53 protein-coding genes and 1 pseudogene are annotated in these 57671 nt (G+C 43.0%); 18 read left to right on the top strand and 36 right to left on the bottom strand.

What is annotated here, in order from left to right; genetic code table 11:
- The first annotated feature begins 115 nt into the window (after window positions 1-115).
- Genes ACEWB7_RS06835 through ACEWB7_RS06825 form a run of 3 tightly spaced genes read left to right on the top strand, consistent with a single transcriptional unit; the run spans window position 116 to window position 3617 of the window.
- Window positions 116-1120: a TAXI family TRAP transporter solute-binding subunit gene (locus tag ACEWB7_RS06835; RefSeq protein ID WP_004785015.1), complete on the top strand. Its 1005-nt coding sequence runs from the start codon at window positions 116-118 to the stop codon at window positions 1118-1120.
- A complete protein-coding gene (locus ACEWB7_RS06830; protein WP_034701989.1) occupies window positions 1120-1605 on the top strand; it encodes a DUF1850 domain-containing protein in 486 nt (161 codons plus the stop codon). Before ACEWB7_RS06835 ends, ACEWB7_RS06830 begins: the two co-directional genes overlap by 1 nt.
- On the top strand, window positions 1602-3617 hold the full coding sequence (locus tag ACEWB7_RS06825) for a TRAP transporter permease (RefSeq protein ID WP_034701993.1): 2016 nt from the start codon (window positions 1602-1604) through the stop codon (window positions 3615-3617). The genes ACEWB7_RS06830 and ACEWB7_RS06825 overlap by 4 nt, the downstream gene beginning before the upstream one ends.
- A gap of 41 nt (window positions 3618-3658) precedes the next feature.
- Here the strand turns inward: ACEWB7_RS06825 and apbC are convergent, their stop codons facing one another.
- Window positions 3659-4918, bottom strand: coding sequence for an iron-sulfur cluster carrier protein ApbC (gene apbC / locus ACEWB7_RS06820; protein ID WP_034701996.1), 1260 nt, complete (start codon window positions 4916-4918; stop codon window positions 3659-3661).
- Window positions 4919-5205: 287 nt separating this feature from the next.
- Window positions 5206-6009, bottom strand: coding sequence for a hypothetical protein (locus tag ACEWB7_RS06815; RefSeq protein ID WP_034701997.1), 804 nt, complete (start codon window positions 6007-6009; stop codon window positions 5206-5208).
- A gap of 314 nt (window positions 6010-6323) precedes the next feature.
- On the opposite strand from ACEWB7_RS06815, the gene metG reads away from it, so the two are divergent.
- Complete coding sequence (gene metG, locus ACEWB7_RS06810; protein WP_034701999.1) at window positions 6324-8384, top strand: methionine--tRNA ligase; 2061 nt, start codon at window positions 6324-6326, stop codon at window positions 8382-8384.
- A gap of 195 nt (window positions 8385-8579) precedes the next feature.
- Entirely contained in the window at window positions 8580-8936 is a 357-nt protein-coding gene (locus ACEWB7_RS06805; protein WP_034581100.1) for a hypothetical protein, read from the top strand.
- Window positions 8937-9001: 65 nt separating this feature from the next.
- On the opposite strand, the gene ACEWB7_RS06800 is transcribed toward ACEWB7_RS06805, so the two are convergent.
- Entirely contained in the window at window positions 9002-9118 is a 117-nt protein-coding gene (locus ACEWB7_RS06800) for a hypothetical protein (protein ID WP_373683639.1), read from the bottom strand.
- 275 nt (window positions 9119-9393) lie between these two features.
- Between ACEWB7_RS06800 and ACEWB7_RS06795 the strand changes: the two genes are divergently transcribed.
- Window positions 9394-10374, top strand: coding sequence for an MBL fold metallo-hydrolase (locus ACEWB7_RS06795; protein WP_034702001.1), 981 nt, complete (start codon window positions 9394-9396; stop codon window positions 10372-10374).
- A 449-nt stretch (window positions 10375-10823) separates the two neighbouring features.
- Complete coding sequence (locus ACEWB7_RS06790; protein ID WP_034702004.1) at window positions 10824-12011, top strand: ammonium transporter; 1188 nt, start codon at window positions 10824-10826, stop codon at window positions 12009-12011.
- Window positions 12012-12074: 63 nt separating this feature from the next.
- On the opposite strand, the gene ACEWB7_RS06785 is transcribed toward ACEWB7_RS06790, so the two are convergent.
- Together ACEWB7_RS06785 and ACEWB7_RS06780 are read right to left on the bottom strand one after the other, a co-directional pair.
- On the bottom strand, window positions 12075-12698 hold the full coding sequence (locus ACEWB7_RS06785) for a LysE family translocator (protein WP_034702007.1): 624 nt from the start codon (window positions 12696-12698) through the stop codon (window positions 12075-12077).
- A gap of 102 nt (window positions 12699-12800) precedes the next feature.
- Window positions 12801-12986, bottom strand: a complete 186-nt coding sequence (locus ACEWB7_RS06780) for an NF038215 family lipoprotein (protein WP_034702009.1) — start codon at window positions 12984-12986, stop codon at window positions 12801-12803.
- A 178-nt stretch (window positions 12987-13164) separates the two neighbouring features.
- On the opposite strand from ACEWB7_RS06780, the gene ACEWB7_RS06775 reads away from it, so the two are divergent.
- Window positions 13165-14025 carry a 1-aminocyclopropane-1-carboxylate deaminase/D-cysteine desulfhydrase gene (locus ACEWB7_RS06775; RefSeq protein ID WP_034702013.1) on the top strand — a complete coding sequence of 287 codons (861 nt, stop codon included), beginning with the start codon at window positions 13165-13167 and terminating at the stop codon, window positions 14023-14025.
- Window positions 14026-14049: 24 nt separating this feature from the next.
- Here the strand turns inward: ACEWB7_RS06775 and ACEWB7_RS06770 are convergent, their stop codons facing one another.
- Window positions 14050-14373, bottom strand: a complete 324-nt coding sequence (locus ACEWB7_RS06770) for a DUF4870 family protein (RefSeq protein WP_004785040.1) — start codon at window positions 14371-14373, stop codon at window positions 14050-14052.
- A gap of 189 nt (window positions 14374-14562) precedes the next feature.
- On the opposite strand from ACEWB7_RS06770, the gene ACEWB7_RS06765 reads away from it, so the two are divergent.
- On the top strand, window positions 14563-15762 hold the full coding sequence (locus ACEWB7_RS06765) for an NAD(P)/FAD-dependent oxidoreductase (RefSeq protein WP_034702018.1): 1200 nt from the start codon (window positions 14563-14565) through the stop codon (window positions 15760-15762).
- 34 nt (window positions 15763-15796) lie between these two features.
- On the opposite strand, the gene ACEWB7_RS06760 is transcribed toward ACEWB7_RS06765, so the two are convergent.
- The 4 genes from ACEWB7_RS06760 to ACEWB7_RS06745 all read right to left on the bottom strand — a co-directional run bounded on the left by ACEWB7_RS06760 (window position 15797) and on the right by ACEWB7_RS06745 (window position 18701).
- Complete coding sequence (locus ACEWB7_RS06760; RefSeq protein WP_171069902.1) at window positions 15797-15949, bottom strand: hypothetical protein; 153 nt, start codon at window positions 15947-15949, stop codon at window positions 15797-15799.
- A 129-nt stretch (window positions 15950-16078) separates the two neighbouring features.
- Window positions 16079-16246, bottom strand: a complete 168-nt coding sequence (locus tag ACEWB7_RS06755; RefSeq protein ID WP_004785046.1) for a hypothetical protein — start codon at window positions 16244-16246, stop codon at window positions 16079-16081.
- Window positions 16247-16313: 67 nt separating this feature from the next.
- Window positions 16314-18149 (bottom strand): mechanosensitive ion channel, encoded by a 1836-nt coding sequence (locus ACEWB7_RS06750; RefSeq protein ID WP_034702019.1) that lies wholly within the window; start codon window positions 18147-18149, stop codon window positions 16314-16316.
- Window positions 18150-18347: 198 nt separating this feature from the next.
- Window positions 18348-18701, bottom strand: coding sequence for a hypothetical protein (locus ACEWB7_RS06745; RefSeq protein ID WP_034702043.1), 354 nt, complete (start codon window positions 18699-18701; stop codon window positions 18348-18350).
- Between the two features lie 407 nt (window positions 18702-19108).
- Here ACEWB7_RS06745 and ACEWB7_RS06740 point away from each other — a divergent pair, with 407 nt between their 5' ends.
- Window positions 19109-19531: a hypothetical protein gene (locus ACEWB7_RS06740; RefSeq protein ID WP_005237048.1), complete on the top strand. Its 423-nt coding sequence runs from the start codon at window positions 19109-19111 to the stop codon at window positions 19529-19531.
- 186 nt (window positions 19532-19717) lie between these two features.
- Here ACEWB7_RS06740 and ACEWB7_RS06735 read toward each other — a convergent pair whose 3' ends face one another.
- On the bottom strand, window positions 19718-20479 hold the full coding sequence (locus tag ACEWB7_RS06735) for a ferredoxin--NADP reductase (protein ID WP_312310128.1): 762 nt from the start codon (window positions 20477-20479) through the stop codon (window positions 19718-19720).
- Window positions 20480-20564: 85 nt separating this feature from the next.
- Between ACEWB7_RS06735 and gigC the strand changes: the two genes are divergently transcribed.
- Complete coding sequence (gene gigC / locus ACEWB7_RS06730; RefSeq protein WP_208462532.1) at window positions 20565-21443, top strand: LysR family transcriptional regulator GigC; 879 nt, start codon at window positions 20565-20567, stop codon at window positions 21441-21443.
- A 42-nt stretch (window positions 21444-21485) separates the two neighbouring features.
- Here the strand turns inward: gigC and ACEWB7_RS06725 are convergent, their stop codons facing one another.
- The 17 genes from ACEWB7_RS06725 to ndhC form a co-directional block, all read right to left on the bottom strand.
- A complete protein-coding gene (locus ACEWB7_RS06725; RefSeq protein ID WP_312310130.1) occupies window positions 21486-22055 on the bottom strand; it encodes a cold shock domain-containing protein in 570 nt (189 codons plus the stop codon).
- A gap of 133 nt (window positions 22056-22188) precedes the next feature.
- The gene (locus tag ACEWB7_RS06720) at window positions 22189-22551 is read right to left on the bottom strand and encodes a hypothetical protein (protein ID WP_312316833.1); all 363 of its coding nucleotides are present in this window, start codon (window positions 22549-22551) and stop codon (window positions 22189-22191) included.
- Between the two features lie 207 nt (window positions 22552-22758).
- Entirely contained in the window at window positions 22759-23052 is a 294-nt protein-coding gene (locus ACEWB7_RS06715) for a cold shock domain-containing protein (protein ID WP_180105231.1), read from the bottom strand.
- Between the two features lie 85 nt (window positions 23053-23137).
- Entirely contained in the window at window positions 23138-23773 is a 636-nt protein-coding gene (gene upp / locus ACEWB7_RS06710; protein ID WP_004785068.1) for a uracil phosphoribosyltransferase, read from the bottom strand.
- 123 nt (window positions 23774-23896) lie between these two features.
- The gene (gene nuoN / locus ACEWB7_RS06705) at window positions 23897-25441 is read right to left on the bottom strand and encodes an NADH-quinone oxidoreductase subunit NuoN (protein ID WP_004785070.1); all 1545 of its coding nucleotides are present in this window, start codon (window positions 25439-25441) and stop codon (window positions 23897-23899) included.
- A gap of 3 nt (window positions 25442-25444) precedes the next feature.
- Window positions 25445-27058, bottom strand: coding sequence for an NADH-quinone oxidoreductase subunit M (nuoM, locus tag ACEWB7_RS06700; RefSeq protein ID WP_004785072.1), 1614 nt, complete (start codon window positions 27056-27058; stop codon window positions 25445-25447).
- A 1-nt stretch (window position 27059) separates the two neighbouring features.
- Complete coding sequence (gene nuoL / locus ACEWB7_RS06695) at window positions 27060-28949, bottom strand: NADH-quinone oxidoreductase subunit L (protein ID WP_180105232.1); 1890 nt, start codon at window positions 28947-28949, stop codon at window positions 27060-27062.
- The gene (gene nuoK, locus ACEWB7_RS06690; RefSeq protein WP_004280769.1) at window positions 28946-29254 is read right to left on the bottom strand and encodes an NADH-quinone oxidoreductase subunit NuoK; all 309 of its coding nucleotides are present in this window, start codon (window positions 29252-29254) and stop codon (window positions 28946-28948) included. The genes nuoL and nuoK overlap by 4 nt, the downstream gene beginning before the upstream one ends.
- On the bottom strand, window positions 29254-29772 hold the full coding sequence (gene nuoJ, locus ACEWB7_RS06685) for an NADH-quinone oxidoreductase subunit J (RefSeq protein WP_171056685.1): 519 nt from the start codon (window positions 29770-29772) through the stop codon (window positions 29254-29256). The genes nuoK and nuoJ overlap by 1 nt, the downstream gene beginning before the upstream one ends.
- Entirely contained in the window at window positions 29772-30314 is a 543-nt protein-coding gene (gene nuoI / locus ACEWB7_RS06680; RefSeq protein WP_004785079.1) for an NADH-quinone oxidoreductase subunit NuoI, read from the bottom strand. Before nuoI ends, nuoJ begins: the two co-directional genes overlap by 1 nt.
- Window positions 30315-30332: 18 nt before the next feature.
- On the bottom strand, window positions 30333-31343 hold the full coding sequence (gene nuoH / locus ACEWB7_RS06675; RefSeq protein ID WP_004785081.1) for an NADH-quinone oxidoreductase subunit NuoH: 1011 nt from the start codon (window positions 31341-31343) through the stop codon (window positions 30333-30335).
- A gap of 3 nt (window positions 31344-31346) precedes the next feature.
- On the bottom strand, window positions 31347-34025 hold the full coding sequence (gene nuoG, locus ACEWB7_RS06670; protein WP_312316820.1) for an NADH-quinone oxidoreductase subunit NuoG: 2679 nt from the start codon (window positions 34023-34025) through the stop codon (window positions 31347-31349).
- An 11-nt stretch (window positions 34026-34036) separates the two neighbouring features.
- Window positions 34037-35368, bottom strand: coding sequence for an NADH-quinone oxidoreductase subunit NuoF (gene nuoF / locus ACEWB7_RS06665; protein WP_004785084.1), 1332 nt, complete (start codon window positions 35366-35368; stop codon window positions 34037-34039).
- The gene (gene nuoE / locus ACEWB7_RS06660) at window positions 35365-35874 is read right to left on the bottom strand and encodes an NADH-quinone oxidoreductase subunit NuoE (protein ID WP_312316817.1); all 510 of its coding nucleotides are present in this window, start codon (window positions 35872-35874) and stop codon (window positions 35365-35367) included. Before nuoE ends, nuoF begins: the two co-directional genes overlap by 4 nt.
- Before the next feature lie 14 nt (window positions 35875-35888).
- Window positions 35889-37676 (bottom strand): NADH-quinone oxidoreductase subunit C/D, encoded by a 1788-nt coding sequence (gene nuoC, locus ACEWB7_RS06655; RefSeq protein ID WP_004785088.1) that lies wholly within the window; start codon window positions 37674-37676, stop codon window positions 35889-35891.
- A gap of 90 nt (window positions 37677-37766) precedes the next feature.
- A complete protein-coding gene (locus ACEWB7_RS06650; RefSeq protein ID WP_004785090.1) occupies window positions 37767-38447 on the bottom strand; it encodes a NuoB/complex I 20 kDa subunit family protein in 681 nt (226 codons plus the stop codon).
- Window positions 38448-38453: 6 nt separating this feature from the next.
- Window positions 38454-38999, bottom strand: a complete 546-nt coding sequence (gene ndhC, locus ACEWB7_RS06645) for an NADH-quinone oxidoreductase subunit A (RefSeq protein WP_004785092.1) — start codon at window positions 38997-38999, stop codon at window positions 38454-38456.
- Between the two features lie 574 nt (window positions 39000-39573).
- Here ndhC and ACEWB7_RS06640 point away from each other — a divergent pair.
- Window positions 39574-39930: a hypothetical protein gene (locus ACEWB7_RS06640; protein WP_312308478.1), complete on the top strand. Its 357-nt coding sequence runs from the start codon at window positions 39574-39576 to the stop codon at window positions 39928-39930.
- Window positions 39931-39990: 60 nt separating this feature from the next.
- On the opposite strand, the gene bfmS is transcribed toward ACEWB7_RS06640, so the two are convergent.
- Both bfmS and bfmR read right to left on the bottom strand, forming a co-directional pair.
- Window positions 39991-41667 (bottom strand): sensor histidine kinase BfmS, encoded by a 1677-nt coding sequence (bfmS, locus tag ACEWB7_RS06635; protein WP_312308476.1) that lies wholly within the window; start codon window positions 41665-41667, stop codon window positions 39991-39993.
- A gap of 41 nt (window positions 41668-41708) precedes the next feature.
- Window positions 41709-42425 (bottom strand): response regulator transcription factor BfmR, encoded by a 717-nt coding sequence (bfmR, locus tag ACEWB7_RS06630; RefSeq protein ID WP_004785097.1) that lies wholly within the window; start codon window positions 42423-42425, stop codon window positions 41709-41711.
- Between the two features lie 569 nt (window positions 42426-42994).
- On the opposite strand from bfmR, the gene ACEWB7_RS06625 reads away from it, so the two are divergent.
- The 3 genes from ACEWB7_RS06625 to ACEWB7_RS06615 all read left to right on the top strand — a co-directional run bounded on the left by ACEWB7_RS06625 (window position 42995) and on the right by ACEWB7_RS06615 (window position 47869).
- The gene (locus tag ACEWB7_RS06625; RefSeq protein WP_125279111.1) at window positions 42995-45829 is read left to right on the top strand and encodes a ribonucleoside-diphosphate reductase subunit alpha; all 2835 of its coding nucleotides are present in this window, start codon (window positions 42995-42997) and stop codon (window positions 45827-45829) included.
- A gap of 298 nt (window positions 45830-46127) precedes the next feature.
- Window positions 46128-46256: a hypothetical protein gene (locus tag ACEWB7_RS06620; protein WP_255209521.1), complete on the top strand. Its 129-nt coding sequence runs from the start codon at window positions 46128-46130 to the stop codon at window positions 46254-46256.
- Between the two features lie 329 nt (window positions 46257-46585).
- Entirely contained in the window at window positions 46586-47869 is a 1284-nt protein-coding gene (locus tag ACEWB7_RS06615) for a ribonucleotide-diphosphate reductase subunit beta (RefSeq protein ID WP_004785102.1), read from the top strand.
- A gap of 81 nt (window positions 47870-47950) precedes the next feature.
- Here the strand turns inward: ACEWB7_RS06615 and ACEWB7_RS06610 are convergent, their stop codons facing one another.
- Complete coding sequence (locus tag ACEWB7_RS06610; protein WP_171431260.1) at window positions 47951-48541, bottom strand: DUF4142 domain-containing protein; 591 nt, start codon at window positions 48539-48541, stop codon at window positions 47951-47953.
- Between the two features lie 525 nt (window positions 48542-49066).
- Between ACEWB7_RS06610 and ACEWB7_RS06605 the strand changes: the two genes are divergently transcribed.
- Together ACEWB7_RS06605 and ACEWB7_RS06600 are read left to right on the top strand one after the other, a co-directional pair.
- Entirely contained in the window at window positions 49067-49675 is a 609-nt protein-coding gene (locus tag ACEWB7_RS06605; protein ID WP_125279109.1) for a DUF805 domain-containing protein, read from the top strand.
- Window positions 49676-49757: 82 nt separating this feature from the next.
- Complete coding sequence (locus ACEWB7_RS06600) at window positions 49758-50213, top strand: hypothetical protein (protein ID WP_125279108.1); 456 nt, start codon at window positions 49758-49760, stop codon at window positions 50211-50213.
- Between the two features lie 103 nt (window positions 50214-50316).
- Here the strand turns inward: ACEWB7_RS06600 and ACEWB7_RS06595 are convergent, their stop codons facing one another.
- The 4 genes and pseudogenes from ACEWB7_RS06595 to ACEWB7_RS06580 all read right to left on the bottom strand — a co-directional run bounded on the left by ACEWB7_RS06595 (window position 50317) and on the right by ACEWB7_RS06580 (window position 56435).
- Complete coding sequence (locus ACEWB7_RS06595) at window positions 50317-54918, bottom strand: SwmB domain-containing protein (RefSeq protein WP_125279107.1); 4602 nt, start codon at window positions 54916-54918, stop codon at window positions 50317-50319.
- A 12-nt stretch (window positions 54919-54930) separates the two neighbouring features.
- Window positions 54931-55146: pseudogene (locus ACEWB7_RS06590) on the bottom strand (BapA/Bap/LapF family prefix-like domain-containing protein); the annotation flags it as partial.
- Window positions 55083-55301, bottom strand: a complete 219-nt coding sequence (locus ACEWB7_RS06585; RefSeq protein WP_171431258.1) for a BapA prefix-like domain-containing protein — start codon at window positions 55299-55301, stop codon at window positions 55083-55085. The pseudogene ACEWB7_RS06590 and the gene ACEWB7_RS06585, both read right to left, overlap by 64 nt.
- A gap of 486 nt (window positions 55302-55787) precedes the next feature.
- Window positions 55788-56435 (bottom strand): HAD-IA family hydrolase, encoded by a 648-nt coding sequence (locus ACEWB7_RS06580; RefSeq protein WP_125279106.1) that lies wholly within the window; start codon window positions 56433-56435, stop codon window positions 55788-55790.
- 257 nt (window positions 56436-56692) lie between these two features.
- Here ACEWB7_RS06580 and ACEWB7_RS06575 point away from each other — a divergent pair, with 257 nt between their 5' ends.
- Window positions 56693-57460: a hydroxymethylpyrimidine/phosphomethylpyrimidine kinase gene (locus ACEWB7_RS06575; RefSeq protein WP_125279112.1), complete on the top strand. Its 768-nt coding sequence runs from the start codon at window positions 56693-56695 to the stop codon at window positions 57458-57460.
- Between the two features lie 49 nt (window positions 57461-57509).
- Here ACEWB7_RS06575 and ACEWB7_RS06570 read toward each other — a convergent pair.
- Window positions 57510-57671 (bottom strand): IS3 family transposase (locus ACEWB7_RS06570; protein ID WP_411580542.1); only part of this gene is annotated, 162 nt, incomplete at its 5' end.

Here is a 57671-nt window from a genome sequence, read left to right as displayed (position 1 = left end):
TTAAATTGTACAAGGACAACAATTGATAATTCACATTTTTTAACATCCAGACGGTTTAGTATATTGTTGTTTTAATTATATTTTAAGAACTACAGAATAATATCAGGAGTCATATATGAATAAATGGATCAAACTTTCAGTCATGAGCTTAGCGTTATCAGGCGTAGTTGCCTGCTCGAATGATAATGCACAAAATAAATCAGATAATCAGGCTGCATCTGGCGAGAGCGTAGCTGCAGATAAACTGCAAACCCGATTTGTCAATATTGCGACAGGTGGTGCCTCAGGCCCTTATAATGTCATCGGAACAGGATTGGCTGAAATCTATAACAAGACCTACGGCGTAAGTTCCAAAACCCAGACCACAGGGGCTTCTGTCGAAAATCTAAATTTATTAAAACAGAACAAAGTTGAAATGGCCTTTGTCATGAGCGACAGCTTAACTGAAGCAATTAATGGTCAAGGCAGTTTTAGTTCTAAAATTGACAACGTGCAGCAGATCGCTGCGCTTTATCCAAACTATGTACAGATTGTCACTTCAAAACGTTCTGGTATCAAAAATATTGAAGATCTCAAAGGCAAACGTATTGCAGTGGGCGCCCAGAATTCAGGTGTAGAAGTGAATGCCCGTACTCTATTGAACGGTTTTGGTATCACTTATAAGGATGTCAAAGTAGATTACTTAGGTTATGCCGAAGCAGCTGATGCCTTGAAAGGCGGTAAACTGGATGCAGCCTTCCTGACCAGTGGTCTTCCAAACTCTTCACTGATGGAGCTGCAACAGGGCTTTGATCTACAACTGGTGAGTATTAATCCAGATAAAGTGAAAGCGATTGCCAAAGATCAGGCGTATTTCCTGCCAATGACCATTCCTAAAGGGACCTATGGCAATGCTGAAGATATTCCTACAGCTGCGATCATGAATGCGCTGGTGGTTCGTTCTGATCTCTCTACAGATGATGTATATAAGCTAACCAAGACGTTCTTCTCCAGCTTGGATCAACTCGCCAATTCACATCAGGCTGCTAAAGAAATCACTTTAGAAGGTGCACAAAAAGGTCTGGTTGCTCCACTGCATCCGGGCGCGCAAAAATTCTATGATGAGAATAAAGCGAACTGATGAAATGGATACAAGGTGCAGCGATTGCTGCACTTTTTAGTTTGGCTACTTTTTTTATTAGCTGTGTTTGGATGACATTTTCGTATATTTTTGTGGAAGTGAAAGAGCAAAATTTCCAGTGCAAAATTGACCAGAAATCTTTTCAGCTGAGCTGGATGCATTCGGTAGAAAGAACACAGTGGAAAGAACGTTATCTTCTAGACAAGGATCATTTCATTCTGACAGACACTCAGTTCATTTCATTTGGTGCGGGTACACCTGATCAAGGTACTATTACTCGACAGGATGATGGCAATATCCATATGCAAATCAACCGGAAGATGAAAGAAATCAATTGGGTGATTTCACGCAGAATGCAGGGAAAAATCGAAGTTGCTGATCGTATCTGGAATATTTATCAGGATTTTCCCGACTATAGCACGGTACAACTTTCTATAAAAAAAGACAGCCTATGGAAAAAAAGAGGTTTAAATGATTGCCTATGAATCCACAAGAAACAAGAAATGTGACCGAAGCACTGGATGATCAACAGCAACAAGAATTATTAGAAAAATTTGACCGCGAATCTGTCACTCGCAACCCGATTAACAAATCGGTTCGCTGGTTTATTGCTGCCTTGGCAATATCCTATTCGTTATTTCATCTTTATATTACTTTTAATCCCTTACCCGAACTGATCCAGCGTGCGGCGCATGTATCCATTGGTCTGGCGCTGATTTTCTTGTTATATCCAGCACGTCAAGCAAGTAGCCGACAAAAAGTCGCATGGACAGACTGGATTTGGGTGATCGCCTCTTTTGCTTCTTTCTTTTATTTATTTAAAGAGTATCAAGCGATTATGACCACTCGGGGAGGCATTCCCAATACGCTGGACATTGTCTTCTCGATTATGACAGTAGTATTGGTGGTTGAGGCTGCTCGAAGGGTAATGGGCTGGATGTTGCCGATCTTAGGACTGATTTTCTTAAGCTATCCATTTGTCAGTCATTTTGAATGGATGCCGGATCGCTTGCTCACTCGCCCCTATACATTCAGTGATATTTTCGGACAAATGTATCTGAAGACTGAAGGTTTATATTCTTCAGCCATTGGTGCTTCAGTCACCTTTATTTTCCTGTTTATCCTGTTTGGTGCCTTTCTGGCGAAATCAGGAATGGGAAAATTATTTAATGATCTCGCCATGGCACTTGCGGGACATAAGCAAGGTGGACCAGCCAAGGTCGCGGTGATTTCCAGCGGTTTTATGGGCAGTATCAACGGGACGGCGGTTGCCAATGTCGTAGGAACAGGTTCATTTACCATTCCTTTAATGAAGAAAATTGGCTATCACAAAAACTTTGCCGGTGCAGTGGAAGCCAGTGCTTCTGTCGGCGGGCAGATCTTGCCGCCAGTAATGGGTGCCAGTGCCTTCATCATGGCAGAAACCACGGGTGTCAGTTATGGCACGATTGCCTTAGCTGCGGTATTACCTGCCCTGCTGTATTATCTCGGTGTGATGGCACAAGTCCATTTCAGAGCTGGTCGGGATCACCTGAAAGGCGTTCCCAAAGCTGACCTACCACGAGTCAAAGAAGTCCTGAAAGAACGAGGACATTTATTATTTCCAATCGTTGCTTTGGTATTCTTTTTATTCCAGTCGATTCCAGTGAGTTATGCCGCTGTTTATACAATTTTGTTGACCATTGTGGTGGCAGCATTCAGAAAATCCACCCGTATGGGACCTAAGGAAATTCTGGAGGCTTTAGCTGATGGCGCCAAGCAGTCACTTTCAGTGATGGCTGCCTGTGCGGTCGTGGGTATCATTATTGGTGTGGTGAGTTTGACTAGCTTTGGTTCTGTCATGACTTCTTCAATCATGAGTATTGGTGCTGGCAGTCTGTTCCTCACCCTGTTCTTCACCATGATTGCATCGATGATTCTGGGCATGGGTCTACCATCGATTCCTGCCTATATCATTACCGCGACGATGGCAGCACCTGCTTTGGCCAACTTTGATATTCCAATCCTAGTCGCGCATATGTTTGTGTTTTATTTTGGCCTGTTTGCCAATATTACCCCACCAGTTGCCTTAGCCGCCTTTGCTGGTGCCGGGATTGCAGGTGGTGACCCAATGCGGACTGGATTCCTGGCCTTGCGCCTATCCCTAGCCGGATTTATTGTGCCCTTCCTGTTTGTCTATAACCCGGCGATGCTAATGATTGATACAACAGATATTGCCGTGAATGCCAAAGAATTTGGCTTACCGGCATGGAATGTCATTTTAAGCATTACCGTAACATCCATTGTCGGCATTCTGGCACTTGGCGCTGCAGTAGAAGGCTACTTTAAAACCGCGATGAATTGGTTCTGGCGCATCTTCCTAGGGGTTGGCGCTCTCATGATGATTGTGCCTGAGACCATGACCGATATTATCGGCACCATCATGGTGATTATTGCAATTGGCTTTAATATCATTCAGGCAAGAAAAGAAAATACAGCTACGACTAAAACCTCATAAAAAAAAGAGAGCTTAAGCTCTCTTTTTTTTATTATAGAATCTTAGAAAATACGAGTTTTATCTTTTTCTGCTTTTGGCAATTTTGCTGCAATTTTCTGAGCAATGGCCATATAACTTTCAGCAGCATCATCTCCAGCAATCACTGAAGGCTTACCGGCATCGGCATTTTCACGAATCACTGCATTCAAAGGCAAGCGGCCGAGCAATGGAATATTGTATTGCTCTGACAGTTTATCACCGCCGCCTGTACCAAAGATCTGTTCTTCTTGACCGCAGTTTGAACAGATATGGGTCGACATATTTTCGACTACCCCCATCACTGGAATCTGCACACGGTTAAACAGTTCAATGCCTTTGGTCGCATCCAGCAATGCCACGTTTTGTGGTGTGGTGACGATCACAGCACCTGTGACTGGAATACGCTGAGCGAGCGTTAACTGGATATCACCTGTACCTGGTGGCATATCAATCATCAATACATCCAGATCTGGCCATAAAGTTTGATTGAATAGCTGCATCAAGGCACCTGTTGCTTTCGGACCGCGCCAAGCAACTGGCGTATTATTATCACCCGTTAGGTGGCCAATCGACAGCACTGCCATACCATAGGCATCGAGTGGGACAAACTGTTCGGCTTCGATCATCGGGGTTTTGCCGACATTGCCGAGCATCGTCGGAATACTTGGACCATAAATATCCGCATCCAGTACACCCACTTTCAAACCTAATTTTTGCAAAGCCAAAGCCAGATTCACAGTTGTGGTTGATTTACCTACACCGCCCTTACCTGAAGAGACCAGAATGACATTCTGAATGCGTGGATGCTTCGGCACATCACGTTGCTGTGGAGCAGCTTTCTGGATCGGCGGATTATTTGGGTCAGCTTCTGCTTGAGCTGCATGGCCTGAAGCATCAGCCACAGGTGGCAGATTCGATTTTGAAGCAGCAGTTTGCGGCTGGCTGGAACAGCTCTCACCTTCTGCATGATGATGTCCACAACCGCCTTCTTTCTTATGACCCGTCTTTTGCTGAATCACATGCAGGTTTAGTTCTTTAATACCGCATTTCTCTAGCGCATCCGCCAGTTCATCATGAATTTGCTGTAACTGCTCTTTTTCTTCCGGATAAGTATTAATGGTGATTTGCAGGATCTCACCTTGCACATTGACCTGAGTAATCCGGTCTTTCAGTGCATTACTAGAATTTGGCAAGATATAGTTTTGCAGTACGTTTTGCACAGCTTCTTCGTTCACCTCCTTGGAAGGCGAAAAAACCGATTTAAGCGAAGAAAGCCAGGACATAGGTTACTCCAAAAATATAGATAGACATCTGAATAGCTTAGTTTAACGAGGTTTTAGGCTCAGGTTAAGCAATCTGTATTCACAAGCCCAAAAGACAAATATGATTTCCAACTATTTTACTGGGTTTTAAAGGGTTACAGGGAAGAAAATTTATAAAGTCAGCATCACATCTTATTTATTGTTTTATATTATTGATATTTAAAATTTTAAAAAAATTAACTAGATAGTATCCATTAAAAAGCCACTTCATTCAAAAACTGAATGAAGTGGCTTTCCACATGAAATGATTATTTATGATTTTTATCTTGATCGGTCTTGTTTTGCCCAGATTGATCAGCCTTATCCTGATCCTTTTTAGCATCATCTTTATTATTGGTCTGAGCTGATTTTTGGTCCTTATCCTTAGCCTCTTTAGATGAAGAATCCTGATCCTGCTTTTTCGAATCATTTGACTGAGACTGGTCATCGCCTTTCACTTTAGTCATGGTTTCAGCCGCCATCTGTTTCAACTCATTTAGTTTCGTAGCAGCTTCATTTACCAAATCACTAATTTTGACCTTGGTATCTTCAAACTTGTGTAGCGCTTCATCTTTTAAATTTGCCATACGATCGTGCTCAGCGTGATTTGCTGATTTATCTCCAGAACTTTGATCCTGTGCCTTTTTCGAATCATCTGACCCTTGCTCACCATTTTTTTGGCTGTCTGATTTGCCATTTTTTAACTCATTCAGAATCTTTTCGCCTTTTTGCAATAGCTCTTCACCAATTGCGATGGCTTTCGCTTTTAAGTCATCCATTTTGGTACTTTCAGCTTTTTTATCTGACTGGTCACCATGATTAGATTGGTCATTTTTAGACGCATCTTTTTGCTCTGATTGCTGATGACCAGATGCTTTAGAGTCTTGCTGATGATCAGACTTTTCATCAGCCCCATTTTTTTGGGCTTCTAGGACTTCTTCATGTTTCTGCTTATGCTGTTTATCAATCTCATTCTGCTTTTGCTCTTGTTCAATCTTGTCATGCAGCTCTCGTGCATGTTGTTCTTTATCTTGATTCTGTTTTGAAGTACTTGTCTGGTTATTCTGAGTCATGAGTACCCTCCTAAGGCGTCATAATAAAAATGATCAGCCAAATTTTTAGCACAAAGCATGTAATGACGTGGGGGAATTAAGCAAACTGCAACAAAGCCTGTACATGTTGTTGCTATTGCTTGCAGGAAGTAGCATCAACTTATCTCAATCGAATTTTTAAGGGTCAATTTCCCGTCTATAGCCTGTTTTTGTATTCTGAATATTCAGCCTGATTTATTCCTAACGCTTATGTAAAAGCATTTCTTTGTAATCCCTTCTGCATCATGTAAAATTATGGCCCATTGCATAATGAATACGAATGAGAGAGTGAATCTGTGCGTAAAATCCTAGTCACCAATGCCCTTCCTTACGCCAATGGCCCGATTCATATGGGTCACTTACTCGGCTATATCCAGGCTGATATATGGGTACGTGCGATGCGTGCAATGGGTCATGACGTGACGTATGTCTGTGCGGATGATGCTCATGGTACAGCGATCATGCTGCGTGCTGAGGCAAATGGCATTTCACCTGAAGCACAGATCGCCAATGTGCAAAAAGAACACATTCGTGACTTTGACGGTTTCGGTGTGCATTTCGATCATTATGACTCTACCCACAGTGATACCAACCGCGCCCGCGCTTCAGAAATCTATATCAAAAACCGTGAAGCCGGTAATATTGCAGTTCGCCCTGTAACCCAGTTATTTGATCCTGAAAAAGGCATGTTCCTGTCAGACCGTTTTATTAAGGGTACATGCCCAAAATGTAAGGCGGAAGATCAATACGGCGATTCATGTGAAGTTTGCGGTACAACTTACAACGCGACTGAATTATTAAATCCAAAATCGACTTTAAGCGGCGCGACTCCTGTTGAGAAATCTTCGGATCATTACTTCTTTAAACTGCCAAATTTTGGTGAATACCTGCAAAAATGGACCCGTGACGAAGGCCGTCTACCCGTATCTATCGCCAACAAACTGGATGAATGGTTTGACAATGGCTTGAACGACTGGGACATCTCACGTGATGCACCTTATTTCGGCTTTGAAATTCCTGATGCACCAAACAAATATTTCTATGTGTGGGTGGATGCGCCAATCGGCTATATGTCGAGCTTCGAGAATTACATCAAAACTAAACGTCCTGATTTAAGCTTCGATGATTTCTGGAAAAAAGATTCTAAAAATGAAGTCTATCACTTCATTGGTAAAGACATCGTTTATTTCCATGCCCTGTTCTGGCCTGCAATGCTGGAAGGTGCAGACTACCGCACCCCAACCGGTTTATTCGTGAATGGCTTCCTGACTGTAAATGGTCAGAAGATGTCTAAATCTCGCGGTACCTTCATTAAAGCTGAAACTTATTTACAGCATTTGAACCCTGAATACCTGCGTTATTACTTTGCTTCTAAACTTTCTGACAAGGTTGAAGATTCTGACCTGAATCTGGATGACTTCGTTCAGAAAGTGAATTCGGACCTAGTGGGTAAAGTAGTGAATATCGCCAGCCGTTGTGCAAAATTCATCAATACCAAGTTTGACAACAAGCTAAGTGCAACTTGTGCCGAGCCTGAACTGGTTCAAAGCTTTATTGATGCTGGCGATTCAATTGCCAAAGCTTATGAAACCCGTGAATTCTCGGCAGCGATCCGTGAAATCATGGCACTTGCAGATAAAGCCAACCAGTACATCGATGAGAAAAAACCTTGGGCTTTAGCGAAAGTTGAAGGTGAAGAACAACAGGTTCACGGTGTGTGTTCTGTAGGTATCAACCTGTTCCGTCAATTGGCTGTGTATTTAGCTCCAGTGTTACCAACATTGGCTGCTCAGGTTCAGGACTTCCTGAAATTAGCTTCTTTCGACTTTGCTTCTCGTACAGAAATTTTGACTGGTCATGAAATTGCGTTGTTCCAGCCGCTAATGCAACGTGTTGATCCAAAAGCTGTGGCTGCGATGGTCGATGCATCTAAAGATTCTTTAGCTGCACCTGCTGCTGAACCAGCAAAAGCTGAGAAGAAAAAAGAGAAAGCCAAAGAGAAGAAAGCTGAACCTAAAGTTGGTGAAGCTGAGATCATCACGATTGATGACTTCATTAAAGTTGATTTACGTGTGGCTGAAGTTCTGGACGCTGCAACAGTTGAAGGTTCTGACAAACTACTGCAATTGACTTTAAATGTTGGAGAAGCTGAACCACGTAATGTGTTCAGTGGTATCCGTGAGTTCTATAAACCGGAAGACCTGAAAGGCAAACTGGTGGTGATGGTTGCGAACCTTGCTCCACGTAAGATGCGTTTTGGTATTTCGAACGGTATGGTACTTGCCGCTGGTAATGGCGAAGGTGTTTGGGTGATTTCACCTGAATCTGGTGCTAAACCAGGTGATAAAGTGTCTTGAGATTTAGGTCTTAGATAGAGGTAAAGCCTCTACATTGTAGGGGCTTTTTACTTAGTCTACTAAAATAATACTCAGCCAATAAAAGTTCTTCATCTTTAGTTTTTTTACCATTTATACAATTTATTTTCTTGTTTTTTAAAAATATATCTATAGAATCTAAACGCTTTTTTATTTTTAGAATTATTCGGGGTAAACATGAAAAAATTACTAGTTTCAGCTTTAGCAGCATCAACAATTGTATTCACAGGATGTTCAGTTCGTATGGCTGATATGACTGTAGCTTCAACTAAAAACTTCAACCTAAACTCAACTCAGTTCGTTAAAGGCGAACGCGTTAAAGGCGAAGATAAAGTTCCAGTAATTTTATTCCCTTTAGGTATTCCTAATTTCAAAACAGCAGTAGATCGTGCAATTGAAAAAGATCGTTGTGCAGTAGCACTTTCTGATGTAGTCATCACTCAACTAAATCAAGCATTTCTTGTAGGCCAAATTGGCTATCGCGTAGAAGGTACTCAAATTATTGACCGTTCTCAGCCTGAATGCAGTAAATAATTGCTTATTAAAAAAGCCTCTATCTTTAGAGGCTTTTTTAGGTCGATCTATAAATCAGATAGCACTTATTTATCAAGGAAAAATTCCCAGATGACATAGCCAATGCCGAAGCCTAGCAATGAATATAAGGTAATAATGAAAAATACAAATGCTGCATTATTTTTCTTTTTCCAAAAACTCATAGCGATACCCAAGGCTGTTTGCAATACCCCATGTTAACGGGCTTTTTTATAAAAGTGAAATTTATCTAAGTAATTTATTTATAAAAATATTTTTAGATAAAAAATCTTTTATTTCCTTACAAAATCAATATACAGATTTGAACTGAATGCCTAGTACAGATATTCAATTTCTCCTCTCTTTTTTAAAAAGGTAAATATTTTTATATTCTATTTTCATGCTTTACATGCTTTACATGCTAATACATAGCATAAACCTCATAACCATAAGAATTGCCATGAATATTTTAAAGACATCCCTTCTCACCTCTCTACTTTCATTATCTGTTTTGGGTATAAGTGTGAGTCAGGCTGCTGAACCTGCAACAATTGCTTCACCAAAACAAGTCGCCGGCTACTATCATCACCAAATTGGTAATACCCAGATTACGGCTCTGCTTGATGGTACAAACTACTTAAATCCATCAATGTTTAAAGGCTTAAGTGATGCAGAAAAGACTGAGATTTTAAAGAAATATCATGCCGATCAAGCCAAAGGTATACAGACTTCAGTCAATGCTTTCCTGATTAATACAGATAATCAACTACTCATGGTCGACAGCGGTGCTGCAAGCTGCTTTGGTGCGCACTTAGGATCAATTTATAATAACCTCAAGGCATCAGGTTATCAGCCTGCTCAAGTGAGTGGTATTTTCCTGACTCATCTCCACCCTGATCATGTTTGTGGCATTTCAAATAACGGCGCAGCAAATTATCCAAATGCCACCTTACATATTTCTAAAACCGAATATGACTACTGGCTAAGTCCAAATACCGTTAAAAAACTACCGAAAGACCAGCAGGAGGGTTTCTTAGGCACCGTAGAGAAAATTAAAGCAGCCCTTGCACCCTATGAAAAAGCTAAAAAAGTGAAAGTCTTTTCTGATAAATCTTTAGCCTTTGGGGGGGTCGAGTTTAAGCCATCCTTTGGTCATACCCCAGGGCATTACAGCTTTAAACTCAAAGCAGATGGCCAAGAAGTGGTTTTTGTGGGTGACATCGTCCATTCACATACCTTGCAATTCGACAAACCTGAAACAGCCATAGAATTCGATGTCGATCCTAAAACTGCGGTGCAAACCCGTTTAAAGCATTTTGCTGAATACGCCAAGCAAGGTCAGACCATTGCAGCGCCACATTTACCATTTCCGGGGATCGGTCATATTTACTCGAAAGATGGAAAGAGCTATCAGTGGATTCCCGTACATTTTAAAGATTAATTGAATACTTTAGATTTTAGCTCCGGATGAAACCCTAATTTGTTAGGGTTTTATTTATTGGAAATATAGCTAATCAATAGCCTATATGACTTCTAAAATTTAAAACCATGATGTACTTTTGCAATTCAAAATCATCTTTCACTTATTTTTTTTAAATTTTTTCTTAAAAATCCTTTCACTTTTCATGTGCACCTTTAGCACACATTTTTAACATGCCATTTTCCCGTGATAAAGCTAAATATCTAAAAAACAAAATATAAATTTAAATTTTATCTTTTCTTATGATGTCTTAGTTTGGTGCATAAAATTCTATTGTGCTTTATATCGAGTCTTGTCAGTTTCAAGAAATTCATTATCAAAATTTCCCTTGTTAGTAACTCTTTTCGAATCAGTTTGCCTCTATATACTGGATTTCTTTTGTGATTCTATGCACTAAATTGGAACGCACAATGCAAAATATAGACTTATTATTTCTCCTTCTCGGTGCAGTTCTAGTGCTCGCTATGCATGCAGGATTTGCGTTTTTAGAACTAGGGACAGTTCGCCATAAGAATCAGGTTAATGCCTTAAGTAAAATTCTCACTGATTTTTCCCTATCCGCCATCGCTTACTTTTTAGTAGGCTATTATATTGCCTATGGTCAGCATTTTTTCCACGATGCTTCTACTTTAGCAGCCGATCATGGTTATAACCTGATGCGTTGTTTCTTCCTGCTGACCTTTGCCGCAGCTATTCCTGCGATTATCTCGGGAGGTATTGCTGAACGGGCTAAAATGCGTTCGCAGGCTTTAGCGACTTTATTTTTAGTTGCTCTGATTTATCCATTTTTTGAAGGGATGATCTGGAATGGCAACTTTGGTTTTCAAGACTGGTTGGCAAATACCTTCGGTGCCAACTTCCACGACTTTGCCGGCTCTGTGGTCGTGCATGGCATGGGAGGCTGGATTGCTCTGGCTGCAGTCGTTTTACTTGGTGCACGTAATGGTCGATATAAGAATGATGGCCGGATTACTGCACATCCACCATCATCTATCCCTTTCCTTGCTCTAGGCTCATGGATTCTGATTGTTGGCTGGTTTGGCTTTAATGTAATGAGTGCACAACGCCTGGATGCTATTTCCGGACTGGTTGCGATTAACTCTCTAATGGCGATGGTCGGTGGAACTATTGCAGCAAAAGTAGCGGGTAAAGATGACCCGGGCTTCTTGCATAATGGTCCATTAGCCGGACTGGTTGCCATCTGTGCAGGTTCTGATGTGGTACATCCACTGGGTGCATTATTTATCGGAATCAGCGCAGGCGTGATTTTTGTAAAACTATTCACCTATACCCAAAATAAACTTAAAGTGGATGATGTATTAGGGGTTTGGCCTTTGCATGGTGTATGTGGTGCTTTCGGTGGAATTGCTGTCGGTGTATTCGGTCAGCAATGGCTCGGAGGCATGGGCGGTGTTTCTATTATTTCACAGCTATTCGGCACCGTACTGGCGATTGTAGTAGCTCTGGTGGGTGGATTTCTGGTTTATGGTCTGCTGAAAGTGTTGATCGGTATTCGTCTGAGTCAGGAAGAAGAATTTACCGGTGCGGATTTATCTATTCACCGGATCTCGGCAAATTCGGAAGAAAATATTTTTTAAGAACCAAATTAAAAAAGCCCCGAATCATTGGGGCTTTTTTTATGGTCTGCGATAATTGGAAAATTACTTCATCCCAAAGATCAGCTTTAATCCCAGCACGGTCATGACCGCCCCTGCTGCACGGTCAAAACCGGCTTTAAACTTCAAATATACTCGACGTGGCTTTTCAGCAGAAAGTGCAACGGCCACCAGCGAGCACCAGCCTGCATCAATAAAGAAACATAAAACCGGTAATACAAAATAAAAGTAAGTTGGAATTTCTTTTGGCAAAAGCGCAGTAAAAATACTGGCCAATACAATGGCAATTTTTGGGTTAGATAATTGAGTAATCAAACCTGTCATATAAGCACGACGTAAGGACATCTGAGTTTGACTGTCATCGCCTGCATCGATTGGCTCTTTGGCATGCTTGATAATTTTAAAAGCCAACCAGAGCAGATATAAACCACCACAAATTTTAAGCGCCAGATAGGCAGATGGCACCGCCAGTAAAAATGCCTGCAAACCTAGAATTGCCAGCAGACCAAAAATAGCCGCCCCTGTTCCAGTACCTAAAGCTGTAAATAGGCCATGCTTACGTGAGATCGCAATTGAATTTTTCGCTACATAAATAGAAGTCGGTCCTGGGCTCATTGCACCTAACATGAGTGCAAAGGCAATTGAACCTAAAATCCAAAATGATTCCACGTGACCATCCAAACTTAAAATGAATGGCTTATTTTAAGTAAAAATAATTTATTTTGCTTTAATATTTCTACACAAATGATGCAATATTTGTGCGAAATCCGGCTATTTCTTCAATTGGTCTTGAGCGGTGAGGGATGAATCAAGCATCTTATAATCATGGTCATGCACCGGCACTCCGCCAATGATCATGCTTCGTGTATCAGTTTTAGGCTTATTCAAAGGATCATCGCAGCCAGATAAGCCTACTAAGAGCAATACACTTAAAATCGTACAGGATAGTATTTTCATTATTCTATCCTCCTCTAAGTTCCCTATAAGATTCAGATTAGCAAATTTGTTTAAATTTTCAGCATATGAATTGTGACAATCTACAAAATTTTATTCTTAGTTTAAGGAGCTCATGATTGTGCCATCCTGCTGATTCTATTTCGCTATAATTTGCTCATTCTTAGCTTATGAAAATACCATGTTTGAAAAAATCGCCCAGCATATTCCAGACCAGCGCATCTGGCTGAAAGACAGGTTTGTAACCATACGCCGTCTGGATCTGGTGCATCCACAAATATCAGGCAACAAGTTTTTTAAACTGAAATACAATTTTCTGGAAGCACAGCAACTTGGCTTTAAAAAGCTGCTGACTTTTGGGGGCGCTTATTCCAATCATATTGCCGCAACGGCATTTGCAGCACAGCAGTTTGGCTTTGAGAGTGTCGGCATTATTCGGGGTGAGGAACTGGCCCATCGGCCCTTAAACCCCACTTTAGCGTTGGCACAACAATACGGCATGCAATTGTATTTTGTGAGTCGTGAAGAATATCGACGTAAACAGGACGCTGATTATCTGGCAGCATTAGCACAAAAGTTTCCTGCACATTACATTATTCCTGAAGGCGGTACTAATACATTGGCGATTCGGGGATGTCAGGAGATTCTAAAGGACGGCGATGCACAGTTTGATGTGATCTGCTGTGCTGTAGGCACTGGTGGCACGATTACAGGTTTGATTGAAGCCAGCCAGCCTCATCAACAGGTATTAGGATTTTCTGCCTTAAAAGGCAACTTCCTGAATGAGGAGGTGGCTAAGCTGACCAAGAAAAGAAACTGGTCCATTCTCGATGATTATTGTTGCAGTGGTTATGCCAAAACCACTCCTGAACTGATCCAGTTTATACAGCACTTTGAAGCTGAATATGATATTCCCTTAGAGCAAATTTATACTGGAAAAATGCTGTTGGGAATTTCTGACCTGATTGGAACAGGATACTTTCCACCAGAAACAAAACTGCTGATCCTGCATACTGGTGGACTACAAGGTCGAAATATTTAAATCGCTTAAAGTTCTGATCGAAACTTAAATGCCTATCGGATTATTTTCATTGAGTGCAATTAGCCCTTTGACCAGCCGATAGACATGCCAGACAAAGACAAGAAAAATAATCACAAAACCGATTAGAATCACGGTGAGCAGCCCACCTAGAATATAACCCAGCAAGCTGAACCAGAAGGTTTTAATCTGCCAGTCCACATGACTTTCCAGCCAGGTGCCCCGCATTTCATCACGTTTAATATAATTCATGATAATGGCGATTAATGGGGTTATTCCCAGGAAAAAACCCAGTAGATGAAGAATATAGCTGATCAGATTATATTGTTTGTATGCTGCCGTATCCGTCATAAATTATTCCTTTTCATTGTGATTATTTTTTAGGCATGACAAAACTATGCATGAATCCGCCAGCTGCTTCAAATTATTTATGATAAATATTCGCTAACACGTTGTAATTCGGGCAGCCCCTTTCAGGAATAGCCAAAGCTGAAATAAAATTGTCTATAATGCTCCCCTTTCTTCTCCCTTGAGTGTGTCATGTCTGTTCAGCAATACGATGTTTTGGTCATAGGTGCAGGTGCATCAGGTTTAATGACGGCCTATATGGCAGCACAACGTGGTCGTAAAGTCGTAGTCGTTGAAAAAGCCAATAAGGTGGGTAAGAAAATCCTGATGTCCGGTGGCGGAAAATGTAATTTCACCAACCTCTATGTCGAACCTGAAAATTTCATCTCGCACAATCCGCATTTCGTGATTTCAGCACTGACCCGCTATACCAACTGGGATTTTATTGGCATGGTCTGCGAATATGGCATCGAATATGAAGAACGTAAACATGGACAGTTATTCACCTTAAATGGTGCTAAAGAAATTCTGGCGATGTTGCTGTCCGAATGTGACAAAACCGGTCTGGTCGAGATCAAAACCAACTGCGAAGTGAAAGCCGTCAATACTGTGGACGATCAAGGATTTCAGGTAGCCACTTCTTTAGGATATTTTGAAGTGGAATCGGTTGTGGTTGCTTCAGGCGGCCTATCGATTCCGACTCTAGGCGGTTCAGGCATCGGCTATGAGATTGCCAGACAGTTTGGACATCATGTCTATCCAACCCGTGCCGGTCTGGTACCCTTTACTTTCTCGGATAGTTTCAAGGAAGTCACCACCCGTCTGAGTGGCAATGCAGTCGAAGCCACGCTGTCTAATGATTTAAACAGCTTTACTGAAGCGCTGCTGTTTACCCATCGTGGTCTGAGTGGCCCTAGCTCCCTACAGCTGTCAAATTACTGGGATGTTGGCCAAAGCTTTAAGGTTGATTTTCTACCAAGTGTCGACCTGTTTGATTTCTTTAAATCTAAAAAACAGAGTCAGCCTAAAGTTCTGCTACGCACTCTATTGACCGAATATTTACCGAAAAGTGTAGTACTAGAATTACAGAATCTGATCTGGACTGAAGTAGCTGAAACACCCATTGGCAATATTAGTGATGACAAGCTGGAACAGATTGCCAAACGTTTAAGTGGCTTTGAACTGAAGCCTTCTGGAACTGAAGGTTACCGGACAGCTGAAGTGACTTTGGGCGGCGTAGATACAACCGAAGTTTCATCTAAAACCATGGAAAGCAAAAAACAGAAAGGCTTGTATTTTGTGGGCGAAATACTGGATGTGACTGGTCATTTGGGAGGTTTTAACTTCCAATGGGCATGGTCATCAGCACATGCCGCATCGGAATATGTTTAATACAAAGATGATCTGGGAAGAGAAAATACTTCGCTTATTCCAGATAATCCGTTTTAAACAGGCTGAGATTGGCCGTATTTTCTAAACGGTCAATCGTCAGTTGCATTTTCTGAGCCGCTTCCTGCAGATGTAAGGGTACTTGATCTGCCATAGATGCCATAAATTTATGCTGCAATGTTTTCCACATATTATTGATCTCCTTTTTCTTTATATTTTTAATGCAAGAAAAATACCAAAATCATTTTAGTATTCACTTGAATATTCTATATTTTTTAAAAAAGAAATTCTATGTGGAGTGACTGAGCAGTGTTCTGGCTTAGTTAAATTCGTCTGGATCAGGTATTTTCTTATCCAGCTCTCGTTCAGCCTGCTCATCCTGTTTACTTTTCACAAAGACAAATCGATAAGCAGCCGTGAAAAAGCCAATGGTAATGCCTGCTATCACTAAGGGTGCTAATAGATTATTCGGTTTCTTGGCATTCATTCAGATTTCCTCATAATTAAAAAAATCGACCACTCAAGCGTGGCCGATTTTGTTTGGATAGAACAGGTTAATTCGGGTCATCTTTTTTTGGATGACTATCGACATTCGGTTCTTCTTCACCTGTAGAACCAAATGGATTATTCGCTGGTGGATGAATTGGATCAACTTGAAGCGAATCCGGTACAGCCTGATCTACATCTGGTGTCACCTGATCTATACCTGAAGCTTCATCATCCTGTGGTGCAGTGGTCAAGGTCGCTGGTGTACTATTGGATAAATTGGTACGCATTGGCGTATTGTCATCTTGTGATTGATCTTGCTTCGGCACAATATTTTCTCCTGTAGTTGAACTGCCTGCACCTGTAGTACCACTGACATCAGCACCTAGGCCTGAAGTCATGATATTGGTTTCATTTTTCAAAGGATTCGGTTCTTTAGCTTCTCGTTTAGCTTTATCGATCAAATCAGTTAGTACACGTTCTGCTGGTTGACGGCCACCGAGACCAAAGGCCAAGGCAAAGGCCACTGCAACAGCACCCAGAGTTAAACCAAAGGCCAGATTCACGATCGAGTCAGCAATGCCCATGGCACGTAGACCCATTGCAATGACCAGACCCATGATCAGTACACGAACCAGGTTCGCTAACCAGCGTGAACTGTTGTATTCACCGCGTTGCACAATGTTGGCAACTACGTTGGCCAGCCAGAAGCCGATCACCAGAATTACAGCACCTAGTAGGATGTTTGCACCGAAGTAGATGAACATCGCAATCAGGCCACTTACCTGTTCAAAGCCTAAACGGTCCGCTGCTTCAGAAACCGCAAATAGCATAGTGAACAGTACAATCAGATAACCCACCAAGCTTGATAGTTTGGTTTTGCCTAGGAAGCGTTGTAGATCCAGTTTAGCTGGAACCTCATCTACGCCTGTTCCGGCAACGACTTCAGTTACCAGACGTGCTACCAGTCTAGAAACTACATAAGCCAGAATTAGAATCAGTGCAGCTGCAATGATATTTGGAATGGCATTCATGATCTCATACAGCATTGCAGTTGCTGGTTGAGAAATTGCTTCGATACCCAGTGCTTCAAATGCAATGATTAATGACGTAATAATTACGACTGCAAAGATGAATGAACCAATCAGTTGAGCGACATTCGAGTTTTTGAAAATGCCGACTTTTTCAGCTTGATGTTGAATATTCAAGCTGTTGAGCAAACCTTCGACAATACCGCGAACGATTTTTGCCAGAATGTATCCGACAAATACAATAACTGCAGCAATGAAGATATTAGGCAGATAACTTACGACATCCGTCAGCATGTTCTGCACAGGCAGTAATAAACCGTGTAGACCTAGAATCGACAAGACAATTGGTAAGAACAGCAGTAAAATCAGCCAGTAAACAATTTCACTGATATTTTGGCTAATCGGACTGACACCGACTTCGGCACTCAGCTTTTCATCCAGCTGAGTGCGATCAAGCATTTTTTGCAAGCCGACTTTGACCAGATTCGCCACAATCCATCCAACAAAGGCCACAGCAATAGCCGCCAACAATTGTGGAATAAAGAGCAGGAACTGCTGGATCATATTACTGAACGGTCCGCTCACTGCTGTCAGATTCAGTACGTTAAGCGCCCCGATCACCGCAATAATCAGAATAATCCAGAACACAACACGAGCGATAATACTCTCGACATTAGAGCGATGTCCTGTCGCTGCATTTAAGTGTGTATTGGTCCCTAGTTTTTGCAAGATTTTTTTAACACCTGCCGAGACGAGTAATGCAATAATCCAACCTAAGACTAATATGGCAATTGCACTAAGAATTGGATGAAACTGATCCCAGTAGTACATGGCATCATAGCCACCACGTGGGCCTCTCATATAATCATTCATGTTTTCTGCCCTCTTTGTTATTACGCTATTTATCTGAATTCACGAGCTTATTTTCGAAATCTTTAGCTCTTTCCGATTGCTTATAAAGCTTGAACTTCCTGTGCTTAGCTTGCCTGGAGATACAGAACTTTGAAAAACATCACCACCTATTGCTAAAAAGCCCTAGTTATTAACCAGAGTTTTTTTTAATAATTCCAATTATTGGGTGGCCTGTTGAGCATCAGTTGCAGTGGCTTCTGCTGTATCTTGTGACATTTCGCCTACAGTGGCTGTTGCTTCTGTCATCGCATCATCTGCGGTAGCCATTGCTTCATTGCTTTCACCGCCTGGAGTAGCCGCCGGACTACCATTATTGGCAGGGGCTTCAGTCGCTGGTACCGGTGTATTAGGCTGGGTCGCAGGCGCATCTGGCTTCACATCTGCAAACATATAGAACAGGACTGCCAGTAAAAAGATACCGACCAAAATCAGGATATAGACAGGAATGCGCTTCTTCTGCGTGATTGCTGCCTGATCATGCAAAGGTGGTTTTTTATTAAAATCATCAACCATGACCATTCTCACTCTTTCTTATTCATAAGTAGATTTTTATCATAACAAGCAGTTATCACAGCTTCTGTGACAAAAGATGGTGAGATAGTGAATGGATGTAAGTTATATGTATGAGTCTGATGAACTTGGTATTAGTTTCAAAAAGAGGCATTTTCTGGCCTGAATATACTATGCTCTTATGGTTAGAAACTATCTTCCCAGACAGTTGATACTGGCGGTTTTTAGCTGATTTATCAGGAATTGAATTGTCTACAAAATAAACAATATACCAGTATGATTTTATTAGATTTTAAACACAGTTTAAGTGGGCTAAAACATGCTGTAAAAATACCGTTTTTCAATATACCTGCTACTTTGCGCAAAATACGTTATAATTATCCACCTTATTTTTCATGCACCCGAGTTTTATGGCGTATCGTCAACAGAGTGTATCGCTTGATCTTGACACTGACGTCACACATCAATGTGCTTTGCACTACACTCGTGATCAGCATCTGATTGGAATCATTGAATTTAGCAAACCGAGCTTTATGCTACGCTGGCAGGATCTGGAATATTTCCGCCGCCGTACTGAAGAAATGTCGGTGATGCCTTTTCCGGACTGCATTAATGCCATGGTCATTGATGTAAGGAATGTTGCGGCCTGGCTAGATAATGATGTTCCGATTATTCCATGGCGCCTGCTGGAAGAAGATTGTCCGGTACGTTTAGTTGTGCCTGCAGATCGGATCGAGCATTATGCCGGTTTCTTTGAGCCGACTTGGTTAACGACTGATACAGATACTGCCATTCAGGAAATCCGTGACTTTATGGATATGTTTGTACATTAATTCCTAAATAGCAAAAAACCTCCGTATGGAGGTTTTTTTTGTGCCTAAAATTCTTCCCTTTATTAAAGGAAAGGATTTATTCCCTCTCCTCTTAGGAGAGGGTCAGGGAGAGGTAAATTATTTAAGACTCTTACCCTTATGAAGCAATGCTGCTCACATTTAAGAAAGGGAGGAACTCTGAAGGAATTACCAATAATTCTCTACTGCAATATTTCCTTCACCACGGCGGTTCATGGTCAGACCACGTGCTTTAAGTGCTTCTTTAGTATCTTCGACCATTTCGGGGTTACCACAGAGCATCACATGACTGGTTTCAGGATTAAGCTGGAGTCCTGCTGCCCGTTCAAGTTCCCCATTCTCAATCAAGATCGGTAAACGATGATGAAGCACTGCTTCAGGAACGCGGGTAATGATGGGAATAAATTTAAAACCTGTATGGCCTTCGCCAAAGGTCTCGGCAATCTCCTGAATACGGTCGACATAAGCCAGTTCGTCTTGCGTGCGGACACTATAAACCAGATTAATATGTTCATATTTATTCCAGGTTTCAAAGTCTTGCAGCATGGATAAAAATGGTGCCAGACCTGTACCTGTGGCAAGCAGCCATAAATCTTGTGGTAATGGCAATTGATAACGTGCCAAAGTCAGATAGCCATAGGAAATTTTCTCTAAGTAGAGTTCGTCACCTACTTTAAGATGTTGTAAATTCGAAGTAAATTTCCCTTCAGGAACCACAATCGAAAAAAATTCCAGCGTTTCATCAAATGGTGATGACACGACTGAATATGCTCGAACGACCAGTTCATCCCCCACTTTCAAGCCAATACGCGCAAACTGTCCTGCCGTAAACTTGAAATGCGCAGGTCTGGTCATGGTGAAACTAAACAGTGTATTGGTCCAACGGTGTACAGATAAAACCTTTTCTAAGCTAAATTTTTCAATAGACATGATTCAAACGTGGCATCAAAGACTATGCTCATGGTAGCATGACAGCATAATTTATTAATATTTTTTAAATGTTAAGGCTCTATTCATGCGCATGACTTTACGCCAGTTGGCTGTTTTTGTAGCAGTTGCTCAAGAAGGCACCGTCACCAAAGCCAGTGATGCAGTCAAACTCACCCAAAGTGCGGCGAGTATGGCTTTAGCAGATTTAGAAGATGGTCTTGGCGCGCCTTTATTCGACCGCCTTGGTAAGCGTTTACAGCTCAATGACTTAGGTCGTTTTCTTCTCCCGCAAGCACTTGAAATTCTTGGTCGCTGTGATGCTTTCGAGCAGGCAGCCAAAGGTGAATTGCAAAGCATTGACCTTCGTCTCGGTGCGACGCTGACCATTTCCGACTATCTGATGCCGGACCTGATGGCGGATTTCCTGAAAATCCAGCCACAGGCTCACTTGCAACTGCAAGTCGGCAATACCCGTCAAATGATTGAAGCTGTGAATCAGTTCCAGCTAGATTTGGCCCTGATTGAAGGTTCTTGTCATCTACCGCAGCTGCAATGTATTCATTGGCGCGATGATGAACTCGCAGTGTGCTGTGCGCCGGATCATCCCCTAGCTCAGCTAAACCATCCGCTTACTGCTGAAGATTTTAAATCGGTTGAATGGATTTTACGTGAAGAAGGTTCAGGGACTCGTGAAGTCTTTGATAATGCCATACTAAAAGATGTACCTGATGCCAATATCCGTCTGACTCTAGGCCATAATGAAGCGATTCTGAAGATTGTGGCAGGTGGTTTAGGGATGTCTTGTATTTCCAAGCTAGCGATTGAACCTTTGCAGGAAAAAGGCCAACTGGTGATTCTGGATACTCCATTCTGGTTACTCACCCGTCCTTTATTTATGCTGGTACACCGCCAGAAATATCAAGGCCCCGGTCTTAAGGCCTTTATGAAATTCTGTGAGGCTTAGAATTCTGTTTAAATAAAAAAGCGCCTAAGAGCGCTTTTTTATCTACCATCTAGAATCATTCTCACAAGGTTCACCGTCATTATTACCATCCATCTTAGTACCTGGACAATTACGAATAAACCATCGTGCTTCATCCCGTGAGGTCATAGAAGTACAAGTTGTTCTACCATCACATGTATATATTCCATTTGTTATCCCAGTTGCTGTCGTGGGTTGATTTGCTAAATGTGCACGCTGAAACTTTCCATAAATCATAGGTACAAAAATAATGATAAAAACGCCAACGATTACAACGGTAAAAATTAATCCTAAAAAGTCAAAGCCCTGACGATCAGTTTTTCTCTTCGATCTATTTCCTGTAGGAACCTTTCGTTCATTAAATTTTTGGTTAGGCTGATTAATCTTTACATCCAAGCGCACAATATTGTCTGCTTTAAACTTCCCCTGATCCTCTACAATGAGAAACTTTAAACTTTCCCCAACTTTTGGTGGCATATTCTTATTTGGGAAGTCTTTAATGTGGAAGAATAAATCTTTTGACTCACCCGCTATCTCAATAAAACCAAAACCTCGTTCTTCGTTATAGGTCTTGATCTTCCCCTCTAAAAACATAATTCACTCTATTGTTTGATATTTTTAATTATTGTATTCAAAGACTGATGAAAATCCTAAAAATAAAAAAGCACCGTAAAATGCTTTTTTATTTGAATGATGAGACAAATATCTTAGTAAAGGAGAACCTAACTTAAATTTCTCCAAAAATCATAAATCCAATCGCTGTTACCAGAATCAACCAGAGTGTGGGACTAAAGAAAATAGTATTGCGTGCCGGATTAACGATCGTAGTAGAAGCTAGAGATGGCAATGCGACCACTTCAGAAACGAACTCTTCCTGACGCTTGATATCCAAACGTACCATATTGTCCAGTTGAATCGCATTTTGCTCTTCAATTATTCTAAATTTAAGTCGTTCTCCGACTTGAGGTACTATTTCAGGTAAAGGTAATTGATCTAACTGAAAATTAAGCTCCTTCGCATTATTTGCCAGTTCAATACTTCCCACCCCTCGTACAGCATCATAGGTTTTAATTCTTCCATCTGTAAACATGATATATGTCCCTAGATCATTCAACAGATGCGTAGTTTATATGGAAGGGATTAAAGGATATTGTTGAACTTTGGTGGGTATTTTATTGTTTTCGCATCATTTTATATGCTTTAAATTACACAAGATTCCTATAACTTACATAAACTTATAACTCGAATAAAAAAGAGGCTCTAAAGCCTCCTTTTAAATGTATTTTCCAGGCAAATATTAACGCTTTAAATTCGACAATAGGGCTGAAGTAATCGAAGTATTGACTGCTACCGCTTTGGCTTTCTTAGCTTTCTTCGATTTATCTTCTACACGTTCAATTTTAATGGCTTTATAGCGATCACCATTCTGAACCACATTGAATTTTACTCGGTCATTGCGCTTCGGCTCACCTAAATCGGCGGGGAAATCCGAGATATGAAAAAATACCTCACCCTCAGGTGAAGAAATAAAACCAAATCCTTTTTCTGGATTGTACTGTTTTACTTTTCCTTGGTATTGCTCGGAAGTCATAAACGTCCCCTACTCTGTATCTGTCAGTATTCAGTATATAAAAAAGAGGCTGTAAAAGCCCCTTTTCTGTTCATTTTCAAAAATATTAATCTTTTTGAACTGAACCAAAAATCTTGTCACCCGCATCGCCCAGACCCGGAACGATGTAACCATTTTCATTCAAACCGTGATCAATCGCCGCAGTGAAAATCACCACATCTGGATGAGCTTCTTCAACACGTTTAATGCCTTCAGGTGCAGCGACCAATACCATCACACGAATATCTTTACAGCCGCTGGCTTTCAATACGTCAATCGCAGCAACCAGAGAAGAACCAGTCGCCAGCATTGGATCAATGATCATCGCAAGACGGTTTTGTACGTCTGGAACCAGTTTTTTATAGTAAGTACGTGCCTGTAGGGTTTCTTCATCACGTTCCAGACCCAGTACAGAGACTTTGGCACTTGGAATCAGATTCAGGAAACCGTCCAGCATACCAATACCTGCACGTAGAATTGGCACCACAGTAATTTTCTTACCTGCAATGCGGTCTACAGTTACCGGTCCGTTCCAGCCGTCAATCTCATGCTCAACGACAGGAAGATCCTTGGTCGCTTCATAAGTCAAAAGCATAGTCACTTCCTGAGCCAGCTCACGGAAGTTCTTGGTACTAATGTCAGCACGACGCAGTAAACCGAGTTTATGTCGAATTAAAGGATGACGGATTTCATGGATTGCCACGGGAGAACACCTAGAAGGTTAAAGATAAATTTCCGCTATTATAAAGACTTTTCCGGATTTGTTTAACTAAAAAAGCCCCCAATCGTGGAGGCTTTTTTGTAATAACTTCAAACTTTCGCTGAATTAGTTAAAACCACTTTGAACCAAAGTGAAAATAAACTGTTGTAATTCAGGCGACATTGCGAAGAACGCATAGCGAGACAGCGCAATGATTGGATCTGGATAAACACCGATCACCAGTACCAGTAATGCGACAAGCAATACCATGATACCGCCGACTTTCTGACCCCAGTGATTTACAGCGTCAAGACGTGGTGTTTCTGGTGGAGTCATATACATGACAACCATCACACGCAGGTAGTAGTACAGACCAATACCTGAACCTAGGATAACCATCGCAGCAAGGAACCAAGACTCACCAGCAACCGCAGTTTTCACTACCAGGAACTTACCGATGAAGCCCGCTGTTAATGGAATACCTGCCAGAGACAGCATCATCACAGTTAATACAGCAGTCAATACTGGACGGCGCCAGAATAGACCGCGGTACTCAGCCAGGCTACCTGCTTCATCTGTATTGTTATACGGACTAGACATCAGCGTTACCACACCGAAAGCACCAATCGTAGTCAATACATAAGTGATGATATAGACGTTTACACTTTCAAAAGTCGCGAAACCTTGAACCTGTAAAAAGTCAGTATTACGTGCAGATACGATTGCAACCAGTACATAACCGAAGTGAGCAATTGAAGAGTATGCCAAGATACGTTTCAGGTTCACCTGTTTCACTGCAAGCAAGTTACCTACAATGATGGAAAGTACTGCAATCACGCTGATGATAGTGACGAAACTATCTGACAGGATTAAGCCAGAAGACAATACATAACGTACGAACAGACCCAGCATTGCCACTTTAGACACAGTTGCAAGGAAAGTTGCAACTGGCGCTGGAGCACCTGCATATACGTCTGGTGTCCATTTGTGGAATGGAGCCAGTGACAGTTTAAAGCCAACAGCGAATACAATCAGTGCCAGACCGATTACCACAGCAGGCTGACTAAACGCAGTCAACAGTTTGCCTGGTTCAGCGACAAAGCTTAGAGAACCTGTATATGCGTAAACATATGCCATACCCATCAACAACATTGCAGATGCAGTTGCTGAAAGCACCAGATATTTCACACCTGCTTCTAGCGATTGAGAGCGTTGATGTGTATACGCCAATAAGCCGTATACAGGGATCGACATGAGCTCAAGGCTAATAAAGAAAGATGCATAGTGAGAACTTGCCACCATCAGCATCGCACCGGCAACGGAGGTCAGCATCAGGATATACAGTTCTTCACGGTTATCTTTATAGGTTTCAATATAAGCATGTGACAAGGTACTACACGCCAGTGCAGCCACAATAATCACAAACTGGTACAGCATCGTAAACGGATCTACGAGGAACAGGTTCATTACATTAGCAGGTGCAAATTGACCCGCTAACAGAACGAACAGAATGTACAACGCCGCCAGGTTTAGACCGATGACTGTCGTAGTCGCAACTAAGTTATGGTTACGCTTAATCGCAGTAAGCAACATCACAACGATCGCAGTCAATGACACGATCATCACAGGTGCTAGAGGCATAAGCTCAGAAAAAGACATTGTGAAGTTCATGGCTTATTGGATCTCCACATTTTCAGCTGAAACGGCAGCTTGCTGCACAGCATCAGCTGCTTCAGACACAGGAATGTAGCTATTCGCTAACCACGCCATGCTTGAGTTAGAAACGTCAAGGAAGCTTTGTGGGTATAGACCAAGCCATGCTAGACCAAATGCACAGATCAGCAAAATTACCACTTCACGTGCATTTAAATCTTTTAACGGATTTGTGTAGTGCTGTTTTTGCTCTTCGTTTGGAACACCAAACAACGCTTTATGGATCAGAATCAAACCGTACAGACCCGCAAATACCAGGCTGATTGCAGCGAGGATTGTGAATGCAGGGAATTTACCGAATGAACCCATCAGGATCAGGAACTCACCAATGAAGTTACCTAGACCTGGAATACCGACAAGCGCCGCGATGAAGAACATCAGGAAGAATGCAAGGTATGGGAACTGACCACGAATACCACCCATCAAACGCATATCACGTGTATGAACACGTTCGTACACCTGACCACACATAATGAACAGCGCCGCAGATGACAGGCCGTGAGCCAGCATCATGATCATCAGACCTTGGAAGGTCAGGATGTTACCTGCATAAATTGCAAGTAAAACGAAGCCCATGTGTGAAATAGACGTATACGCCAATAAACGTTTCATATCGGTTTGCTGGAAAGCACACCAAGCACCGTAGAAGATACCGATTAAACCGAAAATGATCGCGATGTCTGCAAACTGTGCAGAAGCCGCCGGGAAGAATGGGATCACGAAACGGATCAGACCATAAGCAGCTGTCTTAATCAAGATACCTGCAAGGTCAACAGAACCCGCTGTTGGTGCTTGTGCATGCGCATCTGGTAACCAGCCGTGTAATGGGAAAACTGGAAGTTTTACCGCAAAACCGATAAATAGACAGATCATGAATGCATAAGCAACTGCTGGTGCTTGTGTATCCAGCATGTTCGCTACACCCATCAGGTAGTTGTAGTCGAAACGGATTTGACCAGTCATGGTGTAGCCTACAGTCACCAGACCAAGGATACCAATCAGCATGACTAAACCAGCTACCTGTGTGTAGATGAAGAACTTGGTTGCAGCATATACACGTGACTTGCCTTCTGCCCCTTTATGACCCCAAAGTGCGATCAAGAAGTAGATCGGCACCAGCATCATCTCCCAGAAGAAGAAGAACAGGAACAGGTCAATTGCCAGGAATACGCCGATTACACCACCCAGAGACCATAAAAGGTTCAAGTGGAAGAAACCCACGTTTTTCTGAATCTCACCCCATGAACAGCCTACTGCCAGCACACCAAGGAGTGCAGTCAAGCCAACCATCAGTAAAGATAAACCATCCACCGCAAGGTGAATGTTAATGCCCAGGGTTTGAATCCAAGGCAATTTGAACTCGGCTGCCCACGTAGGAGCCGCACCGCCAAGTTCATAATTATAAGTACCCGACTGCCAAAGGACGATGGTTAAAACCAGCGTCACTAACATACCAATCAGCGCGATATAACGCGGAAGGTGTTGGTCGAGTTTATCGACCAACCAGCAAATAAAACCTGCAATGAACGGAATGAGGATCAGAGCCGGCAAAATAATATTGTTTGGAGCTTCCATTTTATTTCCCCACTACCTGAATCACGAGCAAGATCATCAGTAGGACAACGACACCGAGCCCCATACTAGATGCATATTCACGCAGTGAACCTGTTTGACGTGAACTGGTAAAGCTATGACCACCTTTAACCAGTGCAGGCAGCACCAGCCAGAAGCCATCAATCGGATCACGGCCGAACAATTTCGCGAAGAACAAATAAGGCTTCACAAAAACGATGTCATACAGCTTGTCAAAACCAAGTGCATTACGGCAGATGTTGGCAAGGCCCGCACCCAGAGAAGTTTTCGCAAAAGATTTCACAGCGTTGTAAGCAAAAGCAAATAGCACTACGCCAATTGCAAGACCTACCAGTGCAATACCTACTGCTGTGTATTCTGCAGTATGCATGCCATGTTCAAGCGCTTCCGGAATTTCAAATGCAGGAAGTTTAGCTGCATTTAAAATGCTTTCCACAGGTGCTTTTAATGCTGCACCAACGAAAGTTGAAAGTACTGCAAGAATTGCCAATGGACCCCAGTAAGTTACACCCTTGATTGCGTGGTAAGGTGTGTTTTCTTTACCGAAGAATACCACCCAGATCAGACGGAATGTATAGATCGAAGTCAGGAACGCACCGATTACACCCACCCAGTAAAGTGTGCTGTAAACCGCAATTGATTGGCCTTGTACCCATACCGCACCCAGGATTGCATCTTTTGAGAAGAAGCCCACAGTGATGAATGGAATTGCAGCCAATGCACCGCCACCAATGGCGAAACATGCAAACAGGAATTTGTTCTTGTAGAACAGACCGCCCATCTTGAAGATGTTTTGTTCGTGGTGGTAAGCCAGAATCACCGCACCAGAAGACAAGAATAATAATGCCTTGAAGAATGCGTGAGTCAGCATATGGAACAGACCCGCCTGGTATGCTTCAGCACCTACAGCCATAAACATGTAGCCCAACTGACTCATAGTTGAGTAAGCCAGAATACGTTTGATGTCTGTTTGTACCAATGCAGCAAAACCAGCTACCAGTAATGTCACCGCACCAGTAATCGAGATGAACATCATTACTTCAGGCGCAAGTTCAAATACTGTGAACAGACGGCAGCACAGGTAAACACCCGCTGTTACCATTGTTGCAGCGTGGATCAATGCAGAAACAGGAGTCGGACCTGCCATCGCATCTGCCAACCATGTTTGTAACGGGATCTGCGCAGATTTACCAGCAGCACCCAGGAACAACATTAGTGCAGTCCAGATGGTCAATGATGAGCTTTGAGTCATCACAGTTGCAGCATTTTCAACGATATACTGAGTATTCAATGTACCGAATTGCTGGAACAGCAAGAACATTGCAATCAGCAGGAATACGTCACCAATACGGGTAACGGTAAATGCCTTGATCGCTGCCACACCGTTTGCAGGGTTTTGGTAGTAATAACCAATTAGCAGATAAGAACACAGACCTACACCTTCCCAACCCAGGAATAACAACGCCAGATTGTCACCCAGTACCAGCAATAACATGCTTGCAACGAACAGGTTGAAGTAAGAGAAGAAACGTGCGAAGTCTTGTTCACCGCGCATGTACCATGATGCAAATATATGGATCAGGAAACCAACGCCTGTCACCATGCCCAGCATCAACAGAGACAAACCGTCTAGGTGCAGGCTGATGCCCGGTGCAAAACCACCGACATTGAACCAGGTCCAAAGAGGTTGTACTACTGCGGTAGAACCATTGTTGACAAAGTCCATACCCGCAATGAGTGCGAACAATGCCGATAACCCCACAGCCCCTACACCAATAATGGCTGCAACTGTTTCAGGAAGCTTATGACGCCCTGCCGCTAAAAGGACGAAGCCAATGAGCGGGAATAAAATTGTTAGATATAAATAACTCATCCGCGCATCTCACTAGCAGCATCCACATCCAGATGATGGAAGCGATGATAGAACTGAAGGACGATCGCAAGACCGATACATGCCTCTGCCGCAGCAAGGGTCAGAATCAGGATAAACATGATTTGACCATCAGGCTGTGCCCATGCACTGCCCGCCAGGACGAACGCCAAAGCAGCAGCATTCATCATGATTTCAAGGCTCATTAAAATGAATAGCAGGTTGCGTCGCACCATTACACCGTAAAAACCCAGTGCAAAAAGAATGGATGCAACGATCAAACCATGCTCTAAAGGGATGTTGCCCATTATTGTTGTTCCTCTTCTGCACCTGGTTCACGTTTACCCAAATGGAATGCTGCAACAAGTGATGCAAGCAATAACATCGCGGCAACTTCTACCAACAATAAGTATTGCGTAAAGAGTGATTGACCTACCGCTTTAGGACCGACCATTTCAGTGCCCATCACCATTGAAGGCTGTACGTAGTCTGATTTAAGTACCCAAACCAGGATCAGACCAATCAGGAAGCTCATCAATGCCGGATAAGCCCAAGCTGATGAAGTCAACCATTTGCGTTCCTGAGCAACAGTCTGTTCGCCCAGGTTCAGCATCATTACCACGAACACGAATAACACCATGATCGCGCCAGCATAAACGATGACTTCAAGTGCACCCGCAAACGGTGCACCCACGATCAGGAACAGTCCTGCTACAGCAAGGAGTGAAACGATCAGGCTTAATAAAGCATGTACCGGATTCGTGTTAGTTACCACACGAACCGTAGAGACGATGGCCACAAGGGCCATTAAATAAAATGGCCACATCATGGTAATAGACTCCGTACATCAACAGGTGCACTTTCACGCTGTGCCTGACCTTTGTCCTTACCAGCAACTGCCATACCGGTTACACGGTAGAAGTTATAGTCAGGATATTTACCAGGACCAGAAATCAGCAAGTGTTCTTTTTCGTAGACTAGGTCTTGACGAACATATTCGCCTAATTCGAAATCTGGTGTCATTTGAATCGCAGTCGTAGGACATGCTTCTTCACACATACCGCAGAAAATACAACGAGAGAAGTTGATACGGAAAAATTCCGGATACCAACGACCATCTTCACGTTCTGCTTTTTGGAGTGAAATACAGCCTACCGGACATGCAACCGCACACAGGTTACATGCCACACAACGCTCTTCGCCATCTGGGTCACGCGTTAATACGATACGACCACGGAAACGTGGTGGCACGATTTCTTCGGCTGGCACTTCCGGATATAAAATGGTGTCACGTTTGCGCGTTGCATGGGTAAATACCATAAACAACGTACGAACGATTGACCCGAATCCAGCTAGAAATTTAAACATTTTGTTCTCCCTGCTGTCTTAGGCCTGATTCAACAGAATCACAGCACCAGTCACCAAAAGGTTAACCAACGCCAATGGCAAGCAAATTTTCCAACCAAAGTTCATCACCTGGTCATAACGTGGACGCATTAAAGAACCACGCGCCAATACAAACATCATTACGAAGAATGCTGTTTTAATAATGAACCAGAATGCTGGTGGAAGGAAATCAAGACCAAATGGTGCTAACCAGCCACCGAAGAACAGGGTTACGATCAATGCAGAGATCAGTACTACGTTCACGTATTCCGCAACGAAGAACATACCCCATTTCATACCGCCATATTCTACGTGGTAACCTTCCGCCAGTTCCTGTTCTGCTTCTGGTTGGTCAAATGGGTGACGGTGAGTTACCGCAACACCTGCAACCACGAAGATCAGGAAGCCTAAGAACTGAGGAATGATAAACCATACATCTTTCTGTGCTTCTACGATTTCACGCATGTTGAATGAACCGGCAATTGCCACTACACCCATCAGGGAAATACCCAGGAACACTTCATAAGAAATAGTTTGTGCTGCTGAACGTAGACCACCAAGCAATGCGTATTTGTTGTTAGAAGACCAACCACCAAACAGTACTGCATATACCGCAATACCTGCCATTGCCATGAAGAACAACAGACCGATACTCATGTCTGCAACACCTAGATAAGGTGACACAGGAATAACCATGAACGACAGCACCGCAGTTGCCATCGCAACTGCTGGAGCCATACGGAAAGTCAATTTATCGGCAAATTTTGGTGTCCAGTCTTCCTTGAACATGATTTTCAGCATGTCGGCAACAATCTGGAACATACCGCCCGGACCTACACGGTTCGGACCGTAACGGTCTTGCCACAAGCCGAGTAAACGACGTTCAATAAAAGACATCAACGCAGCGATCAGTACTACAACCAGTAAGATCACGATCGCTTGAAGTACTGAATAGGCGATTGGCCAGTTTTCAGCCCACAGCGGCGTTTGACGGATTAATTCTTGTTCCATGAATTACGCTCCTACCGCGACTGAAACAGGCTCTGCAAGAGATACCGTTGGTGCAAGACCAATTGGGTAGCCAATATAACCTGTTGGTAAGTATTTAATCACTTGTACAGGAAGAACAATTGAAGTCTCGCCTGCTTTCACAGTGATCTTCTGACCGTCTTGCAGGTTCAAGCGTGTAGCATCTTGTTCACCCACTGCAAATACTGCGTCAGGAATACGTGATTCCATTGCCGGAGTTTTGATGGTGAACTCGCCAGATGCAAAGATGTGATGCATTGGTACCAGACGGAAGCTTTCAGCATTTACAAGCACAGGTGCTGGTGCAACGAAGCTACGCGCTGGACGTTTTGGTAAACGGTCGAATAAACGAACGCCTGAATCACCGCCTTTTAAGTGACCGCCTACTTCATCCTGGTATTTGTTCCAGGCTTGTGGAGAGTTCCAGCCTGCAGCCCAAGCAAATGGTACCAGTGAAGATGGAGTCTCATCACCGACATAACCTTCCATAGAGAATGTTAATGCAGTGTCTTTATCAGTAGGTTGTTTCGGCTCATGTACAGACAATGGCGCACGCATCGACGTACGACCTGAGTAACGACGTGGTTCACGTGCCACTTTCAGACCATGGACACGGAAGCCTGCATCTGGTGCTACATCCAGAATACCTTCAAGTGCAGGAACGTTGCTTGCTACTGACTCGATCACATCATCCAGTACAGTCCAAGAAATCGCTTTGCCTTGTACACCTGTTTCCAGTGCGTGTAACCAGCGCCAAGATTCTTTGATTGCCAGTTCCGGGTTGTAGTAGTTAGGGTCATACACTTGGTAGAAACGTTGTGCACGGCCTTCTTGAGAAACGACAGTACCATCACCTTCAGCAAATGAAGCAGCAGACAATACAATATTGGCTTTCTTCACAGTCGCAGTTTCAGAGTGATCCAATACGATCACCTGTTTGCCTGCAAGCGCAGCATCAACCTGAGCTACTGGTAAACGACGGTATAGATCGTTTTCTACAATTAGGACAGTGTCATAGTCTTGTGCAAATGCTTGTTCAAGGCTTTGACCACCGAAGATTGCCAGCCCCATTGAGTTCACTTCAGGAACAGTCAAGGTCAGACCAGCATTACCAAGGTTCTGTGCTACTTGTGCAGCAGCTTCCATGATGGTTGCGTCTTGTAGACTTGTGCCAGAGATGATCAGTGGCTTCTTCGCAGCTTTTAGCGTATCTGCAATGGTTTGTGCAAATGCTTTCGCATCGTCATCAAGACCAGTGATGACTTCACCTTTCACGCCCGCAGCAATCGCGAAGCCTAAACGTGCGATGTCATTTGGAGAAGCAACTACTTCACCTTCTGCAACGTCAGACAAACGAGTTTGTGTTGCAGCCAGAATGTAAATCGGAGATTTAGCATCTTGGGCAATACGTTGTACAGGTTCAGCCAGCCATTCTTGCGTACGGCGCTCTGCAGCCATTTCCTTGCCTTTATTTTTCGCAGCTTGGCGAACAGATAAAGCCATACGTGGCGCAGTTTGAGTCAGGTCTTCACCCAGAATCAGTACCGCATCATAGCTTTCGATTTCACGCATGTTCGGGTTATAGACACCCTCGGTTTGCATGATCGATGCAGCCAGTTCAACCAGATTTTGCTCTTTTTGAGCCATACCGGTTGAATAGTTATCTTGACCAACTAATTCACGTAGCGCGAAGTTAGCTTCAAGTGATGCACGTGGTGAACCGATCCCCAGAACTTTTTTGCCCTGGATTTTCGCAATCACAGTATCCAATGCTGTATCAACAGAAACTGTTTCTACATTCGTGCCAGTACGGAACTGTGGCTGACGTGGACGGTCTTTACGGTTTACATAACCGGTACCGAAACGGCCTTTATCGCACAGGAAGTATTGGTTAACTTCACCATTGAAACGGTTTTCAACACGGCGAAGCTCGCCATAACGCTCACCTGGAGAGATGTTACAACCTGAAGAACAGCCATGACATACGCTTGGTGCGTACTGCATGTCCCATTTACGGTTATAGCGTTCCGAGTGAGTCTTATCGGTGAATACACCAGTCGGACACACTTCAGTCAGGTTACCTGAGAATTCAGATTCCAAAGTACCTGATTCCGGACGACCGAAATAAACGCGAGAAGCGTTTGCATATACGCCGAAATCCGTACCGCCCGCATAGTCTTTGTAATAACGAACACAACGGTAACATGCGATACAACGGTTCATCTCGTGCGCAATGAACGAACCAAGTTCTTGGTTGTAATGCGTACGCTTGGTGAACCGGTAACGACGACGGTCATGTTGTGTCATCACAGTCATATCTTGCAGGTGACAGTGGCCACCCTCTTCACAGACTGGACAGTCGTGCGGGTGATTGGTCATCAAGAATTCAACAACAGAAGCACGGAAATCTTTTGCTTCTTTGTCTTCAATCGAGATGTAGGTATTGTCAGCAGCCGGTGTCATACATGACATGACCAAACGACCACGCGTATCTTCTGGATTCGCGTATTGAGTCACAGCACATTGACGGCAAGAACCGACAGAACCTAAGGATGGATGCCAACAAAAGTATGGGATGTCGATGCCAAGACTCAAACATGCTTGCAGCAAGTTTTCCGAGCCGTTGACTTCATACGATTTTCCATCGACATGAATTGTAGCCATAGTCGAATTCCTTAAGCTTGTTCTACGTTGCGGGTTTGAGCGGCAGCATTTACGACTTTCGCTTCAAATTCGCCACGGAAATGTTTGAGTGCGCCCATTAACGGTTCCATAGCACCTGGTGCGTGAGCACAGAAAGTCTTACCAATCCAAAGCTTACGAGTCAGTTCTTGTAAGTGATCGATATCTTCTTTCTTGCCAGTACCATCTTCAAGTGCTTTAAGCGCTTTCACCGCCCAAGGTAAGCCATCACGGCAAGGTGTACACCAGCCACATGATTCACGCGCAAAGAATTCTTCGAGGTTACGGGTTGCTGAAACCATACATTGGGTTTCATCAACTACCATCAATAGACAAGTACCTAAACGTGAACCTGCTTTCATGATGCTTTCCGCATCCATCGGAAGATCGATATGCTCAGCAGCCAGGAAGTCAGTTGATGCACCACCTGGTAACCATGCTTTCAGCTTCAAGCCGTCACGCATACCACCGGCATGTTCTTCAATCACTTCACGTGCAGTTGTACCGAATGGCAGTTCCCATAGACCTGGGAATTTTACTTTACCTGATGCACCGTAGATTTTTGTGCCTGGATCTTTCGATTTACCCGCAGATAAGCCGATGTACCATTCTGGACCACGCAACATGATGGCTGGCAAGTTGTTGTAGGTCTCTACGTTGTTGACAATCGTAGGACGACCCCAAGCACCTGCAACCTGCGGGAATGGCGGTTTGGTACGCGGGTTTGCACGGCGACCTTCAAGCGAGTTAATCAATGCAGTTTCTTCACCACAGATATAACGACCCGCACCGGTATGCACGTGTAACTCGAAGCTCCAGCCAGAATCCAGGATGTTGTCACCCAAGTAACCTTTGGCACGAACCTGCTCAAGTGCTTCGTTCAGGTACTTCGCCGCTTCGATGTATTCACCACGGATGAAGATATAACCTTGAGTTGCTTCAAGGGTATAAGCTGCAATCAGCATACCTTCGATCAGCTGGTGAGGAAGATCTTCCATCAACAGACGGTCTTTGAAGGTACCTGGTTCCATCTCATCGGCATTACAAATCAGGTAACGTGGACCTGAATTGTCATTTGGCGCCATCAGCGACCATTTGATCCCTGCCGGGAAGCCTGCACCACCACGACCTTTTACGGTTGCTGCCTTTACAACTTCCAGCACTTCTTTCGGTGTCATAGACAGGGCTTTTTTAAAGCCTGCATAGCCTTCAAGCGCTTCGTAGTCATCAACGTGACGGACATTTGCTTGTTTGCTTAGACGCCAAGTCAGTGGATGCGTTTCCGGGTTACCGTCGCCATAAATTGGTTTTGGTTCGGTATTCATACATACTTCTCCAATAACTGTTTAATTGATGTCACTTCCACTAGACCGTGAGTGTCTTCATCAATCATGAGGGTTGGACCTTTGTCACAGTTACCTAGGCAGCAAATTGGAAGCAAGGTAAAACGGCCATCCGCTGTGGTTTGGCCGAACTGGATACCCAATTCACGCTGGAATGCTTCTGCTAAAGTCTCCGCACCCATCAAGAAACACGCAATTGAGTCACACAGTAAAATTACGTGACGACCCACTGGCTGACGGTAAATACGGTTATAGAACGTTGCAACCCCTTCCAAATCGGCAAGGCTCATGCTGAGCATTTGCGCGATGGCATTCATTTGCGCATCATCTACCCAGCCATTACGGCGTTGTACACACTTCAGCGCATCTAGACACGCTGCACGTGGGTATGGGTAGTGCCCCATGTGATGTTCGATATCGTGAATTTCGTCCGCAGTCAAAATTCCTTCAACATTCACACGTGGCTTTTTATCAGTCAAAATCATCATAATGCGTTTACCCCTTAGCGATCCACGTCAGCCATTACGACGTCGATTGTCGCTAAATAAATGATTAAGTCAGATACAAGACTGCCGTTAATCACAGAAGGCATTTGCTGTAAATGCGTGAAAGTTGGTGTACGAATACGGGTACGGTAACTCATGGTTGACTTGTCTGAAGTCAGATAATAAGTCGACGCACCTTTCACCACTTCTGCCATCACAGATGACTCACCTGCAGGCATTACAGGACCCCAAGAAACGCTCAAGAAGTGCGTAATCAAGGTTTCAATATCTTGTAATGTTTTGTCTTTTGGTGGTGGAACAGCCAGCGGATGGTCCGCTTTGTACGCACCAGAAGGCATATTCTCTAGACACTGCTTAATGATTTTCAGTGACTGTTCAATTTCACGGAAGTGAACAATCACACGAGCATATGCATCGCCTTCGTACTCTACTGGCACTTCGAAATCATAGTTTTCATAACCACTGTATGGACGGTATTTACGAACATCAAAGTCGATACCTGTCGCACGCAGACCAGTACCTGTTACGCCCCATGCCAATGCAGATTTCGCATCGTACTGAGCCACATTACGGGTACGACCCACAAATACAGAGTTTTTCAGTGCTGCAGTATAGTATTCGTTCAAACGTTTAGGCATCCAGTCGAGCAAGTCTCGAACCAGTTTTTCCCAACCATTTGGCAAGTCATGTGCAGTACCACCGATACGGAACCATGCTGGATGCATACGGTAACCAGTAATCGCTTCCACGATGTCATATACTTTCTGACGGTCAGCGAACATATAGAATACAGGGGTCATACCACCGGCATCCTGAATCGCAGTACCGATGTACAGCAAGTGGTTATTGATACGGAACAGTTCCGACATCATGACACGAATACATTGTGCGCGGTCTGGCACAGTAATACCTGCCAGTTGTTCCACACCCATCACATACGGCATGTTTTGAGCACAACCACCTAAGTAGTCCACACGGTCAGTATAAGGAATAAATGAATGCCAAGTTTGACGTTCAGCCATCTTTTCCACACCACGGTGGTGATAGCCAATATCTGGCACACAGTCTTTCACTTCTTCACCATCCAACTGCAAAATTACACGGAACGCACCGTGCGCAGATGGGTGGTTAGGACCCAAGTTCAGGAACATGAAGTCTTCGTCTTTATTACCACGCTTTAAGCCCCAATCTTCAGGCACAAAGCGAAGGTGTTCTTGCTCGAAGTCTTGTTTGGCTTGGTTCTGCATATACGGGGTATATTCAGTCGCACGTGCAGAATATTCCTTACGTAGCGGGTGACCTTCCCAGTAGGTTGGCAACAAGATACGACGGAGCATTGGATGCCCTTCGAAATTGATGCCGAACATGTCATAAGCTTCACGCTCATACCAGTTCGCATTTGGCCAGATATTCGTTGCGGTCGGAATATTCAGATCGCTGTCGCTTAATGCAACTTTAATACGAATGTCACAGTTACGCTCTAAAGATAATAAATGATAGAACACTGTGAATTCTGACGCAGGCAAACCGTCACGGTGCGTACGTAAACGCTCATCTACTGCAGACAAGTCGAATAGCATCACGTATGGACGTGGCACGGTACGCAAGAACATCAATACTTCTTGTACACGTGCGCGCTCAACCCAAACTGTCGGAAAATCCTCGAAAGTCGTTTGCACAAAGAAGTTCTCACCAAACTTGGTTTTGAGCTCTTCAATGATGGCAAATGCTGGGCGTGAATCAACTGCTGTTGATTCTGGCATAGCAATGTCAGTTTCAGCCATTGGCTTGGCTTCCTATTTAATACAAATTCAGTCAACCTAAACGACAACTACACCCATAGCGGGTGCACAACAAAAAACCGGTCGTTTAAATTATTTAATTTCATCCATAGAGCGTAAGTTCTTCACAGCCACACGCTGGTCTTTCTTACGGTCACGTTCCGGCATCATCTTTGGCTTATACACTGGCTTAAGATCATCACCGATTACCGCAGACAGCGGACGACGCTCTAATTGAATTTGGTCTTGTAACAGCATTAATGCCTGGATCAATGCTTCAGGACGTGGTGGGCAGCCCGGAACGTATACATCTACCGGAATAATCTTATCCACACCTTGTACGACTGAATAAATATCGTACATACCACCTGAGTTCGCACACGCACCCATTGAAATAACCCATTTCGGTTCAAGCATCTGTTCATACAGACGTTGGATTACCGGAGCCATTTTCACGAAGCATGTACCTGCTACAATCATCAAGTCTGCCTGACGCGGTGAAGCACGGATAACTTCGGCACCGAAACGTGACAAGTCATGTACACCGGTCAAAGTCGTTGCATATTCAACGTAGCAGCAAGATGTACCAAAGTTAAATGGCCAAACTGAGTTCTTACGACCCCAGTTCACTGCTGTGTGCATTACATCCTCTAGGCGAGTCATGAACACATTTTTATTCACTTCTTCTTCTAGAAGCGGATCTTCTACAACGATACGCTCTTGAAGTGGATATTCATCAGCATTCGGATTCGCACGGGTTAATGTATATTTCATCCCGAGTTACTCCTTATCAGAGGGTTGAACTTGTGATTTTTTCACAAGACCAGATGATTGAGCTGGGATTTGACCAGTTGGATCCATAACCAATTCTTCAACAGAGTTGAAGCGCGTAATTTCTGCAAGATCCATATTTGGCGAACCAATTTTAGCTTTATATCCTGCTGCTTTACGTCTGTCTGAAGGTGCCCAGTTCAGTGCGCCTGTCGATAATTCGTAAACCAAACCAACAAGTAAAACCAAAATAAAGATAGCTGCAGTTGCAAAACCAATCCAACCTACTTCACGAACAGAAGATGCCCATGCATACAGGTAAAGTGCTTCGAGGTCGAAGACTACAAAGAAAATTGCAACTAAATAGAATTTCGCAGACAAGCGGATACGAGCTCCACCTGCGCTGACTACGCCTGACTCAAACTGCTCCTGCTTGGCACGGCCCCATGATTTACCCCCGAGGAGTAATGGGACAGTGAGCATAAAGACGCATAAAAATGTAACGCCGATCACGAAGGCAATAATTGCCCATTCGTATGGAGTAATGGCACTCATGCGGGGATAACTCCTGGCAGGCCGATTTATTAACAAAGAATGTATGTATTGGCCTTCAAATACACCAAACACAAAATTAATCCCGCCAATTGTACCTGATTTTGGATTTCACTTGCTAGCTTATAAGCCTTAGTCTTTTGGATGATTTTTTAGACATTCCTAATTTTATTCTGGCTTTAAGCTCACAGAATCTCAACCGATCGTTTTTTTAAATTAAAGTTTAAATTTCCATTATTTTTTCTAAAACCAGATAGGCTTTTAAAGCTCTGCTTAATTAAGCCTCACTCCTTGTACAGTGGCTGGCTACCCACCCCATGAAAAGAAACTTATAAAGAATCAATCAAAAACATTTCACCTTTGCATAATGCCTCGAAAAAATCAGTGTGTTTTTAAAAGATGTTTAACATGAATGTTGTCATTCAATTAGAAGTCGCCCTTTTCTGCCCGCTCTCGGTAAGCCTTAAAAGAGCAATTGTGTATTTTTGCAACACGTCCAACAGTTTGATTCAGATTATGATATTTCTATTTTTAAACACACTATGACATTTATAAAGTAACAATAAGGAGTCCATGCATGTCTCTACGATTTACCCATAAACCCGATTATTTTTTCTTTGCGCAATTATTGATGCGACATGTAGAAAGCTATATTCAAAAACATCAGGATGCCAGCAATGCAATGTTTGACTTAGGGGATATTCATAAACTTTTCCAGACAGACTATGCCTCTTCCAGCATTAACTTGGACGGTATTATGAATATTGCCGATGAGTACAAGCTTGAAACCTTATCTGGCGACCAGAAACTAATCCAAAGCTATCAGGTAGATGTTAAAAATAACAAGCTACTGATCAACTTCAATTCTGATGCCTTAAACAGCCTGAAAGAAGGCAAGCCACTGATTGAACCGGATGCTACCATCCATGAATAATCCCCTTTAAATAGCCATAAAAAAACGATACCTATGTATCGTTTTTTCTCACCTAAACTCTTATTCTGACTGATCTGACACTTCAGCTTTTTCCAGTTTTTCGATAGGTTTTTGCTTGATTTTTTTACCATAACGGCTTGCTGGCCAAATCATGATAAAGCGTGCACCACCCAGTGTCGGACTTTGATCGACCTGAATCTCTCCACCAAACCAGTAAGCAATCCGGCTGACAATAGACAAGCCCAAACCATACCCGCCTGAAGCACGGGTACGACTATCATCCAGTCGGGCAAAGGCTTCAAAGATACGGGCACGGTCAGCTTCCGGAATCCCCGGACCATCATCTTCTACACAGATATACGCCATACCCTTAGCATCTAGTCCGCCGCTGATCAGGATTTTCTGCTCACAGTAGCGTACTGCATTCCCCACCAGGTTTTGAACCACACGATGCAGGTAACGTCGTTCAGCTTCTACGGTTACAGGTACTGGCATTGGCAGCACTTCAACTTCTTTTCCAGTTTTTAGAGCATCTGTTTCGACTGCGACCTGCTCCAACACTTCAAACAGATCAACATCTTCAAATTCAATTGAAGGCATACCCTGTTCCAGTTTGGCATAGGTCATGATTTCATCGATCAAGGTATTTAAGGCTTCAATATCTTTATCGATCTGCTCAACCTGCTGCAAGCGATAATCATAGTCGTCTTCATCTGCCATCATTTCTACAGCAAAACGGATACGAGCCACGGGTGTACGCAGTTCATGCGATACGGCACGCATCAATTCACGCTGCGCTTCAATCAGACGCTGAATATGATCCGACATATTATTATAACTGGAAGCCAGCGTCGCCATCTCATCACTACCCTCAACCGGAAGACGCAATGACATGTTCCCGGTTTTCATCTTGTTCAGGGCATAGCTCACTTCACGCAGTTTACGCTGCATTGGCACCAGCAGACCATAAATTCCCAGACTTAAGACAAACAGGCTCAATAAGGTAATTCCGGCAGCTAACTGGAATGGCATCCAGTTAAATAACGGCACTGGCCCCATGACCAGCACTTCAGACGTCGAGCTAGGTATAGGAGAAATGATCGAAATCGTAGTACCACGAATTGAGGCACTATCACGATATAGGATAATGCTGTGATCTAGACGCAAACGTCCGATCTGCTCGGAATCTAATGGCAAGCTTTGGACATTTTCGATCGAGATTGGATAAGAGAAATAGTCCTGAATTCGCTTCAGGTATTCTTTTTCCTGACCTGGGTAGTACACCAGATAATCCAGAATAAAGACCGGTAAAGCCTTCATCTGACGTTCAGTAATATTATCCGCCTTAATATAAAGATAATGACTTGGATCATCACGTAGCCCGATGACAATATAAGCTACCCCGGTTTTGGCATCCCAACGCACGACTGCCTTACGGTCAGCCAGACGTCGACCTTCCGCCCGGGTAATATCCACTTTACTGGCTTCGACATAGTAGATCGGCAATTCCAACAGATCAGACGCATCTGAAACCCAATCCATCTTTTGCTGCAGATTAGGCTGTCTCGCAACCCCCTCACTGATGATATATGCCATACCATCAGTCAGGGATTCACGATACTCCTGCGCACGCTGGTAGTTGATGATCTGTACCAGCAGATAGCTGAATACTGCCACCAGGACCACAAGCATGACCAGGCCTGCGTATATCCGCAAAAATATACTGTGTTTAAACACCTATTAATTATCCTGTTTATTCAGGCGGCTAAAGGCACCGATTAGATACCATTAGTTTCTTTGACGAATAGATAACCTTTACTACGTACTGTTTTAATACGTTTTGGATTTTCAGGATCGTCACCAATTTTTGGACGAATGCGCGAGATACGCACATCAATTGAACGGTCTTGGCCGTCATATTCGATACCGCGTAGACGCTCAAAGATATCTTCACGTGACAGGATGCGGCCCGCATTTGAAGCCAGCAGCCACAACAGGTCATATTCTGCACTGGTAAAGTCAACCAGCTCACCATTTAAGGTTACTGAACGACCACCATTGTCGATCACCAGGTCATCAAACTCGATGCGCTGAGCCACTTCATCCTCAGGCACTTTGTCAGTACGGCGTAATAAAGCACGGATACGAGCCAGCAGGACACGCGGCTGAACCGGTTTAGCGACATAGTCGTCTGCACCCATTTCCAGACCTAGGACCTGATCCATATCTTCAGTACGTGCAGTCAGCATTAAAATCGGTTGATGATAATGTGGACGAACTTCACGACAGATGGTCAAACCATCAGCACCTGGCAACATGACATCTAGAACCACCATGTCTGGTTGCTCAGCAATAATACGACGAATAGCACGGTTGCCATCCGGCTCTACCCCAACCTCAAGACCATTACGGATGAGGTATTCTTGTGTTAAACGAGCAAGACGCTCATCATCTTCAACAATTAGAATTTTAGGTAACTTTTCTTCTTGGCTCATGTGTTGCCCCTTTATTTGATGGACGTATGCTACGGACGTATCCTTTTGAAATCCAATAGATACGTTTTTAACATGCTTGCAATATACACACGTTTACATTGTAAACAAGATAGCGTTCACCAAACCAATACATCAAAGTAGCATTTTGTAATATTTTATCGTGCACATTTCACTCGAATGTGCATTTAACTACCGTTTGTCGGCTTATTTGCATCGATCACAGCTTAATCTGAACAAAATGTGACTAGTTGATTCAGGCCTTTTTAGTTATCCACAATGTTATCTATAAGCACTTTTTGCCAGCTTTGATATGCTATGCCTTGCCGGATAAGGCTTATGCAAGAATCAATAAAAATTGGGACCTTTTTGCAAAAGATTAAGATAAAACTTCAGAAAAATATTTAGCAAAATGTCAATATTGATCTACCCTAAATTTTCCCGTATCTTGTGTTCAATTAATTTTGTAACCACTAGGTCTTGTGTTTATTCCTCGAACACTGTGGCATGATTTTTGCCCAGTTCAAACGGTCCATAAACATAAAAATAGATGACAATGGAGCTATGCTAACATGAGCGTAATCACATCCACTCCGGGTCAACTTCAGGTGATTAAACGCACCGGTGATGTTGCCGCTTTTGATGCAGAAAAAATTTCTGTTGCAATTGGAAAAGCATTTTTGGCAGTAGAAGGCCAGCAAAGTGCAGATTCGAGCCGTATACACGACCGTATCGAACAATTAACAGAAATGGTTCTGAATACATTCAAACGCCGTTTACCATCGGGTGGCACGATCCATATCGAAGAAATTCAGGATCAGGTTGAACTTGCGCTGATGCGTACTGGCGAACAGAAAGTTGCACGTGCCTATGTCATCTACCGTGAACAACGTTCTGAAGCGCGCAAACAGTTAGGTGCCAACCATCACCCTACACTGCAAGTCACTGATGCAGAAGGCAAGTTAAAGCCGCTTGACTTAAGCGAATTGACTGCGACTGTAACTCGCGCTGCTGAAGGCCTTGAAGGGATCGATGTACAGGCGATTGTCGATGAGACCGTAAAAAACCTTTATAACGGCGTAAAAGAGTCTGACATCTCTACCACAATGATGATGGCAACTCGTACCCGTATTGAGCAAGAACCTAACTATACCTATGTGACTGCACGTCTGTTGCGTGATGACCTGGTGGCTACCGGTTTAGAGTTCTTGGGTCTATCCACTGATACTAATGAAGGTGATGCGCTTGAAACTTTCCTGAAAAAAGGGATTGAGTTAGAGCTTCTTTCACCTGAATTGTTAAACTTTGACCTGGCTAAACTGGCTGCAGCGATTCAACCAGAACGTTCAAACCAGTTCACTTACCTAGGTCTGCAAACCCTATTTGACCGTTACTTCATCCACTCAGATGGCGTGCGTTTCGAATTGCCGCAATTGTTCTTCATGCGTGTGTCTATGGGCCTTGCCCTGAACGAAGACAATCGCGAAGATCGTGCAATCGAGTTCTATAACTTATTGTCTAGCTTCGACTACATGGCGTCTACACCTACCCTGTTCAACTCAGGTACGTTACGTCCACAGTTATCTAGCTGCTACTTAACTACGATTGATGATGACCTGTTTGACATCTATGGTGCGATGCGTGATAACGCAATGCTGTCTAAATGGGCAGGCGGTTTAGGTAATGACTGGACTCCAGTTCGTGCCCTGAACTCTTACATTAAAGGTACAAACGGTAAGTCTCAAGGTGTGGTGCCATTCCTTAAAGTTGCCAACGATACTGCTGTTGCAGTAAACCAAGGTGGTAAACGTAAAGGTGCAGTATGTGCATACCTGGAAACCTGGCACCTGGATATCGAAGAATTCCTTGAGCTGCGTAAGAACACTGGTGATGACCGTCGTCGTACCCATGACATGAACACTGCCAACTGGGTTCCTGACCTGTTCATGCAACGTGTATTCGAAGATGCGGAATGGACACTGTTCACCCCTTCTGAAACGCCTGATCTTCACGATCTGACTGGTGCAGAGTTCGCTGAGCGTTATGCTTACTACGAAAGCATTGCCAAAGAAACAAATATGTTGCACAAGAAAATCCGTGCAAAAGATTTGTGGCGCAAAATGCTGTCTATGCTGTTCGAAACAGGTCACCCTTGGATCACATTTAAAGACGTATGTAACCTGCGTTCACCACAACAACACGTGGGTGTAGTTCACTCTTCTAACCTGTGTACAGAAATTACCCTGAACACGAGCAAAGAAGAAATCGCAGTATGTAACTTAGGTTCGATCAACCTAGTACAACACGTCCAAGGCGGCAAGCTGGATCGTGAAAAACTGGCGCGTACAGTAAAAACTGCGGTTCGTATGCTCGATAACGTCATCGACATCAACTACTATGCGGTTCCTCAAGCACGTAACTCAAACCTGAAACACCGTCCAGTCGGTATGGGTATCATGGGCTTCCAAGATGCACTATATGAAATGGGTATGGCTTACGGTTCTGATGCTGCGGTTGAGTTTGCTGATGAATCAATGGAAGTGATTTCTTACTACGCAATTTCAACTTCAAGTGACCTTGCTGTTGAACGCGGTACGTATGAAACATTCAAAGGTTCTCTATGGGATCAAGGTATTCTGCCAATCGACTCACTTGACCTGGTTGCGAAAACTCGTCCAGAACGTATGTTTGAAGTTGACCGTACACAACGTCTGGACTGGGACACTTTACGTGCCAAAGTTCAAAAAGACGGTATGCGCAACTCGAACGTGATGGCGATTGCCCCGACTGCAACCATTTCGAACATTTGTGGTGTATCTCAGTCAATCGAGCCTACATTCCAGAACCTGTATGTGAAATCTAACCTGTCTGGTGAATTCACAGTGATCAACCCGTACCTGGTACGTGCGTTGAAAGAACGTGGTCTTTGGGATGCGGTGATGGTGAATGACCTGAAACACTTCGAAGGTTCAGTACAAAAGATTTCTCGTATTCCTGAAGAATTGAAAGCGATCTTTGCGACTGCGTTTGAAGTTGAGCCACGCTGGATTGTAGATGCGGCTTCTCGTCGTCAAAAATGGATCGACCAAGCACAATCTCTGAACCTGTACATCGCGGGTGCAAACGGTAAGAAACTGGACATCACTTACAAGATGGCTTGGTTACGTGGTCTGAAAACCACTTACTACCTACGTGCATTAGGTGCAACTTCTGCTGAAAAATCAACCATTAATACTGGTACATTGAATGCAGTTAAGCCCGCGACTGTTGCAGCTCCTGTAGTTGCAGCACCAGTGGTTGAAGAGAAAAAGCCTGAAGCTCCTGTAGAGGAAGAAGGTTTCACTCAAGCAGCGCCAGTGCCACAAGCATGTTCAATTGATAATCCTGATTGTGAGGCTTGTCAGTAATCTGATGGGTTTCTAATCCACCCCGACCCTCCTTTTTCAAAGGAGGGAGATTCCTCGAAGCAAATGGTGGGATGCAAGTCCCCCTTTGCAAAAGGGGGATTTAGGGGGATTACGAAATTTAGGCAATAAAAAAGCCCTCTAGCGTCGACCAAAACTAACTAGAAGGCTTTCAATCTCGAAGTGATACCAAGATGGTCACAACGAGGCTGGCATATGAGAATGCGTGAGCGATTCTATCATTGAATTAGTTTATGAGCCAGTAAGAGTCATCTTGATTTTGTATCAAGGAGTACTGAGCATGGCTAATAATCAAAAAGCAGCTCGAAGTGCTATCACTGGTCAATACGTTACTTTGGAATATGCTAAAAAGCACCCAAAGACCACGATTGTTGAAACAGTGAAGCCAGCAAAATCATCTAAAAAATGATTTAAACGTGAATCCTAGTTTCGGCTAGGATTCACAAACTAAAAGTAAAAGGAAAACCTATGCCCCCTATGACTCACAATTACATGTTAGGACTTGTGGCATTGATCCTTTCCTTTGCCGTTACCTTTTACGCACCGATTGCTTATTTCTGGTTTAAAGTTCGCCAGCAACAGCGTAAACAAAATAAGTAGTGGGGATTTATCTTTGAACAAATTCAGAGCATTCATCGACAAAACTTAATTTTGTTTACACAAATTGAGCGTATAGTAAGACATCTCAGCACTGCTGGATGTCTAATAAAAGATATAAAGCAACTAGAGAGAATTGATATGTCTATCCTAAGTTGGGACGATTTCGAAGATGATTCGCAAAAACCGGCTGCACCTGAACAGCAGCCTACGCCCGTCGAGCCGAAAAAAACGGCTAATCCGCAGATGGTATCTGATGCAAGCAACACATCGTCGAATGTGGCAGCTGCACAACCCGCTGCAGCCCCTCGAAGCGCAGGATCAAATTCAACCGATTCACTGGCAAGAGCATCTGCTTCCCTAGACCAACTGGACGTTGCGCCTGGTCTTGAAGAACTTGAGATGGGCGCACAGCGTGTACAGGTTGATGATAAACGTATGATCAACTGCCGTGCTGACTTGAACCAGTTAGTACCATTCAAATACGAATGGGCTTGGCAAAAATATCTGGATGGTTGTGCCAACCACTGGATGCCTCAAGAAATCAACATGAACCACGACATCGCGTTGTGGAAGTCTGAAAATGGCTTGACTGAAGATGAACGTACCATCGTGATGCGTTCACTGGGCTTCTTCTCTACTGCGGATTCACTGGTTGCAAACAACCTGGTATTGGCGATCTACCGTCACATCACCAACCCTGAATGCCGTCAGTACATTCTGCGTCAGTCATTTGAAGAAGCGATCCATACGCATGCTTACCAGTACTGTATCGAATCTTTAGGTATGGACGAAGGCGAAGTCTTCAACATGTACCGTGAAGTTCCATCAGTAGCACGTAAAGCAGCTTGGGGCCTGAAATATACGCAATCTCTAAGTGATCCTACTTTCAAAACCGGTACACCAGAAAACGACCAGATCCTGCTTCGCAACCTGATCGCGTTCTACTGTGTCCTTGAAGGTATCTTCTTCTACTGCGGTTTCACCCAAATTCTGTCTATGGGTCGTCGTAACAAAATGAATGGTGTTGCTGAGCAATTCCAGTACATCCTGCGTGATGAATCTATGCACCTGAACTTCGGTATTGATATGATCAACCAGATCAAGATCGAGAACCCACATCTGTGGACTGCTGAATTCCAGCAAGAAGTGATTCAGATGATCCTTGAAGGCACCATGCTTGAAATCGAATATGCACGTGACACGATGCCACGCGGTGTATTGGGCATGAATGCCGGTATGATGGAAGAATACCTGAAATTTATCTGTAACCGTCGCTTGAGCCAGTTAGGCTTGCCTGAACAGTTTACTGGTGTGAACAATCCATTCCAGTGGATGTCTGAAATGATGGATCTACGTAAAGAGAAGAACTTCTTCGAAACTCGCGTAACAGATTACCAAACTGGTGGTGCGTTAAGCTGGTAAGAAATATCACATGATATATAAAGTATTATGATCAAAAAAACCGCCTAAAATGGCGGTTTTTTTATTGGATGAATGCTTAACTTATTTCATCTTTTCAACGATTTTTTCGGCTTTTTTCAGATGTGTCGCTACCGCAGTACGGGTTTGCGTCAACATGCTTTTTAATTCCGCATTTTCCGCATTTGGAATCAATTGTGTGTCCAAAGTGTTCAGGGCTTTACGATGTACTTCAACTTGGCTCATCATATAGTCTTTATCAGCTGCAGATGGCTTGCTCAGGTCAGTAACAATCTTGTCACTATCACTTTGCAATGCCGTACTGAGACTGCTTGCTTGCGGAGTTAATTTTAAACGGTCTGCCAGAGCCTGACCTTTTTTCTCATTCGCTGTATGTTCGCTAATCATCATTTGCGCATACTTACGTGCGTCATCTGTTTTAAGTTTTGGCAAGGCTGTTTTTGCTTGTTTGATTTCACCGTTATTGACCGTACTTACAACCTTAATCACTTGACTCTCGGTTAAATGCATTCGGCTGTCATTTGATGCTTTAGAATTTGCTTGAGCAGCAGTTGAAGATTGCTGATTCATTGCCATTGTTTGCCCAGCAGTGAATAGCAATACACCACTCATCGCAACACAGTTAATCATCTTCTTCATTGGAATAGCTTTCATCATGGTACCCTTTAATGTTTTATTAATTAAAAATGCCTTCATAAAATAGGTGAATTAGCTTAAAAACAGTGTAATGTTTAAGTTGTTTTATGAGATCAATATATAAGCATTTATTAACTTAAGCAAAGTCTGTCGAGGATTAGTTTCTTATTCAAACTCTACGTAAAAATTCGCAATATATTCATATTGAGTAAAATACTAAAATTAATTAAGTCATTGATTTAAATTATTTTTATAAATTTTAGTATATTCTTAGCTTTATTAAATTTACTTCAGTTTTTCCTCTATTGAATCATTCCTTATTATTCAACAAATTAAGAAAAGCTAAATTTAATTGAACTATTCATTAGCTGCTAAATCAACTTCTTATTAATCAGAATTTCTAGCTTTAAATAGTGAAAATTTATTACCTAAATATTTTTATAAAAGCTTGATCTCAAAATAAATTTCCTATGCTACTATCGGCCATATATGAATAATATTTATACAAATCCATAATAGCCAGAAGATAAATAGAGAGGGCTTATGAAAGGTTCCATCCTGGATTTTTCTATTCAAGATAATACGGGTTTTATCACAGGGGATGATCACAACCGCTACAGTTTTAGCGGTGCAGACTGGCGTGGACAACGCCCTCCATCACGCGGTGACCGGGTTGATTTTATTGTTAACTCAACCGGCCATGCAGCAGATATTTATCTGGCTTTGGGAAACTCGATTCATCTGGGAGAAAGCATTAGCAATCAGATTAATAAATATTCCAATCTGGATCAGGCTGAAGAGAATTACAGCAGTATCGATTGGTTCGTAAAATGTCTAACCAATTATGCAAACTTTTCAGGTCGTGCACGCCGTAAAGAATTTTGGTTCTTTATGCTGTTTTGTGTAATTTTAAGCATTATTAGTGAAGTCATTGATGCAGTTTTAGGCACCAAACCTTTGGTGAATGGCCTACTAAATTTAGCGCTTCTGCTCCCAAGTCTGGCTGTAGGGGCACGTCGCTTGCATGACATTGGACGCTCTGGATGGTGGCAATTGCTTGTACTGACAGGGATAGGAGCCATTTTACTCATTATCTGGTGGGCAAGTGATACCAGAAAAGAAAATAATGAATATGGTGCTCCTGCCAAGTAATGGAACATTACATATCCCGTCTTGATACGGGATATGTTTATAGATTATTTAATTTAATATCAAAGCAATACGTGGGCAATTCATGCTGCAAGATCAGTTATCCAAACTTCCCAATGCAATATGGGTGCAAATTTATAAAGATAAAATGCAACTGATGGACAATGAGGGCGCGATTGTGCAAACAATGGTCCCTCCCGTTCCCTATGCGCATGAACGCAGCATCATTGCCGACTTTAAGGCTGCTTCAGAAACCCTAAAACAGCTGTTATCTACTTCAATTGTTCAAAAACTTTGGGGCTCTACAGCGCTGCTGCAAGTTATGGATATGCCTGAAGAGGGTCTGACAGCTCTTGAACAGCGTGCTCTGCTAGAACTGGGTTATGAAAATAGTGCACAAAAGGTGATTCTGTATGATCATGAAGGTCAGGAAATTACGAAAGCGAGCTTGAGCACCACTTATCCTAAAACCAATCTAAAAATCTTTCTGGTTATCTTAATTGTCGTCATTGCTGCTTCTATCTGGTTTTTAACACTTTAAATGCCCATGTAAAATTAAAAAATCCCGCATTAAGCGGGATTTTTTAATTGAAGTTCAATGACATCATAAATCTTTATAAATAATTCATTTTAAAAACTTCTGATTAAATTGGATTATATTTAATGATGTCATCCAGCTGTAAAGTTGCACTGTCTACATTCTGTAATATCAGCAAATCAGCGCGTGCAAAGGTGGTATTGGTATCGGAACCATCACGATCGATTGTCACGACTGTATCATCTCCACGTTGTTCGAGCGTGATATAGTTCCCCAGATTTGACGCATCTACTGCCTGATCACTTAATAATGCAGATACATCGATGGTGTCACCTTCAACTGCATTAAAGTCAGTCCAGATATCTGTACCATTACCGCCAGTTGCATCAGCATTATTCAGTAAATAATAGATCGCTGTATCGGCTCCCGCACCACCCGTCAGGATGTCATCACCTGCGCCACCCTGTAACAGGTTATCTGCTGGATCGTCAGCATAGTTAATTATCTGGTTTACCCGATCAATATTAATCACCAGATTTGCTGAAGCACTTTCCTGATCAGCCTGTCCCGCATTACGCGTTACCGTATATTCAAATACTTCACTGAGTAAGGAGCCCTGTCCTACTGCACTATTGTATTCATAACTGAAATTACCATTTTCATAGAGTTTGAGCTCACCATATGTCCCTTCGATAATGGTAAAGCTACCTCCCTCATCACTTGAATCGAAAGTTACTGGCTGCCCATTAATCTCTGTTAATACGCCACCCGCCCAATTATCCGCTTGTGTGCCGTCGGCTGAAGTTTCCTGAATATTGCCTGTTGCACGGTAGATTTCTCCATTGACTTCGTACACTTCAGCAGTGGTTCCACCAAATAGTGTTAATGGATTACTTAAGGCTTCTTGAGCGATCAGGTCTATCAAGCCATCAACAGCTGGTAAAACATCATCCAGCCCTAAAGTACTCAGCAATGAATTTACTGATCCCAATAAAGTATTTAGACCAGTCGTCAGGCCAGTTTCTTCAAGCACGGTATCTAGCAAAATATCGCTAACTAATGGTTCAACCAGGTTATCAAATAATGCCTGGCCTGCACCATCTACTCCTTCTAAAATTCCATTTAGAAGGGCATCTAATGCTGTACCCAATCCTAAGGTAGTTAATAGGAATCCTAATGCCCCGCCTCCATTTCCTGCAAGTAAACTCCCTACGGAGGTATTGTATACATCACCTAATATTGGGCGAACTAGTATGTTATCCAGAGCCAATGACAAAACTGAATCAACTGCTGTGGTTAAAGTATTTATAATTGGTACAGAAGAACCTGTAGTTAAATCCAATAACTCACGAAGTGTCAATTGCTCCAGAATTCCACGAGGATCAGCGTTTTGGCCAGTCAAGGTAGCTTCCAGTAGACCTAATACGGTATCTGACACCAGATTATTAACCGTATTATCCCCTAAACTCGCTAGATCTATAGTGGTCAGGATATCTGCTAATTGTGAAGAATCACCATATACAGAGACTTCATAGGTTCCAGCAGGCAGGTCATTAACATCCAGTCTCAATCCTTGAGCATCTGCTACTCCACCCAGTAGCTCCAGTCCCAATGCACCAGCAACCAAGCCGCCTTGACTGGTATTTGCTGAAGCGACTTCAAATTCTTCGCCAGTGGTTGTGTTACGTACCACGAAAGTAAAAGCATTCGCCAAGCTAACCAGATTTTCTTGCTGTACTGCGATCACCACGCTAGAAGTATTTTCCTCAATCGTAAAACCGACCACGGCAACTTCCGAAGTGCCATTGAGCACGTTGATATCATTACTATCACTATATGTTTCCAATACAGTTGCATCTTGTGGTCCTTCCAAAATTGCGGAAACATTATCATCGGCAAGATTCAGTAAACGTTCTGAATTATTTACAACTCCATTGGATAGATCCGCTGTAGTAAAGCTTGCCGCATCATTCCCTGCCAAGTCCTGAATTGCATTGTCATCATTTCCAGTGGTTGGATCGGTATATTCCACACTGACAGTCTGACCTGTTGCAATCACCGGACTGGTAATCAGCGTCAAGGTATTTCCATCGGCAACAATATTGATCACATCGACCGTAGTCTGATCTGGTGCGATACCCACTGTAACGACCAGACTATCTAAAGGAGGTAAATTGTCTGCATCCAGCGCTTTATTAAAATTAAGCTCGATATTACCGTCTGCATTGACTTCGGCATCCAAGAGAACTGGCGCATTAGTATCTTCTGCTGGTTGCTCTGAGTTATTGTCAATACCGCCAATTTCTACCGCGTCGAAACCGTCCAACACATTGCCACTGTCATCCCGGATTCCCTGACCATCTCCTGGAGTACTGTCAGTATAAGTGACTTCTACTTCCTGACCTTCAGTAATGACCGGATCGGTTACCAGAATGATTTCATTGCCATCATAGACAATATCAATTACCGGAATTTCTTCTCCACCGACTATGACCGTGAAATCAGCAGGCAGCGGGTTCGAAGTCGATACATCTTCATTGAAGCTGAGTTCGATATTGCCATCCGCGTTGACTTCGGCATCGATTAATACAGGGGCTACAGTATCTTCTACTGGTTGCTCTGAGTTATTGTCAACGCCACCTACTTCTATTGCATCGAAACCATCCAGCACATTGCCACTGTCATCACGGATACCCTGACCATCTCCCGGAGTGCTGTCGGTATAAGTGACTTCAACTTCCTGACCTTCAGTAATGACTGGATCAGTTACCAGAATAATTTCATTGCCGTCATAGATAATGTCAGATACTGGAATTTCTGTTCCATCTACGACTACTGTGAAATCTGCAGGCAGCGGATTCGAGGTGGAGACATCTTCATTAAAGCTGGGTTCGATGTTACCGTCAGCGTTGACTTCGGCATCAATTAATACAGGAGCAACGGTATCTTCTGCTGGCTGTTCGGAGTTATTGTCAACACCGCCAATTTCTACCGCGTCGAAACCGTCCAGTACATTGCCACTGCCATCACGGATACCCTGACCATCTCCCGGAGTACTGTCAGCATAAGTGACTTCAACTTCCTGACCTTCAGTAATGACTGGGTTTGTCACCAGAATGATTTCATTGCCATCATAGACAATGTCAGTTACTGGAACTTCACTTCCATGGACTATGACGGTGAAATCAGCAGGCAGCGGGTTCGAGGTCGAAACGTCTTCATTGAAGCTGAGTTCAATATTGCCATCCGCATTCACTTCGGCATCAATTAATACAGGAGCAACGGTATCTTCTGCTGGTTGCTCTGAGTTATTGTCAACGCCACCCCCTTCTACCGCATCAAAGCCATCCAGTACATTACCGCTGCTATCACGGATTCCCTGACCATTTTCCGGAATGCTGTCAGCATAAGTAACTTCTACTTCCTGATCTTCAGTAATGACTGGATCGGTTACCAGAATGATTTCATTGCCGTCATAGACAATGTCAGTTACTGGAACCTCACTTCCATCGACTATGACGGTGAAATCAGCAGGTAGAGGGTTCGAGGTCGAAACGTCTTCATTAAAGCTAAATTCGATGTTACCGTCGGCGTTGACTTCGGCCTCGATTAATACAGGAGCGACAGTATCTTCTGCTGGTTGCTCTGAATTATTGTCAACACCGCCAATTTCTACCGCGTCGAAACCGTCCAGCACATTGCCACTGCCATCTCGGATGCCCTGACTGTCTCCCGGCGTACTGTCAATATAAGTGACTTCTACTTCCTGACCTTCAGCAATGACTGGGTCTGTCACCAGAATGATTTCATTGCCGCCATAGACAATGTCAGTCACTGGGATTTCTGCTCTATCAACCACCACTGTGAAATCAGCAGGCAAAGGATTTGAGGTAGAAACATCTTCATTAAAGCTGAGTTCGATATTACCGTCAGCATTCACTTCGGCATCAATTAATACAGGAGCTACTGTATCTTCTATTGGTTGTTCTGAGTTATTGTCAACGCCACCCACTTCTACCGCATCAAAACCATCCAGCACATTACCGCTGCCATCACGGATTCCCTGACCATCTCCCGAAGTACTATCAGCATAAGTGACTTCTACTTCCTGACCTTCGGTAATAACAGGATCGGTTACTAGGATAATTTCATTGCCGTTATAGATAATGTTAGTCACCGGAATTTCTGCTCCATCGACTATGACTGTGAAATCAGTATGCAGCGGGTTCGAGGTTGAAACGTCTTCATTAAAGCTAAGTTCGATATTACCATTGGCATTAACTTCCGCAGCTAAAAGTACAGGCCCACTAATATCCGGATTCTGCACTCCACCCACATCAACTGAATCCAGATCTTCTAATACATTCCCTTCTGAATCCTTAATTCCCTGACTATCATCAGGTGTACTATCCTGATATTCAACCGTAACTTCTTGGCCGTCCCGGATCTCTGGCTCTGTAATCAGGATAATCTTGTCATCTTGTACAATAATATCGGTGACAGGAATTTCTTCTCCATCCACAACCACTGTGAAATCTTCAGCGCGTGGATTTGAACCATTTATATTTTCATCAAAACTCAGTTCAAGCTGACCTTCTTCATTCACAATGACGCCGGTTAACTTCGGCGGACTCATATCCCGATTATCCGAACTACTTCCTGAAGATGAGCCTCCACCTGCTGCCGCCGCGATAGCTCCTAATGCCAATGCCCCACCCAACTAAGGTAAAACGCCCGCAGCTACGGTTCCACTCTCAGCCAGATCTCCTGTAAGCGGGTGATATCGAATCGTATCGAGCATTACCCCATTTTCATCAGTAAATTCCGCCCAGTACAATTGACCTTCATGTTCAAAAATGATTTGATTATCATTCACTGCATAATCAAAATAATTTTCGATCGTAATGGTTTCACCATTTTTAAAATAGATAACAGCCGAATTACCTTGAAATAGATAACAGCCGAATTACCTTGACGCGTAATTTTTGCTACTTCATCAATCGTGGCATTTACCTTGATGACTGATTTTTCGGTTAAATTCACAATATTAGTATTAATATCCTGAATTAATTCTCCATTTTCTGCCGACAATATCTATATATTCGCCATATTATTCCCATCCTTTTTTTATAATTTATTTATTACTGAATTAAACGTGAAATACATAGCATCAAAATCAAGGGATGAGAATCTGAAAAATGTTATCTTTAACTTGTTACCAAATATTAGAAACATAGTGAAATAAATAAATTAAAAATTTAATATAAAGTTAAGAAATTGAATTTTAATATTTTAATTAGATTTAAATAACCACATATTAAAATATGGTAGATATCTTTTTGTGAATTATAATTAAATTAGTTCATTAAACTATGACATTGATCACATAAAATACATTATTATATTTATGTAAGCATGAAAAATATTAGAACAAAAGTATACAAATAATTAATCAAGTTAACGTAATAAAACAGATTTCTATTCAAAAGATAAAGTTAAAAATTATTATTAATAATGAATATAAAAAAATGCTCCTAAAAATAGAAGCATTTTATTTTTTAATGAAATTAAAAAAATTTATTTTAAATAGTTTAATAAATGACTAAAGTTCTCAATCGTATACTTGGGCTGTGCCTGCTGTAATTCAATTTCTGAACCATAGCCGTATTTGACTGCAATCGATTCAATCCCATTATGGCGGGCACCAAAAATATCATGCTCACGGTCACCCACCATAATGCATTGATCAGCCTGCATGCCTTGTTGTTCCAGGATATACTGAATCAGTTCCCCTTTATTGGTCCGGTCGCCATTCAGCTCACTGCCATAAATCTCAGTAAAATACTGTGCCAGATCAAAATGTTCCAGAATCTGTTTGGCATAAACGGTTGGTTTTGCTGTTGCGAGAAACAGGCGATAACCACGGCGTTTAAGTTCCGCCAGAGTTTCAGCTACGCCTTCAAAGACGTGATTTTCATATAAGCCAGTCACTGCGAAACGTTCACGATATGCCATTAGTGCCTGTTCAGCCAGGGTATCATCCGCATCCACATTCAAAATTTTAGCTAGTGAAGCTTTTAGAGGAGGCCCGATAATCCAGTCAATATTCGTGTCTTCACTGATCGGATGACCCACCTTTTCCAGACCATAGCGGGCAGAAGTCGTAATCCCCACTTTTGGATCGGTTAATGTACCATCCAAGTCAATTAAAATATTCTGAATCACACCTTGTCCCCTATGTTTGCAGCCGACATCAATTCATATCGTGAGTATAGCCAGATTTCTCTACCCTAAAGCAATTATTAGGCCATAAAAATAAGCCAATAACGCCCATTTTCAGGGTAATCAACTCTATATTTTGATCAGATAAACATACGAAATTTTGCCTGACAGACAGTTCTTGCAAGTGATATAAATTAATATCGAGAGTTTGAATAAATTTGCCTATACTAAGGCAATTTTAGTGAATGAAGGACATCATTTTGCGACCTACCGTACTTTGCTTTTCAGGTTTAGATCCTTCAGGTGGAGCAGGCCTTCAAGCAGATATTGAAGCCATCGGTCAAAGTGGTGCTCATGCTGCAATTGCCTGTACAGCCCTGACCATCCAGAACTCGCAACTGGTCTTTGGTTTTGAAGCAACTTCAAAGGAATTACTGCTGGCTCAGGCCAATGCCGTGGTAAATGATCTGCCGATTCGCTGTGTTAAATCAGGTATGCTGGGAACCACTGAAAATATTGAGGCACTGGCAGAATTTCTAACTGCGCATCCGGACTATCAGTATGTACTGGATCCGGTGCTGGTAGCCAATAGTGGGGGCTCACTCGGTAATCAGGCCACACTGGTCAAAGCGTTTACACAACTGATTCCGCTAGCTACGATTTTAACTCCAAATACTGTTGAGTTGCGTGCCCTGACAGGTGAGCAGGATTTGGATCAAGCCACGCAGAAACTGTTCGAAATGGGTGCCCACGCGATTCTGGTTAAAGGCGGCCATGAAGATACTCCCGACTATATCCAGAACCGTCTATATATTCAGGGTAAATTGATCAACGAAACCCGTTGCCCGCGTCTGGAAGGTGAATATCACGGCTCAGGCTGTTCACTGGCGAGTTTTATTGCCGGACGTCTAGCCTTGGGTGACCAGTTAAAAACAGCCGTACAACATGCAGAAACCTGGTTATTTGGTGTATTAAAAAATGCGGAAATTCCGGTACCGAATGGTCAGCGGATTCCAAAACGTTTCTAATCTTTGTCTTGTCCTGAAATAGATTGACAGTATTCCACTTCAAACCGAGTTAAGCAATTAGCTCGGTTTTAGTTTGCTCATACCTCTGATTCGGGGTGTTCATATTTAAACTTAAATGTGGTCTATAGCAATTATAAATCATAATAGATTCCGCAATTAAGTGATCTAACTCCTTCATGGTTTGACATCGTGTAATTAAAAACTCCTGCTT

Origin of the sequence: Acinetobacter sp. NIOH-H-8, assembly GCF_046635365.1 — a bacterium.
Classification (GTDB): domain Bacteria; phylum Pseudomonadota; class Gammaproteobacteria; order Pseudomonadales; family Moraxellaceae; genus Acinetobacter.
This window is presented reverse-complemented; position numbering and strand designations above follow the sequence as displayed.

Excerpts from the sequence above, each read along its gene's own strand:
- gigC (WP_208462532.1), top strand. The coding sequence starts at position 20,565 with ATGCGCATGACTTTACGCCAGTTGGCTGTTTTTGTAGCAGTTGCTCAA.
- nuoG (WP_312316820.1), bottom strand. The coding sequence starts at position 34,025 with ATGGCTACAATTCATGTCGATGGAAAATCGTATGAAGTCAACGGCTCG.
- ACEWB7_RS06725 (WP_312310130.1), bottom strand. The coding sequence starts at position 22,055 with ATGTTTTTAGAGGGGAAGATCAAGACCTATAACGAAGAACGAGGTTTT.
- ACEWB7_RS06650 (WP_004785090.1), bottom strand. The coding sequence starts at position 38,447 with ATGAAATATACATTAACCCGTGCGAATCCGAATGCTGATGAATATCCA.
- ACEWB7_RS06780 (WP_034702009.1), bottom strand. The coding sequence starts at position 12,986 with ATGAAAATACTATCCTGTACGATTTTAAGTGTATTGCTCTTAGTAGGC.
- ACEWB7_RS06765 (WP_034702018.1), top strand. The coding sequence starts at position 14,563 with ATGTCTGTTCAGCAATACGATGTTTTGGTCATAGGTGCAGGTGCATCA.
- ACEWB7_RS06760 (WP_171069902.1), bottom strand. The coding sequence starts at position 15,949 with ATGTGGAAAACATTGCAGCATAAATTTATGGCATCTATGGCAGATCAA.
- ACEWB7_RS06755 (WP_004785046.1), bottom strand. The coding sequence starts at position 16,246 with ATGAATGCCAAGAAACCGAATAATCTATTAGCACCCTTAGTGATAGCA.
- ACEWB7_RS06815 (WP_034701997.1), bottom strand. The coding sequence starts at position 6,009 with ATGACTCAGAATAACCAGACAAGTACTTCAAAACAGAATCAAGATAAA.
- nuoJ (WP_171056685.1), bottom strand. The coding sequence starts at position 29,772 with ATGTGGCCATTTTATTTAATGGCCCTTGTGGCCATCGTCTCTACGGTT.
- ndhC (WP_004785092.1), bottom strand. The coding sequence starts at position 38,999 with ATGAGTGCCATTACTCCATACGAATGGGCAATTATTGCCTTCGTGATC.
- ACEWB7_RS06625 (WP_125279111.1), top strand. The coding sequence starts at position 42,995 with ATGAGCGTAATCACATCCACTCCGGGTCAACTTCAGGTGATTAAACGC.
- ACEWB7_RS06740 (WP_005237048.1), top strand. The coding sequence starts at position 19,109 with ATGGCGTATCGTCAACAGAGTGTATCGCTTGATCTTGACACTGACGTC.
- ACEWB7_RS06620 (WP_255209521.1), top strand. The coding sequence starts at position 46,128 with ATGGCTAATAATCAAAAAGCAGCTCGAAGTGCTATCACTGGTCAATAC.
- apbC (WP_034701996.1), bottom strand. The coding sequence starts at position 4,918 with ATGTCCTGGCTTTCTTCGCTTAAATCGGTTTTTTCGCCTTCCAAGGAG.
- ACEWB7_RS06715 (WP_180105231.1), bottom strand. The coding sequence starts at position 23,052 with ATGACTTCCGAGCAATACCAAGGAAAAGTAAAACAGTACAATCCAGAA.
- nuoH (WP_004785081.1), bottom strand. The coding sequence starts at position 31,343 with ATGGAACAAGAATTAATCCGTCAAACGCCGCTGTGGGCTGAAAACTGG.
- ACEWB7_RS06745 (WP_034702043.1), bottom strand. The coding sequence starts at position 18,701 with ATGGTTGATGATTTTAATAAAAAACCACCTTTGCATGATCAGGCAGCA.
- nuoN (WP_004785070.1), bottom strand. The coding sequence starts at position 25,441 with ATGAACTTCACAATGTCTTTTTCTGAGCTTATGCCTCTAGCACCTGTG.
- nuoL (WP_180105232.1), bottom strand. The coding sequence starts at position 28,949 with ATGAGTTATTTATATCTAACAATTTTATTCCCGCTCATTGGCTTCGTC.
- nuoK (WP_004280769.1), bottom strand. The coding sequence starts at position 29,254 with ATGGGCAACATCCCTTTAGAGCATGGTTTGATCGTTGCATCCATTCTT.
- nuoM (WP_004785072.1), bottom strand. The coding sequence starts at position 27,058 with ATGGAAGCTCCAAACAATATTATTTTGCCGGCTCTGATCCTCATTCCG.
- nuoC (WP_004785088.1), bottom strand. The coding sequence starts at position 37,676 with ATGGCTGAAACTGACATTGCTATGCCAGAATCAACAGCAGTTGATTCA.
- bfmR (WP_004785097.1), bottom strand. The coding sequence starts at position 42,425 with ATGAGCCAAGAAGAAAAGTTACCTAAAATTCTAATTGTTGAAGATGAT.
- ACEWB7_RS06805 (WP_034581100.1), top strand. The coding sequence starts at position 8,580 with ATGAAAAAATTACTAGTTTCAGCTTTAGCAGCATCAACAATTGTATTC.
- ACEWB7_RS06835 (WP_004785015.1), top strand. The coding sequence starts at position 116 with ATGAATAAATGGATCAAACTTTCAGTCATGAGCTTAGCGTTATCAGGC.
- nuoE (WP_312316817.1), bottom strand. The coding sequence starts at position 35,874 with ATGATGATTTTGACTGATAAAAAGCCACGTGTGAATGTTGAAGGAATT.
- ACEWB7_RS06795 (WP_034702001.1), top strand. The coding sequence starts at position 9,394 with ATGAATATTTTAAAGACATCCCTTCTCACCTCTCTACTTTCATTATCT.
- ACEWB7_RS06720 (WP_312316833.1), bottom strand. The coding sequence starts at position 22,551 with ATGTTTACAGATGGAAGAATTAAAACCTATGATGCTGTACGAGGGGTG.
- ACEWB7_RS06750 (WP_034702019.1), bottom strand. The coding sequence starts at position 18,149 with ATGAATGATTATATGAGAGGCCCACGTGGTGGCTATGATGCCATGTAC.
- ACEWB7_RS06830 (WP_034701989.1), top strand. The coding sequence starts at position 1,120 with ATGAAATGGATACAAGGTGCAGCGATTGCTGCACTTTTTAGTTTGGCT.
- ACEWB7_RS06800 (WP_373683639.1), bottom strand. The coding sequence starts at position 9,118 with ATGAGTTTTTGGAAAAAGAAAAATAATGCAGCATTTGTATTTTTCATT.
- ACEWB7_RS06600 (WP_125279108.1), top strand. The coding sequence starts at position 49,758 with ATGCTGCAAGATCAGTTATCCAAACTTCCCAATGCAATATGGGTGCAA.
- ACEWB7_RS06825 (WP_034701993.1), top strand. The coding sequence starts at position 1,602 with ATGAATCCACAAGAAACAAGAAATGTGACCGAAGCACTGGATGATCAA.
- ACEWB7_RS06770 (WP_004785040.1), bottom strand. The coding sequence starts at position 14,373 with ATGACGGATACGGCAGCATACAAACAATATAATCTGATCAGCTATATT.
- ACEWB7_RS06605 (WP_125279109.1), top strand. The coding sequence starts at position 49,067 with ATGAAAGGTTCCATCCTGGATTTTTCTATTCAAGATAATACGGGTTTT.
- ACEWB7_RS06735 (WP_312310128.1), bottom strand. The coding sequence starts at position 20,479 with ATGTCTATTGAAAAATTTAGCTTAGAAAAGGTTTTATCTGTACACCGT.
- ACEWB7_RS06775 (WP_034702013.1), top strand. The coding sequence starts at position 13,165 with ATGTTTGAAAAAATCGCCCAGCATATTCCAGACCAGCGCATCTGGCTG.
- ACEWB7_RS06610 (WP_171431260.1), bottom strand. The coding sequence starts at position 48,541 with ATGAAAGCTATTCCAATGAAGAAGATGATTAACTGTGTTGCGATGAGT.
- nuoF (WP_004785084.1), bottom strand. The coding sequence starts at position 35,368 with ATGAATACCGAACCAAAACCAATTTATGGCGACGGTAACCCGGAAACG.
- nuoI (WP_004785079.1), bottom strand. The coding sequence starts at position 30,314 with ATGTTTAAATTTCTAGCTGGATTCGGGTCAATCGTTCGTACGTTGTTT.
- ACEWB7_RS06640 (WP_312308478.1), top strand. The coding sequence starts at position 39,574 with ATGTCTCTACGATTTACCCATAAACCCGATTATTTTTTCTTTGCGCAA.
- ACEWB7_RS06615 (WP_004785102.1), top strand. The coding sequence starts at position 46,586 with ATGTCTATCCTAAGTTGGGACGATTTCGAAGATGATTCGCAAAAACCG.
- ACEWB7_RS06790 (WP_034702004.1), top strand. The coding sequence starts at position 10,824 with ATGCAAAATATAGACTTATTATTTCTCCTTCTCGGTGCAGTTCTAGTG.